Below are 56,225 nucleotides of genomic sequence, written 5' to 3'. Positions count from 1 at the left end.
GTGCTGCGCGGTGACCTTGCAGGGAAATCGTATTCCATTCAGGCTGCCGTTTCGAGGACGCGCGTGCGCGCATTTTCCGGCGCCGCATGGCATAATCGTCTCCCAGGCTCGCGCGTCTCTACCGGCCTGCTAATTCCTCATGCTTCGGAGCCAGCGATCATGACCTGCTGCAACGAAACCAGGCTGGATGTCATCTGGCCCAAGCCGGACCCCAAGCCCAATCGCCGTACGCTTCTGAAGGCGGCGGGCAGCCTTGCCGGCGCCGCAGCGGTCGCGCGGCCGCATATCGCCAAGGCCCAGCAACAGGTGACGCTCGCCTTCTGCAGCCAGCTTCTCTGCGTCACGCCCTATGAGGTCACCCGCTTTCACGGCTTCTTCGAGGACGAAGGCCTTGAGGTCGAACTGGTCTACACGCGCGGCGGCAACGCGGCCATGCAAGCGCTCGTTGGCGGGGCGGTCGACTACGCCGCGACCTCCTTCGATGTGGCGGTGCAGGCTTTCGCCAATGGCGGCGATATCCGCCGCTTCGCGACCACCGGCAGGCTGCCGCTCTTCGCGCTGGCGGTAGCGCCCGGCCAGGTCGACGCGATCACGTCGCTCACCGGCCTCGAGGGCCGGACGGTCGGTGTCTCCGCGCTGGGCAATGCCGATCACACCCTGACGCTCTTCCTGCTGGCACAGGCGGGCGTTGATTCCAGTGCGGTCAGCTTCGCGGTGCTCGGCCCCAACCTCTACGAAGCCTTGCGACGCGGTCAGGTCGACGCCGGCATGGTACAGGAGCCGGCGCTGTCGTTGCTCGTTGAGGAGGGAGGCCGGGTCCTTTTCAACGCCATGGACCTCGACGATGCCGAAGCGCATCTCGGCGGCCCTTACGAATTCATGGGCGTAGCCTACCGGGCGGGCGAGCGCGAGGAGCGGCTGGAGCAGATGCAGGCGGTGGCGCGCGCGCTCGAAGCCGGCCTGCGGTACCAGCGCGAGGCCCCGATCGAGCGTCTGCGCGAGTCCTTGCCGTCGGAACTTCTCGTCGGCGGAGACGGCGAGCGGTTCGACGAGATCATTGCGCGCTACCGGGGCTCGCTGTATCCGACGGATGTCAGCATCGATCGGGCGTCCTGCGAGCGGGTGATCAACGCGCTGCGCAGCGGCGGCTCGCTCAAGACGGATGTCGACCTCGACCAGTTGCTCGACCAGGAGGTCGTTCCAGCGTGAACAAGATGATCAAGGGCAGCCTCGCCGTGGCCCATGAGGCCTTCGACGACGGCACAGAGGTGCGCGTGCGCCCGCAGGCCGGCGGCACAGATGCGCGGCCGGTCGTGTCCGTGCACGATCTCGCCATGCGCTATGGCGATGACGAGCCGGTCATCGAGGGCGTGTCGCTCGAAGTGAGAGAGGGCGAAGTCGTTAGCCTCGTCGGGCCGTCCGGCTCCGGAAAGAGCACGATCCTGAGGGCCATCAGCGGTCTCCATGCGCCGCTTTCCGGCAAGGTCGATCTGGGCATTCCGGCGACTGAGATGGGTTTCCTGTTCCAGGACGATGCGCTTCTGCCCTGGCGCACGGCGCGCGACAACGTTGCGCTCGGCCTGCGCCTGCACGGCAAGCCCGTCGGCGGGGCGCGCCAGGAGGCGGGCGAGTGGATGGCGCGGCTCGGGCTCAAGGGTTTCGAATTGCGCTACCCGCGTCAACTGTCCGGCGGCCAGCGCAAGCGCGTGGCGCTCGCCCAGGTGCTGGCGCTCAAGCCGCGCCTCCTTCTGATGGACGAGCCCTTCGCCTCGCTCGACGCCATCGTTCGCCACCGCGTCACCCAGGACCTGCTCGACTGGGTCGAGCGCGAGGGGATCGCCGTGCTGCTCGTCACCCACGATCTCGAAGAGGCGCAGGCGCTCTCCGATGTGGTCAATCTTCTCTCCCAAGGACCGCGCGCCCGCATAAGCCACCGCTATCCGGTCGAGATTCCGCGCCCGCGCGATCTCATCGGCGTGCGCGGCCATCCGACTTTCGCACCGCTCCTGCAGCGCATCTGGAAGGACCTGTCGGTGGAGGTCGAGGAGGCCACGGCGAACCGATGAGCGCGCTGTTCGACAAGACCTGGGCCCGGCAGGCCCTCGCTTTGGCCGCCCTGTTGATATTGTGGGAGGGGCTTGGCCGTGCCGGCCTGATCGATCCCTTTTACGCTCCACCGCCCAGCGCCATCGCGTTGGCGCTCTACGAGCTGTTCGCCGACGGCAGCATCTGGCCGCATCTCACCGCAACCTTGTCGGCCGCTCTGGCGGGGCTCGGCTTCGGCCTCCTGCTGGGCGCGGTCCTCGGCTTCGGAGCGGCCATGGTGCGGCCGGTCGCCGACATCATCGAGCCGGTGATGATCCTGCTCAACGCCATCCCGCGGGTGATCCTCGCGCCGCTCTTCATCATCTGGTTCGGCATCGGGCTCGGCTCGAAGGTCGCCGTCAGCCTCGTGCTGGTGGCGGTGCTCATCTTCTTTGCCGTCTACAGCGGTATCCGCGAGGTCGATGTCCGCCTCGTGGAACGGGTGCGCACCTTGGGCGGCGGGCGGATGACGCTATTGCGTGAGGTCTACATTCCCTCGGTGACGGCGTGGATCCTCGGCAACCTCAAGGTCGCCGTCGGCTTCGCCTTCACGGGCGCGGTGGTGGGCGAGTTCGTGGCATCGAGCCGGGGGCTCGGCTATCTGTTGTCGTTCGCCCAAAGCACCTATAACGCGGCGCTGACCATCGCGCTGATCGTTATCATCATGGGCTTCGTGCTCATCCTGTTCGGGCTTGCCGGCCGCATCGAGCGTCGGCTGCTGCATTGGCGCTACGCCTGACGAATATCGAGGGAGACTTTATGATGGCTGCCACGTCGTTCGCCGCGCTTTCGGGAGAATTTTCAAGCCTCCTGCGTCTCGCTGCCCCACCGATCGGCATCGCCTTCCGTGACGTCGCCGATATCCCGGACGCGGCCCCAATAGGCGGGTCGTATCCCGCGTCGACCGAGGACGGGCGCACCGGCGCCGTGTCGGCCTCCTGCGTGTTCTGGACGAAAGCCGTCGACGCGGCGTTCTCGACGGTTGCCGAAGATCACGGCAATTGCAGCGTCGGAAGCTATACCCACGGCTTCAAGAGCCTCGGCGAGGTTGCCGACAAGAACGACGTGGCGGCGCTGGTCGGCTCTGGCTGGGTCGGGATGGAGGATTTCCCGCATGTCCCCGCGGTCAAGGACCGCCCGGCGTCAATCGTCTACGGGCCGCTCGACCGGATGCCGGTGGAGCCCGACGTCGTTTATGTCCGCCTCAACGCCAAGCAGGCGATGGTGCTCGATGACGCCATGGGCGGGGTGAAGTTCGAGGGCAAGCCGCAGTGCCATATCATGGCCATCGCTAAGGATGACCAGCAGATCGCGGTGAGCGTCGGCTGCATGCTGAGCCGGGTGCGCACCGGCATGAGCAACAACGAACTGTCCTGCGCGATTCCTGCGGCGCGGCTCGGGGAGGTCGTTGCGGCGCTACGCGCCAACGCCGATACCGAGCGGCAGGTGGCCGCCTATGCCGCCGCGGACGCTGCGCGGTTTGGCAGGACATCGCCCCACTGAAACGCTACAGCGCCATTCGTCCTTTTCAGACGCACGGCGCTGTAGGTTGTTTGATCTGCGCATCGTGCTTTCCGAAAACCGACTTGGGTTTTCGGGCTGGTGCGCTAGTCCGCGAGACGGAGGGCCTCAGCGCGCTCGGCTCCCAGAAAGCCCATTGCTGTGTCCATTTCCCGGATAATCATGCCGAGCATTGTTGTGGCTCCCTTTCACCACCGGCGGCAAGCCCCCACAGGGGGAGGCGGCCAAGCTGAACGGCTTCCGCCCCCAGAGCAAGATATTTGAGGACGTCCGTTCCGCGCCGGACACCACTGTCGGCGAGAACGGTCAGCCGTGTGCCGACGGCCTGGGAGATATCGCGAAGGCAGGAGGCCGGCGTCGGCAAGCAATCCAGATTGCGTCCGCCATGCGCCGACACCACCAAGCCGTCGGCACCGATACTTGCCACCGTTTCGGAGTCTTTGACAGAGAGGATGCCCTTGACGATCAGCTTGCCAGGCCAGCTGTCTCTCAGCTTGCGGACGTCGTCCCAGTTCAACCGGTTTTCGAGGCGCACGGCATCCGCCACACTTGGGCGCGTGACGGCGCCAGACGGCGAGGATCTGTTCGATGGCCCCTATGCCGATCCGATCGCCATGACCGGGTTCGCGCAGGCAATGACGGGCTCGCGCAGGCAATGACGGGCCTTAGCCTTTCGGCGGCAAGAACGCTCGCGCAGCGGTTCCCTTGGATCGAGTATCGGACGTTCATCGACGTCGGCACCGCCGAAGGCGGCGTGCGGGCCGAGATCGCCCGCGCTTCGATTCCATGCGGGCGACTTCCTCGAGGGGTAGCTGTCGTGCATGGAATTGACCGAGCCGCTCGATGCGGCCGAAGTATTCGAGCAGGCACGCCGGCCGGCGACCGCGGACATCGTGCTTTCCAACCGCAAAGGCGGGCCGGAGGAAGGCGTGATCGACGTCGTCGAGGCGCGGGCACCGAACGGCTTCGACGATATCGAGAAAGTGGTGAGCCACGAGCACCGCCAAGCGATCGTGCGCGGCTATGCGTCGCTGGCAGGTTACGCAAGGGACCAAGTGAACGCCCGCTCTGCCGGCGCGGGCGGTAGGAGGGCACTCCAAGCAATACGCAGGAGTATATCGTGAGATCACGCACGGTTGCGGCGGAGGGCCAAACCGGCAGCCATGGCGGTAGTCGCAGATGACGCTGATCCGGCGGTCGCGCCACTCACATCATGTAGCTGGCCTTGATCTTGAGAAAGTTTCTTAAACAAAATTCATCTATGGTTGCCGCCCAAGCGGGGCATCTCTAGCGATGGTAAGTGAGTGGGCACGCAGGTTTTGGCGGTTACCGATGGTGTGGCAATGCAGCCTCGTCGTCGTTGCTGCGATTCTGGGAGCAGAAGCGCTAACACTCTTATTCTATTCGATTTTCTTCAGCGACCGTCTCTATCTCGACCTGCTTCTCACCGCTGCTATCGTGTTAGTCGTGGCCTATCCGCTTGCATATGTATTCCTTACCCAGTCCGTTCGCCTGCTGCACCTGACCGAGGCGATCGAACGTGCCTCCCGGATTGACGATCTAAGTCAGTTGCTCAATCGCAAGAGCTTTCTCGCCGAAACAGATGCCCTGCTCACCAAGTGCTCCACCGGCAGTGCGGGGACATTCCTTTATTTGGATATCGATCACTTCAAACTGATCAACGACGAGATGGGGCATGCTGTTGGAGACGAGGTTATACGCAGAATGGGTCTGGCATTGCAGCCCTGGGCCGGGAAAGGGAATGTTGTTGGTCGTCTTGGTGGCGAGGAGTTCGCGATATTCATGCCCAGCGGCGATCCGGAGAATGCGCAGATCTTGTACCGGCATATTGCCCTGGAAGCCAAAGACATTGGCCGGGAGCTGGGCCTTGGCTCCCAGCACGTTTGTCTAAGCGCAGGCGTAGCTTCGCATCAATCCGGACAGTCCCTCCCGGCCCTCATGAAGCTCGCCGACGAAAACCTTTATAAGGCCAAATCCGGCGGCCGGAACAGATTGGAGTTTGGATATCCAGGGATTGCGGCATAGCGTCGTCCGGCCAATTGAGAAGATGAGGGTAAACCATCAGGCCTTTCGCGGTGAATTGTCGTGAATTGGAGTCCCTGGATTGAAATCCAATCGCCGCACGGGACAGGGGGAGGGACTTAAAGACGCGCCTCTTTTACGCCCTCCGCCAGCCCGCGCACCAGTGTCGATACGGCCTCGGCGGGGTCGGCGGTGGTTTTGCCGTCGGGGCCGAGCACATTGGCGATGGCGTTGACGATGGCCGTGCCGACGACGACGCCGTCGGCGGCCGCCCCGATGACGCGGGCCTGGCTGGCGGTCTTGACGCCGAAGCCGACGCAGACGGGCAGTTCCGTATGGCCCTTGATGCGGGCGACGGCGGCGCTCACCTTCGCTGTATCGGTGAGCGCCGAACCGGTGATGCCGGTCATCGACACGTAGTAGACGAAGCCGGAGGTGTTCTCGAGCACCTTGGGCAGGCGCTTGTCGTCGGTGGTGGGCGTGGCGAGGCGGATGAAATTGATGCCGGCCCTCAGCGCCGGCAGGCACAGCTCCGCGTCCATCTCCGGCGGCAGGTCGACGATGATGAGGCCGTCGATGCCGGCTTCCACGGCATCCTTGAGGAAGCGCTCGACGCCGTAGATGTAGATGGGATTGTAGTAGCCCATCATGACGATGGGCGTGTGATCGTCCTCTTGGCGGAAGCTCCTTGCCATCTGCAGCGTCTTGGCGAGCGTCTGTCCGCCCTTTAGCGCCCGAAGACCCGCCGCCTGGATGGCGGGGCCGTCGGCCATGGGGTCGGAGAACGGCATGCCGAGCTCGATGATGTCGCTGCCCGCCTTCGGCAGCGCCTTCATGATCGACAGCGCGGTCGCGTAGTCCGGGTCGCCGCCCATGAAATAGGTCACCAGCGCCGGCCGGTTCTCCTGCCTGAGCTTGGCGAAAAGCGTGTCGATGCGCGTGGCGGTCATGCCGGCTCCCTTGTTTCCTTGCGCAGCCAGTCGGCATAGTGCTGATCGATGTCGCTGATCGCCGTCGCCACGATGGACGGTGTGTCGTAGGGGTGCAGCGGGCGCACGGTCTCGCACACGGCGTCGAAATGCTCGGCGCGCGTCTTCAGGAGCAGCGGCACCTCTTGCGCCGTCTCCACCGCCCCCTGCCAGCGGTAGCGGCTGGCAATCGGCGCGAAGATGTTGGCGCAGGCGGCCAGCCGCTCCGCGACACAGGCATCGGCGATCTTCTCCGCCGTCTCCCGGTCGGGACAATTGACCCATATGTCGACGAAATGCAGCGTCATGGCCGTTGGTGCTAGATATCCATGTCGAGATGCCTGGCGACGGAGAAGACGTCCTTGTCGCCGCGCCCGCACAGGTTCATGACGATGATCTTCTCCTTGCCCATCGTCGGCGCGCGCTTGACGACCTCGGCCAGCGCGTGGCTGGGTTCGAGCGCCGGGATGATGCCCTCGAGCCTCGTCAGCAGCTGGAAGGCTTCCAGCGCCTCGTGGTCCATGATCGGCACATAGTCGACGCGGCCGGACTCCTTCAGCCACGAGTGCTCCGGGCCGATGCCGGGATAGTCGAGCCCGGCGGAGATGGAGTGCCCGTCCTTGATCTGACCGTCCTCGTTCTGCAGGAGGTAGGTGCGGTTGCCGTGCAGCACGCCGGGCCGGCCGGCCGTCAGCGAGGCGCAGTGCTCGTCGCCGGAAAGCCCCCTGCCGCCGGCTTCCACGCCGACGATGGAAACATCCTTGTCGTCGAGGAAGGGATGGAACAGGCCGATGGCGTTCGACCCGCCGCCGACCGCCGCCACCAGCAGGTCCGGCAGCCGCCCCTCGGCCGTCACGATCTGCTCCTTGACCTCCGTGCCGATCACCGACTGGAAGTCGCGCACCATCTCCGGATAGGGGTGCGGGCCGGCGGCGGTGCCGATCAGGTAGTAGGTGTCCTCGACATTGGTCACCCAGTCGCGCAGCGCCTCGTTCATGGCGTCCTTCAGCGTGCCGTGGCCGGCGCTGACCGGCTTCACCTCGGCGCCCAGAAGCTTCATGCGGAAGACGTTGGGCGCCTGCCGCTCGACATCCGTGGCGCCCATATAGACGACGCAGGGCAGGCCGAAGCGGGCGGCCACGGTGGCCGTCGCCACGCCGTGCTGGCCGGCGCCGGTCTCGGCGATGATGCGCGTCTTGCCCATGCGCCGGGCCAAAAGGATCTGGCCGAGGCAATTGTTGATCTTGTGCGAGCCGGTGTGGTTCAATTCGTCGCGCTTGAAGTAGACCTTCGCGCCGCCCAGATGCTCGGTCAGGCGCGCGGCGAAATAGAGCGGCGAGGGCCGGCCCGTGTAGTGCGTGCCCAGATATGCGAGCTCGGCCGCAAACGCCGGGTCGTTCTTGGCCGCCTCCCAGTGCTCCTGCAGATCGAGGATCAGCGGCATCAGCGTTTCGGCGACGAAACGGCCGCCGAAAATGCCGAACATCCCCGCATCGTCCGGGCCGGTGCGGAAGGAGTTGGGTTCAGCCGGCTTGTTCATGCCGTCTCCTCTGGTCGCGCGCTTCCCCTGCCGCCTGTACGGCGTGGAAGAAGGCGCGTATCAAATCCGGGTCTTTCTCGCCCGGCGCACGCTCGACGCCGGAAGAAATATCGATGCCGCGCGGGCGGCAGAGCCCGAGGGCTGCACCGATATTGGCAGCGTTCAGGCCACCCGAAAGCATGTAATCCACGTCGCCGTCAAGAAAAGTAAGAAGCCGCCAGTCGAACGGCATGCCGTTGCCGCCGGGAAGCTCCGCGCCCGGCGGCGGCTTGGAGTCGAGCAGGAAGCGGTCGGCGATGCCACGATAGGCGCCGAGACCTTCCAGATCCGACGCCTCGCGCACGGACACCGCCTTCATGATAGGAAGGCCATAGCGCGCCTTGAGCGCGGCCACGCGCTCCGGGCTTTCCTTACCATGAAGCTGCAGCATGTCCGGCTCCATGCCCTCGACAATCCGCGCCAGTGTCCTGTCGTCGGCATCCACCGAGACCGCCACCGCCTTCGCCCGGTCGCGCGCCGCTTGCCGCAGGCGTGCGGCCGTCTCCACCGCCACGTTGCGCGGGCTCTTTTCGAAGAAGATGAAGCCCAGATGGCTCGCCCCGCCGTCGAGCGCGGCAGCCACCGCTTCCTCCGTCTTCAGGCCGCAGATTTTGATGTCGAGTTCCATGCCGTGGAAGTGGCACGAAATGGTGGCGGAGTCGAGGGAAGAGGATGAATGGTGAATGGTTAGGAGCGAGAATGCCAAGGCTCGCGCCGTGGTTCGTATCCACCATTTACTATTCACCATTCACCCGAACTGTATCGCCTGCAGCGCCGTCCCGTTCCTTTTCAGCCACGCCTTGCAGCGCTCCGTGTCCGGGCAAAGTTCGTTGCACAGCTTCCAGAAGCGGGGGCCGTGGTTCATCTCTTTCAGATGCGCCACCTCGTGCGCCACCAGGTAGTCGATGACCGCCGGAGGGGCCATCATGATGCGCCAGGAGAAGGACAGCGTGCCGTCCGACGTGCAGGAGCCCCAGCGGCTTGTCGTGTCGCGGTAGCGGATGGCCTTGGCGCGTCGGGCGACCGTTTCGGTGTGCCTGGCGACCAGCATCCCGATGTCGCGCTGCGCCTCCCGTTTCAGGAAGTCGGCCAGCCGGCGCGGCAGGTGCCTACTATCGCCCGTCACCACCAGCGTCAGCTGCCCGTCGAACATGGTCGCCTCGACCGTTCCGCGCCGGCTTGGCTCGTGCACGATAAGATGCGGCACGCCGCGCAGCGGGATCTTGATGCCCGGCCGCACCAGGGGCCGGTCGGGCAGCTTCTTCAGCCGCTCCTCCAGCCAGCCCTCGTGGCGCGCCAGGAAGCGCTCTACTTCACGAAGCGAAAGGCCCGGCGGGACGGTGACACGCAGGCCCGCCCCGCCCGGCGCGATGCGCAGGGTCAGGCGCCGCGCGCGGGCGTTCTCGACGATCCTCAGAGGCACTTCCCGCCCGGCCACCCGGTGAGACCGTTCCACGGGCGGGGTCGAGACCTTCAAAGGCGCTCTCTTGAAAAGGCGGGGCAGCATTCGGGCAGGATAGATGATTCGGGCCGGCAGAAGAGCCGCAAAAACGACGGCCGTTCAAGGAAACAGAAAACGGCGCCCTGAGGGGCGCCGCCTATAGGGGGCAGGGGAGGCTTTCGAAGGCTGGTCAGCCTTTGCCCTTGGTCTTGCGGTCCTTGACATCGGGCTGGTTCGAATCGCGGCCTGCCTTGCGCTCGTTCATGAAACGGTCGAACTCTTCCTGGTCCTTGGCGCGGCGCAGTTCGCGCACATACTCGTCGAACTCCTCGCGCATGGCGTCGAGCTTGCGGCGTTCTTCGGCCAAGCGCTCCAGCTCCTTCTCGCGCCAATCGTCGAAGGCGATGTTGCCCGTGCGGGCGTGGGCGCGGGAGGCGCGGCGGCAGTTGGCGAACATGCCGTCGGTGGCGCGATTCACGTCGCGCTTGAACTCGCCTAGCCTGTCGCCCCACAGAATGTAGGCGAGCATGGCGAGACCGAGCGGCCAGAACACCATGAAACCGATCACCATCAGGGCGATCGTCGCCGGCGTCCAGGCCGGGCGTATCAGTGCAGAGTTGGTCATCTCAGCGGTTCCTCATCGGTTGCAAACAAGGGCTGCGGCCGCATGATTCGAGATGGGAAGCGCTTTTCTCCGATTCAAGACATGAAATACCGAAAGGGCCCGCCTATATGAAAAGGCTTGCCATCCGCCGGGCTATCCCGCCCGCTCCACCAGCGACGCCGCGACCCGCAGCATCAGGCCGATATCCTGCGGCCGGGAGAGGCGATGGTCGCCGTCGCGGACGAGCGACAGGGTAACGTCGTCGGCCGGCAGGTGCTCGACCAGCCGCATGGCATGGTTGTAGGGTACGTCGGTGTCGGCCATGCCCTGCAGGATGTGCACCGGGCAGTGGGTGTTGATGATGCCTTCGAGCACCCGGTTCTTGCGGCCGTCCTCGAACAGCGCCTTGGTGTAGATGTTGGGCTCCGGCGAATATTCCGACGGCTCCTCGATATAACCTTGAGTCTTAAGTGCTTGCCGTTGCCGGGCGTTCAGCACCGGCTCCATCAGCTCGATCGTGAAGTCCGGCGCCGGCGCCAGGAGCAGGAGCCCGCCGATGCGCCGGCCTTCGCCGGCCTTCTGCAGCTCCTGCACCATCCTGAGCGCGATCCAGGCGCCCATGGAAGAGCCGACGAGGATTTGCGGACCTTCCGTGAAGCGGTGGAAGACGGCGAGGCTCTCGGTGAGCCAGCGGGAGATGGTGCCGTCGCTGAAAGCGCCGCCCGATTCGCCGTGGCCGGAATAATCGTGCCTGGTGGCGGCGAGGCCGTGTTCGCCCGCCCAGGCGTCCAGGGCTTCGGCCTTGGTGCCCTTCATGTCGGAGCGGTAGCCGCCGAGCCAGACAAGGCCGGGCGCGCGGCCCGGCCGGTGGCGCACGGCGATCTCGGTACCGTCGACTTCGATGCGGGTCGGTTCGCTCTGGCTCATCCGTGTCCTCCTGCAAGGTGTTCTGGCGCGGGTGCCGGTCCGGCGAAAGAGCATAGAGCAATCCGCCTTCCCGTCGCGCTTCCGCGTGATTCTTTTGCTTGGTTATGCTATTGACACAGGGCTCGCCAAGCGCACATAGCCATCGGCTCGACGCTACGGGCCGGACCGTTCCGTCAACGACTTGAGGAGACGAAGACCATTCGCAGACCGTTCAAAGCGCCGCCTACGGTGAAGGAGGGGCCCCGCGCCAACCGTGAAATCCGGGCTCCCCGGGTTCAGCTTATCGATGACGAAGGCAACAATCGGGGCATTATCGCGACCGAGGAAGCCTTGCTGGCGGCCGAAGAGGCCGGGCTCGACCTTGTCGAGGTATCGCCCAATGCCGATCCGCCCGTGTGCAAGATCACCGATCTCGGCAAGCTGAAATACCAGAGCCAGAAAAAGGCCGCGGAAGCCCGCAAGAAACAGAAGACCATCGAGATCAAAGAGATCAAGATGCGGCCCAACATCGACACTCATGATTATGAGACGAAGATGAAGGCCGTGCGCCGGTTCTTCGAGGAGGGCGACAAGGTGAAGCTGACCTTGCGCTTTCGCGGACGTGAGATGGCTCACCTGGAGCTTGGCATGAAGCTCTTGAATCGCGTGCGCGACGAGGTGGAGCCGATCGCCAAGGTCGAGGCCGAGCCGAAGCTCGAAGGGCGCCAGATGATGATGGTGCTTGCCCCGAAATAGCCTAGATGCCGAGTATGCCTTGCGCGGGTTGAAGCATGTTGCTGCCGCGCAAGGCGAAAGGGCGAACCCCGGAATGAGTGGTGAAACAGCAAAGGCGATGGCCGCCTATCAGGCCATGCGGCGCTACGTTCTGGCGTTCCTCATCGGTGTGATCTGTTTCCTGCTCGTGTTCAGCAGCTCGCTGCAAAGCGAGATGTCGCATGAACTTCTGGAAGCGTATGGCCTCGCCCTGATCCTGATCGGCATCGGCGGCCGGTTGTGGTCCATCCTCTATATCGGCGGGCGCAAATCCGCGGAGGTCGTCTCCACCGGCCCATACTCGGTCACGCGCAACCCGCTCTATTTCTTCTCGACGCTTGCTGCGGCGGGGGTCGGGGCGCAGACCGGCAGTTTTGTCGTGACGGCGCTTGCGGCGGGGGTCTGCATGATGGCCTTCCACATCGTGGCCCTGCGCGAGGAGCGTCACTTGAAGGCCGTGCTCGGCGAGCCTTATCGAGCCTATCTGGAAAGCGTGCCCCGCTTCCTTCCCAACCCCAGGCTTTTCAGGGATCGGGAGGAGGTAACTTTTCGGCCGCGCATCCTCAATCGAACGCTGGTCGACGGCCTTGCCTTTTTCGCCGCACTTCCGTTCTTTGAGCTGATCGAGCGCGGGCAGGAAATGGGGCTGATCCCCATTCTTTTCCGGTTGTATTGACGGAATCTGCGGCTATTGCGTGAGCTGAAACTTGCTGATATGAGGCACGCCTCGTACGAGCCGGCCGGCAGGGCATGCCGTGGCGGCTCTTGATGCTTCCGGACCTTTGGTCCGGTCAGAACTACAAAGGCGCGTCTGCGCCGATAATCGGAGAAGCAAAATGCCCAAGATGAAGACCAAGTCTTCTGCCAAGAAACGGTTCAAGGTGACCGCCAACGGCAAGGTGAAAGTGCAGGCCGCCGGCAAGCGCCACGGCATGATCAAGCGTTCCAACAAGTTCATCCGCGATGCGCGGGGCACGATGGTTCTTTCCGATCCCGATACGAAGATCGTGAAGAAGTTCATGCCCTACAGCTTCTGAGTGGACCGGTTTTAAGGAGATCATGTCATGGCCCGCGTAAAGAGGGGCGTTACCGCCCACGCCAAGCACAAGAAGGTCCTGAAGTCCGCCAAGGGCTTCTACGGCCGCCGCAAGAACACCATCCGCATCGCCAAGCAGGCGGTCGAGAAGTCGCTGCAATACGCCTATCGCGACCGCAAGAACCGCAAGCGCAATTTCCGCGCCCTGTGGGTCCAGCGCATCAACGCCGCCGCCCGCGAGCACGGCCTGACCTACGGCCGCTTCATCGACGGCCTCAACAAGGCCGGCATCGAGATCGATCGCAAGGTGCTGGCCGACATGGCCGTGCACGAGCCGCAAGCCTTCGCCGCGCTCGTTGCCAAGGCCAAGACGGCGCTTGAGTATCTCAAGAACACCACGCCCAATGCTTTTGAAAGCGCTGTCGCCTAAGGTCAGCGCTTCCCGAAGCAGGAACGGAATTTTCGGGAAACCCGCGCTGGCAGGGCTGGCGCGGGTTTTTTCATGATGGCAACGACGAACGAAGATAGTGTCATGGACAATCGCAATCCGCTTCCTACGCCCGATAAGGGCACGGCCGTCCGGGACGGCGCGCCGGCAACGGCCAAGGCAGGAGTTGAAGGAAGGACGATGAACGATCTGGACCAACTCGAAAGGACGATTCTCGACGAGATCGCCGGTGCCGGCGATGAGCAGGCGCTGGAGGTCGTGCGCGTCGCAGCCCTCGGCAAGAAAGGGTCGATCTCGGAGAAGCTGAAGACGCTGGGTGCCATGCCGCCGGAAGAACGCCAGGTGATGGGCCCGGCCATCAACGGGTTGAAGAACCGCGTCACCGAGGCGTTGACCGCCCGCCGCGCCGAACTGCGCGAGGCGGCGATCGCAGAGCGGCTGGAGCGTGAGACGGTGGACGTGACGCTGCCCCTCGCCCGTCCCCCGGCCGAGCGCGGCCGCATCCACCCCATCACCCAGGTGGTCGATGAGATCACCGCCATCTTCGGCGATCTCGGCTTCGCCATCGCCGAGGGGCCTGACATCGAGACCGACTATTATAATTTTACCGCGCTCAATTTCCCGGAAGGCCATCCGGCGCGCGAGATGCACGACACCTTCTTCCTGGAGCCCGACGAGAACGGTGAGCGAAAGCTCCTGCGCACGCACACCTCGCCCGTGCAGATCCGCACCATGGAGGCCCAGAAGCCGCCGATCCGCATCGTCATCCCCGGCAAGACCTACCGTGCGGATTCCGACGCCACCCACACGCCCATGTTCCATCAGCTCGAAGGGCTGGTGATCGACAAGACGGCGAATGTCGCCAACATGAAGTGGGTGCTGACCGAGTTCTGCAAGGCCTATTTCGAGGTGCCGCAGCTCAACATGCGCTTCCGGCCGAGCTACTTCCCCTTCACGGAGCCGAGCCTGGAGGTGGACATCCAGTGCGACCGCTCGAAGCCCGGCGAGATCCGCTTCGGCGAGGGCAGCGACTGGCTGGAGATCCTTGGCTGCGGCATGGTGCACCCCAACGTTTTGCGCTACGGCGGCCTCGACCCGGACGAATACCAGGGCTTCGCCTGGGGCATGGGCATCGACCGCATCGCCATGCTGAAATACGGCATGCCCGACCTGCGCGCCTTCTTCGACGCCGACGTCCGCTGGCTCCAGCACTACGGCTTCCGCCCGCTCGACATGCCGACGCTCTTCGGCGGCTTGAGCTCTTGATTTCCAACCAGGCAGGCTGAACGAAGATGAAATTCACACTCTCCTGGCTCAAGGATCACCTCGAGACCGAGGCCACCCTCGACGAGATCGTCGAGACGCTCACCATGATCGGCCTCGAGGTCGAAGAGGTCGACGACAAGTCGGCCCTGAAGCCGTTCGTCATCGCCAAGGTATTGACGGCGCAGAAGCATCCCGATGCGGACAAGCTCAAGGTATTGACCGTCGATACCGGCGACGGAAAGCCCGTGCAGGTCGTGTGCGGCGCGCCCAACGCGCGTGCCGGGCTCGTCGGGGCCTTCGCGGCGCCGGGGACCTATATTCCCGGCATCGACGTCACCCTTTCGGTGGGGAAGATCCGCGGCGTGGAAAGCCATGGCATGATGTGCTCGGAGCGCGAGCTGCAGCTTTCCGACGAACACACGGGCATCATCGATTTGGCCGAGGATGCGCCGGTGGGCGCCTCCTTCGCCACATGGGCGAAGCTCGACGACCCGGTCATCGAGATCGGGCTGACGCCGAACCGGCCGGACTGCACCGGCGTCTACGGCATTGCGCGCGATCTGGCCGCCGCGGGCCTCGGGCGCTTGAAAGAGGGCGCGGTCGAGCCCGTCTCCGGCGAGGGGGCCTGCCCGGTGGATGTGCGGATCGAGGCGCCGGATCTCTGCCACGGCTTCGCGCTCCGCGCTGTGCGCGGGGTTGCGAACGGCCCCTCGCCCAAATGGATGCAGCAACGGCTGATTGCCATCGGCCTGCGTCCCATCAACGCGCTGGTCGACATCACCAACTACGTCACCTTCGACCGCGGCCGCCCGTTGCACGTCTTCGACGCCGCCAAGGTGACGGGGGATCTGACCATCCGTCGCGCCAGGGAGGGAGAGACGGTGCTGGCGCTCGACGAGCGCGAATACCGGCTTTCGCCGGAGGTCTGCGTCATCGCCGACGAGAACGGCGTGGAGTCGATCGCCGGCGTCATGGGCGGCGAGCACTCCGGCTGTGACGAAAGCACCAGGGACGTGCTGATCGAATCGGCCCTGTGGGAGCCGGCGAACATCGCCCGCACCGGCCGGAACTTAAGCATCATTACCGACGCGCGCTACCGTTTCGAGCGCGGGGTGGACCCCGAGTTCATGGTTGGCGGCATGGAACTGGCGACACGGCTGGTGCTCGAAATCTGCGGCGGCGAGGCTTCCCGTGCGCGGGTCGTCGGCTATGGGGGGTATACGCCGAAGACGGTCTCCTTCCCGCCCGCCGAGGTGAAGCGGCTCACCGGGCTCGACGTGCCGCGCGAGGAGAGCCTCGCCATCCTTACACGCCTCGGCTTTACGCCGCAGGGCGACGGCGAAGTCGTGGACGTGACCGTTCCCTCCTGGCGCCCGGATGTCGACGGCAAGGCCGACCTTGTGGAAGAGGTCATGCGCATTCACGGCGTCAACGAGATCGCTCCCGAGCCGATGGTCGCGCACGACGCCGTCAGCGGCCGCATCCTCACCACGCTTCAGGTGCGCACGCGCCAGGCCAAGCGGGCGCTCGCCGTGCGCGGCATGATGGAGGCCGTCACCTGGTCGTTCATCCCGGAAGATCACGCCAAGCTCTTCGGCGGCGGGCAAAAGGCACTCACGCTCGCCAACCCCATCGCCGCCGACATGTCGACCATGCGCCCGTCGCTCCTGCCCAGCCTTGTCGCGGCCGCGCAGCGCAACGCCGATCGCGGCTTCGCCGACGTGGCGCTGTTCGAGGTTTCCGGCGCCTATGAGGGCGACCGACCGGAAGGCCAGCGCCGCGTGGCGGCCGGCATCCGACGCGGCACAGCGCGGCTTTCGGCCCAGGGCCGCCACTGGGTAGGCAATGCCGCGCCCGTCGGCGTGTTCGAAGCCAAGGCCGACGCGCTCGCCGTGCTCGAAGCCTGCGGCGCCCCCGTGGACAAGCTGCAGATCGAGGTCGGCGGGCCGGACTGGTATCACCCCGGCCGCTCGGGCACGATCAAGCTGGGCCCGAAGATGGTGCTCGGCACCTTCGGTGAGTTCCACCCGAAGGCGCTGGAGGCGCTCGACGTTTCCGGCCCGCTGTGCGGCTTTGAGGTCTTCATCGACGTCATCCCCGAGCCGAAGGCGCGGGCAACGCGCACCAAGCCCCGCCTCGACCTTTCGCCCTTCCAGGCGGTCAAGCGCGACTTCGCCTTTGTGGTCGAGAGGGCCGTGGAGGCAGGCACGCTCACCCGCGCCGCGGCAAGCGCCGACAAGAGGCTGATCGCCGACGTCAACGTCTTCGACGTCTTCGAGGGCGAGGCTCTCGGCACGGACAAGAAGTCCATCGCCATCGAGGTCACCATCCAGCCGGTGGAAAGGACCCTGACGGACGAAGATTTCGAGGCGCTCGCCGGGCGAATCGTGGAGAATGTCGGGAAGCAGACGGGCGGTGTGCTGCGAAGCTGAACGCGCATGAAAGGAGGAGCACCGATGGATCATCTGAGATACGCCGGCGCTTCTCCCGAGGCGCAGCGCGCCGCTTTCCTCGACATCGTCTGGAGCGATCCGCTCGTGAGGGAAGCGCTCCTGCAGGCCCGGCGGCTCGACCTGCCCCATTGGCGCATCGTCTCCGGCGCCCTCTACAACAGCGTCTGGAACGCACTGACCGGCCCGCCATCGGGTTACGGCATCAAGGATATCGACCTGTTCTATTTCGATCCGGCGGACCTTTCGTGGGAAGCCGAAGATACGATGATCGTCGAAGGCGCGGAGATTTTCTCGGACCTGCCGATTGCCGTCGAGATCCGCAACGAGGCGCGGGTCCATCTATGGTTCGAAAAGCGCTTCGGCCAACCCTATCCGCCATTGTCTTCCTGCGAGGAAGGGATTGACCGCTTCGCCACGAAGACCCATGCCGTCGGCATCCGGCTTGAGGCCGACGGTGGTTACGACCTCTATGCTCCCTATGGCCTCGACGACATATTCTCCTTCCGCGTCGTGCCGAATCGCTCCCTCGACAACCGCGCCACGCACGAGACCAAGGCCGCCCGTGCCAAGGCGGCTTGGCCGGAACTCACGATAATCCCGTGGTAGCTTGGCTTTTGCCGGCTCGTTCGGCGTCCGGAAGGTGGGGCCAGCCGCGAAATATTCTGTATATTTCATATGTCTGCGATCCTTGAAGAATTGGCCTCCAGCAGTGAGCGACTTTCGGTTCCGCAACACGAAAGAGGGCTACGGCCTCGTCGCGATCGCCTTTCATTGGGCGGTCGCGGTTCTGATCCTCGGCCAGATCGGCCTCGGCCTCACAATGGTCCGGGTGGCCGACCAGCGTCTCGCCTTCAATCTGATCCAGTGGCACAAGTCGCTCGGTCTCCTGATCCTCACCCTGATCGTGCTCAGGCTCCTCTGGCGCATGGCGAACCCGCGGCCCCTGCCGCTCGCTTCGCTGCGGCGCTGGGAGAAGGCGGCGTCGACGGCGGTTCATCGCCTGCTCTATGCCGTCTTCCTCGCCCTGCCGCTTTCCGGCTGGGTGCTGGTTTCGGCCTCGGTGCTCGGTATACCGACGCTCGTTTTCGGCCTCTTTCTGTTGCCGCATCTGCCGGTCGGGGTCTCGGAAGCGGGAGAAACGTTCTGGCGTCTGCTGCATCGCTCGCTGGCTTACACTGCGATCGCCCTGGTTACCGTCCATGTGCTGGCCGCGCTGCGCCATCACTTCATCCTCAAGGACGGCGTGCTCAGGCGGATGCTTCGGCCGGCGCGGCGCACGGAACCGTGAGTGGACCTTGTTCGCGGTGCATCCGATAGTGCCGTGCATGGGAAATATCGGGCATGGGAATATGAAGACGGCGGCACGCATTGCCATTGTCGCGGTTCTACTCGTTCTCGCCGCGCCTCTGCGGGCGGCGGTGCCGTCCTTATCGGAGGTGGCAGGCCGTTACGCCGTCGTGGCGTCGGGATCGCGTCTCGCATTCACAGTGACGGCGGTGGGAGGCCCGGGGATCAGGGGCCGGTTCGCCAGGTTCGACGGCACGATCGATATCCCCGCCGACAGCGTCGATCGCGCACGTGTGACGATCACCATCTATCCCGACAGCGTGACGACGGGTCAGAAGCGCATCGACGATTTCCTCAAATCAGATGCCGTCTTCGACACGGCAAACGAGCAGGCGATTATCTTCCGTTCGACGCGCGTCCGCCGCACCGGCGAGGACACGGCGACCATCGAAGGCAATCTCACTGCCCGCGGCCGCACTTTCGAGGAGACGTTTCACGTCAGGCTTGCCGAGGCGCAAGGTGGAAACCTGCACTTTCACGTCCAGGGCAAGGTCTTCCGTTCCCGCTACGGCATGGATGTCGGAACGCCGATCTATTCCAATGTCGTCGATTTCGATATGGACCTCGCCTCCCGGCGCCGATAGTCTCGCGGCGTTTTTTCGGGAGGCGTCATGTTCCGCTGGGGTATTCTGTCGACGGCCAAGATCGGCCGTGAATTCGTCATTCCGCAGCTTCTGGACGCGGAGAACGGCGTGGTCACCGCCATCGCCAGCCGCGACGAAGCGCGGGCCAAGGCTGTTGCCGAGCGCTTCGGCATTCCGCATGCCTTTTCTTCCTATGAGGCGTTGCTCGCCTCGCCGGAGGTCGACGGCGTCTACATTCCGCTGCCTACATCGCAGCATGTGGAATGGGCGGTGAAGGCGGCGGACGCCGGCAAGCATGTGCTGGTCGAAAAGCCGCTGGCGCTCGACGCCGACGATATCCGCCAGGTGATCGAGGCGCGCGACCGCAACCGCGTGCTCGTCTGCGAGGCCTTCATGGTCACCTACCATCCGCAGTGGCACAAGGCGCGGGAGCTCGTCGCCGAGGGCGCCATCGGCCGCCTGCGCCACGTGCAGGGCGCCTTCACCTATCACAACGTCGATCCCGACAACATGCGCAACCGGCCGGAGCTGGGCGGCGGCGGCCTGCCCGACATCGGCGTCTATCCGACCGTTGCCACGCGCTTCGTCACCGGCTGCGAGCCCGAGCGCATTCAGGCGGTGGTCGAGCGCGACGCGAAGTTCGGCACGGATATCTATGCCAGCGTCAAGGCCGACTGCGGCAGCTTCGAGATGAGCTTCTACGTGTCCACCCAGATGGCGGCGCGGCAGGTGATGGTGTTCCACGGCGACAAGGGCTTTATCGAAGTGGAGACCCCGTTCAACTCGCGCGTCTACGGCGACGACCGCGTCATCCTCAACAGCGCCGACCACGGGACCTCGACCGTCTACCGCTATGGCGACATCCGCCAGTACCGCCGCCAGGCGGAGGCTTTCGCCCGCGCGGCCGGCGGCGAGGACGTGCCGGTCTTCACGCTGGAGGAGTCGGTGAAGAACCAGAAGGTGATCGACGCCATCTACCGCGCAGCCGCCCATGACGGCTGGGAGCCGGTCTAAGCCTCTGTTTCCCGCAACCGCCTAAGGGGCAGGGACAGGCTTCCCTGTGTCCGAAGGCGGTGGCGTGTCCATGCGCGCCAGCGTCCGCTCGCACGCGAAGAACAGGTGCCGGCCGATACGCCCGACGCGGCGCAGACGTTTCGCCCAACTGGGCGCCACCTGGACGGCGTGATAGTGCGTCGCCTCCAGCATGTCGCGGTTGACCTGCGCGGCCTGCTTCCCTCCGCAGTCTTCGCGGCACAAGACGGCCGCGGCGACCTTTTGCATTTTTTCCCACGCCGTCCTATCGAACGGATAGTCGGAGCGTTTGTCGCAGGCGAAGGAGAACTGGCAGCGGTTCTGCCGGTGCGCGTTCTGGTAGACCACGGCGCAGATGCTGCGCGGGTAGATGCGCGAGCGCACCCGGTTGAGGATCACTTGGGCGACGGCGAATTGACCGCTCGTCCGTTCACCCCGCGCCTCGTGATAGATGGCCAACGCCAGGCAGTCACGTGCCAAGCGGTCGCCGAGACGCCGCAGCGTCTCGTGCGGGCGCATCGTTTCCGGGAAGCGCTGCAGGCTCTCTGCTCCGTGCGATACGGTGATAGCGGTTTGGTGGACGATGCCCAAGGCGGGCATCGTCAGGGCAACTGGCGTCGCCATGACGTCTTTCGTCGTCAGTAAAAGCAGGACGCCCCCCAGGAAGCATCCAGTTTTACGCAAAATTGTACACCCTACATATTATTCAACCTATGAGAGCATATGCCGTGACAAGCGTCAACAAATTCTCAACAAGACAACCTTCTGGCGCTGGCTACCCCCGCTCCGCCTCCCAAACGGGACAAACCGCACGCGCTCAAGCGCGTGGAACAGGCACATGCCGCCTTGCGTGACAAAAATGCTGTTCTTATATACGCGGCAACGTTGCGGCTTGCGTGTTTCACCGACCGAAGTATCGCGGCATTTCGTATGAACAGGGGCTGTCGCCTGGAACGCCTGAATGGGTCCTGGCAGTCTGCTTAGCGGAGAGAATAGATGGCAAAAGTAATCGGTATCGATCTCGGAACAACCAATTCCTGCGTCGCCGTGATGGACGGCAAGGACGCCAAGGTCATTGAGAATGCGGAAGGCGCGCGCACCACGCCGTCGATCGTCGCCTTTACCGATTCGGACGAGCGTCTGGTCGGCCAGCCGGCCAAGCGCCAGGCGGTCACCAACCCGGAAAACACCTTCTACGCCATCAAGCGCCTCATTGGCCGCCGCTTCGAGGACCCGACGGTCGAGAAGGACAAGAAGCTGGTCTCCTACAAGATCGTCAAGGCCGACAACGGCGATGCCTGGGTCGAGTCCCAGGGCAAGCAGTATTCCCCCTCGCAGATCTCCGCCATGATCCTTCAGAAGATGAAGGAGACCGCCGAGTCCTATCTCGGCGAGAAGGTGGAGAAAGCAGTCATCACCGTTCCCGCCTACTTCAACGATGCTCAGCGCCAAGCCACCAAGGATGCCGGTAAGATCGCCGGCCTCGACGTGCTCAGGATCATCAACGAGCCGACGGCGGCAGCGCTCGCCTACGGCCTCGACAAGAAGGAAGGCAAGACCATCGCCGTCTACGACCTCGGCGGCGGCACCTTCGACATCTCAATTCTCGAGATCGGCGACGGCGTCTTTGAGGTGAAGTCGACCAACGGCGACACTTTCCTCGGCGGCGAGGACTTCGACATGCGCCTGGTCGGCTACCTCGCCGACGAGTTCAAGAAGGAGCAGGGCATCGACCTGAAGAACGACAAGCTCGCCCTCCAGCGCCTGAAAGAGGCTGCGGAGAAAGCCAAGATCGAGCTGTCGTCCGCTTCGCAGACCGAGATCAACCTGCCATTCATCACCGCCGACCAGACCGGCCCGAAGCACCTGGCGATCAGGCTGACGCGCGCCAAGTTCGAGAGCCTGGTCGAAGACCTGATCAAGCGCACCGTCGATCCCTGCAAGGCCGCGCTCAAGGATGCCGGCCTCAATGCCGGCGAGATCGACGAGGTGGTGCTCGTCGGCGGCATGACGCGCATGCCCAAGGTGCAGGAGACGGTGAAGGCCTTCTTCGGCAAGGAGCCGCACAAGGGCGTCAACCCGGACGAGGTGGTCGCCATGGGCGCCGCCATCCAGGCCGGCGTGCTGCAGGGCGACGTCAAGGACGTGCTGCTGCTCGACGTCACCCCGCTGTCGCTCGGCATCGAGACGCTGGGCGGCGTGTTCACGCGCCTCATCGACCGCAACACGACCATCCCCACCAAGAAGAGCCAGGTCTTCTCGACCGCCGAGGACAACCAGTCGGCGGTGACGATCCGCGTCTTCCAGGGCGAGCGCGAGATGGCGGCCGACAACAAGCTGCTCGGCCAGTTCGATCTCGTTGGCATTCCGCCCGCCCCGCGCGGCGTGCCGCAGGTGGAGGTGACCTTCGACATCGACGCCAACGGCATTGTCAATGTGCATGCCAAGGACAAGGGCACCGGCAAGGAGCAGCAGATCCGCATCCAGGCTTCCGGCGGCCTCTCCGACGACGAGATCGAGAAGATGGTCAAGGACGCCGAGGCCAATGCCGAGGTCGACAAGAAGCGCCGAGAGACGGTCGAGGTGAGGAACCAGGCCGAGGCCCTCATCCACTCCTCGGAGAAGTCGCTCAAGGAGTATGGCGACAAGGTTTCCGAGGACGACCGCAAGGCCATCGAGAACGCCATCGCCGAGTTGAAGTCGGCCACCGAGGGCGACGACGTGGAGGCGATCAAGGCCAAGACCACCGCGCTCGCCGAGGCTTCCATGAAGCTCGGCCAGGCCATGTACGAGGCAAGCCAGGCCGAGGGTTCGGAGGAAGCCTCCGCCGAGGGCGAGGCCAAGTCCGGTGACGATGTCGTCGACGCCGACTTCGAGGAAATCGATGAGGACGACAAGAAGTCGGCCTGACCGGCGTTTATGGAACGACAGGAAGGCCCGGGCGTCGTTGCCCGGGCCCTTTTCTTTTCCGGACTGTCGGCGGCTGACGGCTTCCAAAATCCCGCAGACTATGGCATTCGCACTGCGGAACACCTAAATAGCGGACACCGGCCGGGGACAGTGGTGCCGGACCCAGAAGAACATGCGGGATCTTTAATTCATGAAGGCAGATTTTTACGAGACGCTCAGCGTGTCGAGAAACGCCGACGAGAAAGAACTAAAGAGCGCATTCCGCAAGCTCGCCATGAAGTACCACCCGGACCGTAATCCGGGCGATGCCGAGGCGGAGCAGAAGTTCAAGGAAATCAACCTCGCCTATGAGACGCTGCGCGACCCGCAGAAGCGCGCGGCCTACGACCGCTTCGGCCACGCCGCCTTCGAGAACGGCGGTATGGGCGGGCACGGCGGCGGCTTTGGCGGCGGCGGCTTCGCCGATATTTTCGAGGACATCTTCGGGGACATCATGGGGGGCGGGCGCCGCCGTTCCGGCGGCCGCGACCGGGGCGCGGACCTCCGCTACAACATGGAGATCACGCTGGAGGAAGCCTACACGGGCAAGACGGCGCAGATCCACGTGCCAACCTCGGTGAGCTGCGATGAATGTTCCGGCTCTGGCGCCAAGCCCGGCTCCTCCCCGGCGCAGTGCTCCATGTGCCACGGCGCCGGCCGCGTGCGCGCCGCGCAGGGCTTCTTCTCCATCGAGCGTACCTGTCCGCAGTGCCAGGGCCGCGGCGAGATCATCAAGGACCCCTGCACGAAATGCTCCGGGCAAGGGCGCGTCGTCGAGGAGCGCTCGCTTTCCGTCAACATCCCCGCCGGTATCGAGGATGGCACGCGCATCCGTCTCGCCGGCGAGGGCGAGGCGGGGTTGCGCGGCGGCCCGGCGGGCGATCTCTACATCTTCCTGTCGGTCAAGCCGCACGAATTCTTCCAGCGCGACGGCGCCGACCTCTACTGCAAGGTTCCCATCTCCATGACAACGGCCGCGCTCGGCGGCTCCTTCGAGGTCGCCACCCTTGATGGCACCCAGACCCGCGTGAAGGTGCCCGAGGGCACTCAGAACGGCCGCCAGTTCCGCATGCGCGGCAAGGGCATGCCGGTGCTCAGGCAGCCGCAGGTGGGTGATCTCTATATCCAGGTGGCGGTGGAGACACCGCAAAACCTGACGCGCAAACAGCGTGAACTGTTGGAAGAGTTCGAGAAAATCTCCTCCGGCGAGAATAGTCCGCAGTCGACGGGCTTCTTCGCTCGCATGAAGGATTTCCTCGAATCCTTCGGCGAGTGACGGAGCGTCGCCGACGAGACGCGGTGGGGAGTGGGGAGGAAGCTGGAAATGAGCAAAGGCTCGGACGTCCGTAAGGCGATCGCAGATCGATTTGGAGACGAACTGCGATTTTTTCGCGGCTGGATCGATCGGCCCAAGGCCGTCGGTTCCATCGTACCCACGAGCGGTGTTACGGCGCGGCGCATGGCCTCCGTCATCGACACGGCATCTGGCCTTCCGGTGCTCGAGGTGGGGCCTGGCACCGGCGTGATCACTCGGGCTATCCTGGCGCGTGGCGTGAAGCCGGAAGATCTCTACGCGGTCGAATATTCACCCGATTTCGTCAAGCATCTGCGCGCCTGCTATCCTCGCGTTCATGTCATCGAGGGTGACGCCTTCAATCTCGACCACACGCTCGGCACGGACGCCCCGCAAACCTTCGACAGCGTCATCTCGGGCGTGCCGCTGCTCAACTTCCCCATCGAGGCGCGTATCGGCTATCTGGAGGGCCTATTGCGCCGCGTTCCAGCGGGGCGCCCCGTGATTCAGCTCACCTATGGTCCAAGGTCGCCGATTCCGCCCGGCCATGGCGATTATACGGTCGAGCATTTCGACTTCGTCATCCGCAATATCCCGCCGACCCAGCTTTGGGTCTATCGTCGGGCGAAGCATTGACCGGACAACCCCTTTCGGCTGGCCAAGGTGACAATTTGCCAGACTCATGCACGAGAGACTTCTTTGTAGACGTTTCGCCGAGAGCATCTCGCTACGCTTGAAATACCCCGCCGATCGCCTATACCCGAGGCGGCAAATTGAAACGGTGGGAGCCGTGAATCCAAAAATCCTTGTCTTCGCCGGCTCGATCCGCAGCGGCGCCCTTAGCGGCAAGACCGCTGATGCGGCCGTGAAGGAGCTGGCGCTGCAGGGCGCCGAAGTCACGCGCATTTCGCTCGCCGACTATCCCTTGCCTATCCTCAATCAGGATCTGGAACGGGAAAAGGGCGTGCCGGAAAACGCCGTGAAGCTGGCCCACATGCTCGCTGCCCATGATGGGCTCTTGATCGCCACTCCCGAATACAACTCCTCGCTGCCGCCCCTGTTGAAGAACACCATCGATTGGATCAGCCGCGTAAAGGCCGATGCGCAGGGCCGCTCCCTCCGCGCCTTCAGCGGCAAACCCGTCGCACTCTGCTCCTCGTCGAACGGCGGCTATGCCGGCGTTCGCGCCATCAACCATCTGCGCGCCGTGCTCGTACACTGCCAGGCGGAAATCGTGACGCCGCAATGCTCCGTGCCGCGCGCCCAGGAAGCCTTCGACGAGAAAGGCGATTTTCTGGAGGAACGGCTGCAGAAGGCGATGGCCAGGGTCTGCCGCACGCTGATCGAGCGGGCGCGCATGCTGTCGACGCGGGTGGAGGTGTGACAGCCTTCTATCTCACGCATCCCCAAGTCGAGATAGAACCGGAGCGTCCGGTGCCCGAATGGCGCCTTTCCGGTCGGGGGAGGCAACGGGTCGAAGCCATGCTTGGGAAGACATGGCTGCGCCCGATCAGGCGCATCGTCTCCAGCGCGGAGTTGAAGGCCGTCGAGACGGCTGCGCTGATAGCGGCGCGTCTGGGGGTCGCGATAGAGGTCGACCCGGAGATGGGAGAAAACGACCGCTCGGCGACGGGTTTTCTGCAACCGGATGAATTCGAAGCCGCCGCCGAGAGGTTCTTTGGCGAGCCGCAAAAGAGCTGGCGGGGTTGGGAAAGGGCGGTCGACGCTGGTGATCGCATCGAGGCGGCGGTGCGCCGTGCGCTGAACCGCTCAGAGCTTGTGCCCACGCTCCTGGTCGGGCACGGCGCTGTCGGCACGTTGCTCAAATGCCGGATCGGCAGCCGTCAGATCTCCAGACGGGAAGATCAGTCCGCGGGTGGCGGCAGCCTGTTCGCCTTCGGGATTGCCAGCAGCGAATTGTTGTGCGACTGGACGCCGATGGAAACATTTGAGGGGGTGGACCATGCCGGCTGACGAGATGCGCGACCGTCTGATCGTCGGGCTCGACGTGCCCACACTCGCCGAGGCCGAAAAGGCGGTGGCCGAACTGGGTGACACCGTAGGCTTCTACAAGATCGGCTATCAGCTCGCCTTCGCCGGCGGTTTAGGCTTCGCGCAGGAGCTGGTGCAGTCGGGCAGACAAGTCTTCCTCGACATGAAGCTCCTCGACATCGACAACACTGTCGCCAAAGGCGTCGAGAATATCGCCCGCATGGGCGTCACCATGCTGACGCTGCACGCCTATCCAAAGGCCATGCGTGCGGCCGTTGCCGCTGCGGAAGGCTCCGGCCTTTGCCTGCTCGGCGTCACGGTGCTCACCTCCATGGACGAGCAGGACCTGATCGACGCCGGCTACGAATACGACCCGCACACGCTGGTGCTGCGCCGCGCCGAACAGGTGCGCAACGCGGGCATGGGAGGTGTCGTCTGCTCGGCGGCCGAGGCGCAGGCCGTGCGCGCCATCGTCGGGCCGGAACTGGCGGTCGTCACGCCGGGCATCCGCCCCGCGGGTGCCGCCCATGGCGACCAGAAGCGCGTGATGACGCCAGCCGACGCCATCCGCGCCGGCGCCAGCCATCTGGTCGTCGCCCGCCCGGTTGTTGCCGCCGCCGACCGCAAGGCCGCGGCCGAAGCCATTCTGGCGGAAATGCTCACAGCCGCCTGAAGACCGCGAACCGAGGGGAGAGGAAAATGCCCAAGGCCTACTGGATTGCCCATGTGGATGTGCGCGACCCGGAGCGCTACAAGGACTATGTGGCGACCGCAAAACCCGCCTTCGAGCGCTTTGGCGCCCGGTTTCTGGCGCGTGGGGGAGCCTATGAAGCCATGGAAGGCAAGGGGCGCGGGCGCAACGTGGTGATCGAGTTTCCGTCCATGCAGGCGGCCACGGATTGCTACCATTCCCCCGACTACCAGGCAGCCAAGGCCATCCGCCAGGAGGTGGCGGACGCCGAAATGATCATTGTCGAAGCCTATGAGGGCTGAACCGCGCACGCGATGAAGGAACACGGATTGCCGGCGGGCTACGCCATCCGCGCCTACCGGCCAGACGACGCGGCCGCGCTGGCGGTGGTGGATGCGCGCGCCTCGGTCCTCTTTGCCGAATACGGCTACCCCTCGCTGGCCGAAGGCACATTGACGCCGGCGCAGTTCCACGCGCTCGCTGGGGTTTGCGAGACCCTCGTGGCGGTGCATTGCGAAGGTGGCCCGGTAGGCTATGCCATTCTCCATCCCGTGGGCGGGTTCCTGCATTTGCGGGAGCTTGCGGTGGATCCCGCCCATGGGCGCCGTGGCATCGGCACGGCGCTGCTTGCCGCGGCAATCGACAGAAGCCGGGACGAAGGCCACGAGGGCGTCTCGCTGACAACTTTTCGCGACCTTCCCTTCAATGAGCGTTTTTATGCCGGACAGGGCTTCGTGGAATGTGCCCTCGATGCCGCTCCCGCCCCCCTTGCCAGGCAGTTTCTAGCGGAGGTGCCGCCGGGAATCGCGACCGAAAAGCGGCTTTTGATGCTGCGCCGCAACATCCCCTAGCTTGAAAGCGGCCATGAGAGAGCATAAATTTCAGTAACTTAAACAGGGAAACCGTCGCCTCTATTGCAATGCATCAAACCTGCGTTAGTTTGAACCATCGTCCATAGCCGCAGCGCAAGCCGCCTCGCCGGACAAGCACCGGCGGTAAAGGCCCCGCGTCGGAAAGGTCTGCCTTGTATTACCAGCTTTACGAATTCAACCATGCGGCCCTGCAACCGGCACGGGCCTATGCCCAAGCAGTCCGGCTCCTCTACGCCAATCCGTTCAATCCAGCCGCCAGCACGCCCTGGGGCCGCACGATCGCCGCGGCCGCTGAGATGTTCGAGCGCACCACCCGCCGCTACGGCAAGCCCGAATTCGGCATTGAGACGACGGTAGTGGACGGCAAGGCGGTCGCCGTTACCGAAGAGGTGGTGTGGTCGCGGCCCTTTTGCCGGCTGATCCGCTTCGTGCGTGACCTGCCGGCCGGCTGCAAGCCGGATGCAAGGCTCCTGATGGTGGCGCCCGTGTCCGGCCACTACGCAACGCTGCTGCGCGGCACGGTGGAGGCGATGCTGCCGCATGCCGACGTCTATATCACCGACTGGACCGACGCGCGCATGGTGCCCCTCTCGGACGGCCGCTTCGACCTCGACGACTACATCGACTATCTCATCGAGATGTTCCGCGTGCTCGGTCCCGGCGCCCATGTCATGGGCGTGTGTCAGCCTTCCGTGCCGGTGCTTGCGGCAGTGGCGCTGATGGAGGCGCGCGGCGACGGGAACCTGCCGGCCACCATGACGCTGATGGGCGGGCCCATCGACACGCGGAAGAACCCCACCGCCGTCAATCGGCTCGCCGAGGAGCACGGCATCGACTGGTTCCGCGAGAACGTTATCATGCAGGTGCCGTGGCCGAACCCCGGTTTCCTGCGCCACGTCTATCCCGGCTTCCTGCAGCTCTCCGGCTTCATGAGCATGAATCTCGACCGGCACATCACCGCCCACAAGGAGTTCTTCATGCACCTTGTGGAAGGCGATGGCGAACCGGCGGAGAAGCACCGCGACTTCTACGACGAATATCTGGCGGTGATGGATTTGACGGCGGAGTTCTACCTGCAGACCGTCGACACGGTCTTCGTCCGCCATTCGCTGCCCAAGGGCGAGATGACGCATCGTGGCGAGCCGGTGGACCCCGCCGCCATACGCTCGGTCGCGCTTCTGACCGTCGAGGGCGAGAACGACGACATCTCCGGTGTCGGACAGACCGAGGCCGCGCATGACCTCTGCGTCAACATTCCCGACGCCATGCGCAGCCACTACCTGCAACCCGTGGTCGGCCATTACGGCGTCTTCAACGGGTCGCGCTTCAGGGCCGAGATCGCCCCACGCATTGTCGATTTCATCGCCGCCCACGACACCCCCGCCGCTAAGCAGAAGCGGGCGAAAGGCGCTCGCTGAAAGGCTAAGCCCTTCCCGAAGACTCCCGGCGCCGGTGGCCGGGAGATATAAACCATAAGGCACGCTTCGCCGATTTTATAATTGACAGCCCCCGCTCCGAACCTCTTAACTCTTCATTAAGAAATAACGGGGAGCTCCAAAAATGGCAGCGAGGCGGGCGGGTATCAGCACCGCAATGGGAATTTGCATGGTTTTGAGCGGGCTTGGCACCGGCGCAGCGGCTGCCTCCGGCTCGATGGTGACGGGTGGGGCGACGTCTCAGCCCGTCGGGCACTACGAATTCTGCAAGAAGAGGCCGGGCGAATGCGCCATCCGGTTGCGTGACAGCGGGCCGGTCCGCATGACCGGTGCGCTGCGACGGAAGATCGCCAGCGTCAACCTCACGGTCAACAGGTCCGTGAAGGCGATGAACGACCGCGACATCTACGGCAAGGAAGAGGTCTGGACCTATCCGGACAAAGGCATCGGCGACTGCGAAGACTATGTGCTGGAGAAGCGCCGGCGGCTGCGCCAGGCGGGTGTGCCTCTCTCCGACCTCCTGATTACCGTCGTGCGCAAGCGTGACGGCGAGGGCCATGCGGTGCTGACCGTACGGACGGACCAGGGCGATTTCATTCTCGACAACCTCAAGGACGAGGTGAAGTTGTGGAGCCATACCGGCTACCGGTATCTCAAGCGGCAGGCGAGTGACCACACCGGCCGCTGGGTGAGCCTGCGCTCGGGGAACAACCTGCTCGTCGGCGCTGTCCGCAAATAGCTCTGCGCACCTGTTCGGAAAGCCCACTCTCTATTCGCGCTCGTGCGACGCTGCGTTTTCTCGTCCGCCGTTCGGGTGACCTAGATCAGTTCTTCGTTTCTTGGAATCGATGAACTGGTCTAATCCCGACGGCCCGTAGCTTTGCCCGTTCTGTTTATTGGAGCGGTTCAGGCATGACCCGAGGATCCATGCCTGAACATCGAAGCACCGCCAGTGATCAAGAAAGGCCGCCAGTCTAACTCATTGCTTGTCGCAATTCCGGCCGGAAAATCGGCTTCCACTTTTCCTGGAATTGCTCCAACCTGCCGCCGAGGCGAATTACCGCGCCATGCTCACGCTGCCTGTGCCAGGCGCTCGCCGGCAACGCGGTAGGAGATGGCCTCGGCAAGGTGGATACGGCCGACCGTCGGCTGTCCGTCGAGATCGGCCAGCGTGCGTGCGACCTTGAGCACCCGGTGATAGGCGCGGGCCGACAGCCCCATCTTCTCGCTCGCATCCTGAAGTAGCGAGAGGCCTGCCGAATCGGGCGCGGCGATGTCTTCGACAAGGGCGGGTGAGCAGCGCGCATTTGTCGTCCATCCGGGCAGGCCGAGATTGGCGAAGCGCTCCCGCTGGATATCGCGGGCGCGGGCGACACGTGCGCCGACGGTGGCGCTGTCCTCTGCCTTGCCGGGCTGGATGAGGTCGCCCGCCGAGACCGCCGGCACGTCAATGCGCAGGTCGATGCGGTCGAGCAGCGGGCCGGATATGCGCGCCTGATACTCCGCCTGGCAGCGCGGCCCGCGCGCGCACCGGTGCCCCGGCTCGCCCGCCATGCCGCAGCGGCAAGGGTTCATCGCCGCAACGAGTTGGATCTGTGCCGGATAACTTACCCGGTGGTTGGCCCGCGCGATGACGCATTCGCCGCTTTCCAGCGGCTGGCGCAGCGAGTTGAGCACCTGCGCCGTGAACTCCGGCAATTCATCCAGAAAGAGCACGCCGTGATGGGCCAGCGACACCTCGCCCGGCCGTGCACGCAGACCGCCGCCGACCATCGCCGCCATGGACGCAGAATGGTGCGGCGCGCGGAAGGGACGCCGGTCGGAGAGGCGCCCGTCGGCAAGCTCGCCGGCGATGGAAGCGACCATGGAGACTTCCAGAAGCTCCTTCGGCGACAGCGGCGGCAGGATGGACGGCAAACGCTGCGCCAGCATGGATTTTCCGGCACCAGGCGGGCCGACCATCAGGAGGTTGTGGCCACCGGCCGCCGCCACCTCCAGCGCCCGCTTGGCACTCTCCTGGCCCTTGATATCGGACAGGTCAGGCAACAGGCCGGGCGGCGGCCCGAGGGCCGGCTGCGGCCGGCTCATCACCTGCGTGCCGCGGAAATGGTTGGCCAGCGCGATCAGGCTGCGCGGCGCCAGGATGTCAACGTCCATGCCAGCCCACGCGGCCTCCGGCCCGCAGTCATGCGGGCAGATGAGGCCCTTGCCCATGGCGTTGGCACCGATCGCCGCCGGCAGCACGCCGGCCACCCGCGCCACCGTGCCGTCGAGCGCCAGCTCGCCGAGCACCACATAGTCGCTCAAGGCGTCCGCCGGCACGGCACCGAGCGCGGCCATCAGGCCGAGGGCGATCGGCAGGTCGTAATGGCTGCCCTCCTTGGGAAGATCGGCAGGCGCGAGATTGACCGTTACCCGTTTGGGCGGCATCGAGAGGCCCGAGGCATGGAGCGCGGCCTGCACCCGCTCGCGGCTTTCCGCCACGGCCTTGTCGCCCAGCCCGACGATCTGCATGCCCATCTTGCCGGGCGCGACCATCACCTGCACATCGACGGGAACAGCCTCGATCCCCTCGAACGCAATCGTACGCACACGCGAAACCATGCAACCTCCCCCGCCCTGTGGCGCCCCTGTGCCCCGGTCGATTGATCAGTTGCGTCACTCAAGCACGGATTGCGGCCCGGATCAAGAACATTACACGAACAAATAGACCGCTCTGGTTGCAGGCAGGCGGCAGGCGGTTGCAGCCGCGGAACGCCGGCCTCAGACCAATTCATCGATTTGGAAATCGATGAATTGGTCTAACTTCTTATTTTGTCGCAATTCCGGACGGAACCCGGCTTCCACTTTTCCTGGAATTGCTCTATCGCCGTGCCTCCACCGCGTCCCAGAAAAGGGCTGCGATGTCGGCACCGCCGAACTTCTGCACCTCGCGCACGCCGGTCGGCGAGGTGACGTTGATCTCGGTAAGGAGCCCGCCGATCACGTCGATGCCCACCAGCACCAAGCCGCGCTCGCGCAGGGCGGGCCCGATGCGCGCGCAGATCTCACGCTCGCGCTCGGTGATCTCGGTCGGTTCGGCGCGGCCGCCCACATGCATGTTGGAGCGCGAATCGTGTTCGGCCGGCACCCGGTTGATGGCGCCCACCGGCTCACCCTCGATCAGGATGATGCGCTTGTCGCCGCCGCGCACCTCCATCAGATAGCGTTGCACGATGAACGGTTCGCGGAAGGTCTGGGTGAACAGCTCGAGCAGCGAAGCCAGATTGCGGTCGGCCTCCAGCAGATGGAAGATGCCGGCGCCGCCATTGCCGTAGAGCGGCTTGACGATGATGTCGCCGTGCTCGGCGCGGAAGGCGTCCACCTCCGCCGGGTCGCGGGTGATCAGCGTGTCCGGCATCAGGTCGGCGAATTCGGTGACGAAGATCTTCTCCGGGCTGTTGCGCACCCAGGCGGGATCGTTGACGACCAGCGTCTTCGGGTGGATGCGCTCGAGGATATGCGTGGTAGTGATGTAGTGCATGTCGAAGGGCGGGTCCTGGCGCAGAAGCACCACGTCCATCTCGGCAAGGTCCGTGCGTACGGGCTCGCCCAGGCTGAAATGGCTTCCCACCTCTTCGCGCACCGTCATCGCTTCCACCGTGGCAAACACCTTGTCGCCGCGCTGCGAAAGCCTGTCGGGCGTGTAATGCCAAAGCTTGTGCCCGCGCCGCTGCGCCTCCAGCGCCAGGGCGAAGGTGGTGTCGCCGGCGATCGAGACGGTGGAGATGTGATCCATCTGGAAAGCGACGCTGAGCGGCATGGGCGGAATCTCCGTTTGGGGGCTGCTGTCGGCGGCAGATGACGGCGCGGGCAGCGCCCTGTCAAGCACTGCATGCCGGCGTCGGTGGGTAGAGCCGGAAAGCCGAATTCCAAATTGTTATAGCATGATACGTTTCTTAAAGAATTTCACATGCATGTTCCGTCAAAAGGCTCCGGAATAGGAAAGAAGCATGCCGTCCGCTCTGTCTATCGGACAAGCAACCAGGGGACACGGAGAGGATCTCGTCCTCACCGATCCGCTGACCGGGCTCGGCAACACGCACCGTTTCTACGACAAGGTGAACCGGCTCATCGCCGAGCGCGCGGACGATCCGGCGCCGTTTGCCATCGGCGTTCTCGATCTCGACGGTTTCAAGCCGATCAACGACCTGTTCGGTCGCGCCGCCGGCGACGAGATCCTGCATCAGGTGGCCATGCGCCTGCGCGCGGCGATGGACGAGCACTCCACCGTCACCCGCATCGGCGCCGACGAGTTCGCCTTCCTCTGCCCGATGGTCTTCAGCGAGGACACGATTGCCGAGAAGGCAAGGATGCTGATCGAGATCCTGTCGGCGCCCTACGATGTCGGCCATCGCACCGCACGCCTTTCGGCATCGGCCGGCTGTTCGCTCTTCTATTCGGAGGAGGACACGACAGACCTTCTCCTCAGCAAGGCGGAGACGGCCCTTTACCAGGCAAAGCGCTCCGGCCGCGGCGTCGTGGTGGTCTACACGCGCGAGATGGAGGAGGCGGCAAAGCGCCTCACGCGCATCGAGCAGGCCTTGCGGCGCGCGGTCGCGGCGGGCGAGGTGGAGCCGCACTTTCAGCCCATCATCGACCTCACCACCCGGCGAACCATCGGTTTCGAGACGCTGGCGCGCTGGACCGACCGGGATCTCGGCGTCGTATCGCCGGCGACGTTCATCCCCATCGCCGAGGAGCGCGGCATCATCGGCCAGCTTTCGCAATTGGTATTACGCAAGGCGGTGGAGGCGGCGCGCGACTGGCCGGAAGATCTGTTCCTGTCCTTCAACCTGTCGCCCTCGCAACTGGTCGATCACAACACCGGCCTGCATATCCTGGCGATCCTGGAGCGCACGGGCTTCAACCCCCGCCGCCTGGAGGTGGAGATCACCGAAACCGGCCTGATGAGCGATCCGGCGTCGGCCGAGAAGATCGTCAACGACTTGAGGCGCATGGGCATCCGCGTCTCGCTCGACGATTTCGGCACCGGCCAGTCAAGCCTCGGGCGGTTACGCGACTTCCACTTCGACAAGCTGAAGATCGACCGCGCTTTCGTCTCCTCGATCCTTACCGACCGCCCGTCGGAGCACATCATCCGCGCCATCCTGGCCATGTGCGAGGGGCTCGGCATGGACGTGGTGGCGGAAGGCATCGAGGAGGAAGCGCAGGCGGAGCGGCTGGTGGAGTTCGGCTGCGCGGGCGGCCAGGGCTATCTCTTCGGCAAGCCGCGCGACGCCGACGAGACACGGGCCCTCCTGCGTGGCACCGGCGAAAATCAACGCCGGGCCGCACGCTAGAGTAATTCCAGGAAAAGTGGAAACCGGTTTTCCGTCCGGAATTACGACAAAACAAAGCGTAGACCAGTTCATCGACTCCATGAAACGATGAACTGATCTGAAACCTGCCGGAAGGGTTATTCGGCCGCCTGCCGGGCGAGCGGCGAGGCATTCAACACATCCGCATCGACATGGGATTCGAATTTCTCGAAATTGTCGATGAACATGCCGACCAGGCGCTCGGCCTGTACGTCGTAGGCGGCCTTGTCGCTCCAGGTGGTGCGCGGGTCTAGGATGGCGCTGTCGACGCCCGGCACGGCCACCGGCACGGCGAAGCCGAAATTCGGATCCGTGCGGAATTCGGCCTTGCCGAGCGAGCCGTCGAGTGCCGCGGCAAGCAGCGTCCGTGTGACCTGGATGGGCATGCGCTTTCCTGTGCCGTAGGCGCCGCCCGTCCAGCCGGTGTTCACCAGCCAGCAGTCGACGCCGTGCTCGGCGATCAGGTCGCGCAGGAGGTTGCCGTAGGCCGAGGGATGGCGCGGCATGAACGGCGCGCCGAAGCAGGTGGAGAACGTGGCCTCCGGCTCCTTCACGCCTTTTTCCGTGCCCGCCACCTTGGCCGTGTAGCCGGACAGGAAGTGATACATGGCCTGCGCCGGCGTCAGCCGCGCGATCGGCGGCATGACGCCGAAGGCGTCGGCCGTTAGCATGATGACGTTCTTCGGCTGTCCGGCGCGCCCCGTGCCGCTTGCGTTGGGGATGAAGTGTAGCGGATAGGCGGCCCGCGCGTTCTCCGTCAGGCTGCCGTCATCGAAATCCGGCACGCCGGCCTCGTCGAGCACGACATTCTCCAGTACCGTGCCGAAGCGCCTTGTGGTGGAAAAGATTTCCGGCTCGGCCTCGGCCGACAGGCGGATAGTCTTGGCATAGCACCCGCCCTCGAAGTTGAAGATGCCCTCTTGCCCCCAGCCGTGCTCGTCGTCACCGATCAGGGTGCGCGCCGAATCGGCCGAAAGCGTCGTCTTGCCCGTGCCGGACAGGCCGAAGAAGACGGCGACGTCGCCGTCCGGCCCCGTATTGGCCGAGCAATGCATCGGCATGACGCCGCGCGGCGGCAGGATGTGGTTGAGTGCGGTGAAGACCGACTTTTTCATCTCCCCGGCGTACGAAGTGCCGCCGATGAGCACGATCATGCGGCTCAGGTCCATGGCGATGACGGTCTCGCCACGGCAGCCGTGCCGGGCGGGATCGGCGCGGAAGGACGGAAGGTCGACCACCGTCATCTTCGGCACGAAGCGTGAGAGCGCCTCGCGCGCCGGGCGGATGAGCAGATTGCGGATGAACAGCGAGTGCCAGGCATACTCGGTGACGACACGTGTCGGCAGCGCGTTCTCGGGATCCGCGCCGCCCACCAGGTCCTGCACGAAAAGGTCGCAGCCATCCGCGTGGCGCCGGAAATCCTCGTAAAGCGTTTCGAACTGCTCACGCGAGATGGCGCCGTTGTTGTCCCACCAGACGGCATCTTCCGTGTCGGCGTCGCGGATGATGAACTTGTCCTTCGGCGAGCGGCCCGTGTGCTGGCCGGTCTCGGCTACGAGCGCGCCATGGGCGGAAAGTCTGGCTTCGCCGCGGCGGATCGCTTCCTCGCAGAGGCGTGCCTCGGTGAGGTTGTAGTGGACGGTGCCTGCGGTCTTCAGGCCGCTGGTCTCGATCCCGCTCAGGGGATTGCGGTGGCCGGTCTCGTGCATGTTTCGCTACCAAATCTGTTTTGATCGAAGGGCCGGCCAGCAAACCGGGGCGGAGAGCCCCTGTCAGCAGCCATCGCACGTCAGAAACAGAAAAATACAGCAATTTCAAATCATTAATCGATTTAAGAATTTTTAGAACGAGTTAAATCGGTTATATGTTCCCTAAACTTCGGGAGAGCGCTCCTGGCTTTTGCCGACGCCATGTGGCGGCGCCGCGTGAAACCGTCGCATGCAGGCGCGTAAAGTGACTCCGCCTGGAGAATGTGCCACATTTTGTACCCAATTTGTCCTGCAACTGCGCGCGGATGCAGCACGAAGGGACATTGCATGATGAGGGAGCCACTGGATATGGCAACGATCGCGCTCGTTGATGACGACCGCAATATTCTCACGTCCGTTTCGATTGCACTGGAATCGGAGGGTTATCGCGTCGAGACCTACACGGACGGTGCCTCGGCACTGGAAGGCCTGAGCGCGCGTCCGCCGTCGCTCGCCATCCTCGACATCAAGATGCCGCGCATGGACGGTATGGAGCTTCTGCGCCGCCTGCGCCAGAAGAGCGATGTGCCGGTAATCTTCCTGACCTCGAAGGACGACGAGATCGACGAGCTGTTCGGCCTCAAGATGGGCGCCGACGATTTCGTGCGCAAACCGTTTTCGCAGCGGCTCCTGGTCGAGCGGGTGCGGGCGGTGCTGCGCCGGGCAAGCGCCCGCGAGGCTGCCGCCAAAATGCCCGACAAGCAGAGCCGCTCGCTGGAGCGCGGCCATCTTGTCATGGACCAGGAGCGCCACACCTGTACCTGGAAGGGCGAGCCGGTGACGCTGACGGTGACCGAGTTCCTCATCCTGCATTCGCTGGCGCAGCGCCCGGGTGTGGTGAAAAGCCGTGACGCGCTGATGGATTCGGCTTATGACGAGCAGGTCTATGTGGACGACCGCACCATCGACAGCCACATCAAGCGGCTGCGCAAGAAGTTCAAGTCGGTCGACGGCGAGTTTGACATGATCGAGACGCTCTACGGCGTCGGCTACCGCTTCCGCGAGGCATGACGGGCGACGATTGCTGAATGGCCATTGAGGTAGGAAACAGGAGAACCAGCGCGACGCAGGGCAGGGTGGAGCGGGCAACGCCCTGGCTATTGGGCCGGCTCGCAGTGCCGGTCCGCCGCATGCTGGGACACTATATGTTCTCCAGCCTCACGCGCCGTATTCTCATCCTCAATTTCGGTGCCATGACGGTGCTCGTCATCGGCATCCTGTACATCAACCAGTTCCGCGACGCCCTCATAGACGCTCAGATCGAGAGCCTCAGGACCCAGGGCGGCATCATCGCCGGCGCCATCGCCGCATCCGCCACGGTGGAAACGGATTCGATCCTGATCGATCCGGAGAAGCTACTGGAACTTCAGGCGGGCGAAAGCATGTCGCCGCGGCCAGACCGGTTCGAGAGCCTGGATTTCCCGATCAACCCGGAACTCGTCGCGCCGCTTCTGCCGCGGCTGATTTCGCCCGAAAAGACCCGCGCCCGCATCTACGACCGCGACGCCAACCTGCTGCTCGATTCGCGCCATCTTTATTCGCGTGGCCAGATCCTGCGCTACGACCTGCCGTCGATGGACGAGGAGGAGGAAAGCTTCTTCGATTGGCTGCAGAAGCGTCTTACGGCGATTTTCCAGGGCGGCGACCTGCCGCTCGACCGGGAGCAGCCGGGCGGCAGCGGCGTCGCCTACGAGGAGGTGATGGCTGCGTTGACGGGCGGAGAGCCGAAAGCGTTCGTGCGCCGTAGCGAGCAGGGCGAGCGCATCATTTCGGTGGCGGTGCCCATTCAGCGCTTCCGCGCCGTCGTCGGCGTCCTCCAGCTTTCGACCCAGGGCGATGTCGATCGCATCATCGCCGAGGAGCGGCTGGCGATCCTGCGGGTCTTCGGCGTCGCCGCTCTCGTGACGGCGGTGCTGTCGTTGCTGTTGGCCTCCACCATCGCCAACCCGCTGCGCCGCCTTTCCGCCGCCGCCATCCGCGTGCGCCGGGGCGTCCGCAACCGCGAGGAGATACCGGATTTCTCGCACCGCCAGGACGAGATCGGCAATCTTTCGGTGGCGCTGCGCGACATGACCAAGGCGCTCTACGCCCGCCTCGACGCCATCGAGAGCTTCGCCGCCGATGTGGCGCACGAACTCAAGAACCCGCTCACCTCGCTCGGCAGCGCCGTCGAGACGCTGCCGCTGGCCAAGGACCAGAACTCGCGCGACCGGCTGATGGAAATCATCCAGCACGACGTGCGCCGGCTCGACCGGCTGATCACCGATATCTCCGACGCCTCGCGGCTGGACGCGGAGATGGTGCGTGAAGACGCCGAGCCCGTCGATCTCGAGCGCTTCGTCGGCGACCTCGTCGCCGGCATCCGCGATGCCGGCAGCCGGCGGAAGCCTGTGGATCTTCAGTTCAAGGTCGAAGGCAAACCGGGGCAGGGCTTCGTTGTGCCGGGCCACGACCTGCGCCTCGGCCAGGTCATCACCAACCTGATCGAGAATGCGCGTTCCTTCGTGCCCGAGGAGGCGGGGCGCATCACGCTTACGCTGTCGCGCAACGCCCGGCGCATCGTGCTGACCGTGGACGACAACGGCCCCGGCATCCGCGCCGACGATATCGAGCGTATCTTCGATCGCTTCTATACGGACCGACCCTCGGGCGAGGCCTTCGGACAGAACTCCGGTCTCGGCCTGTCCATCAGCCGCCAGATCATCGAGGCGCACGGCGGCACCCTGACCGCCGAGAACATCCCCGGCACCAAGCCCGGCGAGATACGCGGCGCGCGCTTCGTCATCACGCTGCCCGCCGAGCGCTGACCGGTGGCCCCGGCGAACCGCCACGGCAGCCTGGTTATCGCCGGCGAAAGCGGCGTCCTCGTCACCGGCCGGTCCGGCTCCGGGAAGACCAGGTTGGCGCTGGCGCTCATGGCCTATTGCGCCGCCCGTGGGCGCTTCTCAGGGCTCGTCGCGGATGACCAGGTGTTTCTCTCCGCCGCGGCCGGGCGTGTGATCGGCCGTGCGCCCGAGACGATCTGCGGCCTGGTGGAGGCGCGCGGCTTCGGTCCCGCCCGCACGCCGCATGAGCCACGTGCGGTGATCGATCTGGTGGTGCGGCTGGTGGCGGCCGAGGCCGCACCGCGCGTTAAGGGGGACGAGCAGATGTCGCTGCAAGGCGTCACGCTGCCATGCCTGGAGCTTGCCGAGCACGATGCCGAAGGCGCGGTTTTCGCCATCGCGGCACGTCTCTCCCTGCCGCCGTTCGGCTGAGAAGGGAGTTTCGACGTCAAAAATCCGTCAAAACGTGGCAGTTTTGGGCTTGTCAACGCTTTGTGCGTTGACAAGATAGCGCTCGTATCGTGAGGCAGTCGGGCAACGGTGAACCCGATCGCTGGATAACCGCTGGATGATAGCGGACATTGCGCATCGGGTAAGCCATTTGGACGGAGTGACAGTGTGACAGCCTCGAAGCGCGCATACAGGGGGCGGACCGCCCGGCGCAATGACGCGGCGCGGTGCCGATGCAAGGCGGGAACCCGATGATCGGCATCGTCCTTGTCACGCACGGCCGGCTGGCGGAAGAGTTCCGCCATGCGGTCGAGCATGTCGTCGGCCCCCAGGAAAACCTCGAAACCGTCTCCATCGGCGCCGAGGACGACATGGAGCAGCGCCGCCGCGATATCGTCGACGCCGTCAGCCGCGCCGACACAGGCGCCGGCGTCATCATCCTCACCGATATGTTTGGCGGCACGCCGTCGAACCTTGCCATATCGGTCATGGATGCCGGCCGTGTCGAGGTCGTCGCCGGCATGAACCTGCCGATGCTCATCAAGCTGTCCAGCGTGCGCGCCGGCAACGACATGGTGCTGGCGCTGGAAGAGGCGCAGACCGCCGGCCGAAAATACATCAACGTGGCGAGCCAGGTGCTCAACGGCAAATGAGCATCACGCCGACCAAACCCCCCAAGGACGATGTCGTCACGCGTGACTTTGCCATCGTCAACCAGCGCGGCCTGCACGCCCGCGCTTCTGCCAAGTTCGTCCAGCTCGTCGGCAGCTATGACGCCGAGGTGACCGTGGAAAAGGACGGCATCGCCATCGGTGGCACCTCGATCATGGGTTTGATGATGCTGGCTGCCACGCCCGGCTGCTACATCAGGATAAGCGCGCGCGGCCCCGAGGCGGCCGCCGTCATGCATGCCCTGGGAGAGCTGATCGCCAGCCGCTTCGGCGAGGAGAGTTAGGGCACCATGCGTCCGCACGACATGCACGCATAAAGATTTCTTTATATTTCATTGTCGCCCGCCGCGCGATCTGCTAGTCAGGCCCGAAACCTGCGCCCGTCGTTTTCCGCGGCGTGAAGATCGTTTCGAGCTGGAGCTGAAGCAGATGGCAGCCACCGATTATATCGTTGCCGATATTTCCCTTGCCCCGTGGGGCCGCAAGGAGATCGAGATCGCCGAGACAGAAATGCCGGGCCTGATGGCCTGTCGCGAGGAATTCGGCGACAAGCAGCCGTTGAAGGGCGCCCGCATCACCGGCTCGCTCCACATGACCATTCAGACAGCGGTCCTCATCGAGACGCTGAAGGCGCTGGGGGCCGAGGTGCGCTGGGCCTCCTGCAACATCTTCTCCACCCAGGATCATGCGGCTGCCGCCATCGCCGAGACCGGCACGCCGGTCTTTGCCGTCAAGGGCGAGACGCTGGAAGACTACTGGGCCTACACGGACCGGATCTTCCAGTGGCCGGACGGCGAGCCCTCCAACATGATCCTCGACGATGGCGGCGACGCCACGATGTACATCCTTCTCGGCGCCCGCGCCGAGGCCGGAGAGGACGTCCTGTCCAATCCCGGCAACGAGGAAGAGGAGATCCTCTTCGCGCAGATCAAGAAGCGCCTGGCCGAGACGCCCGGCTTCTTCACCCGCCAGCGGGACGCCATCCGCGGCGTGACGGAGGAGACGACCACCGGCGTCAACCGGCTCTACCAGCTCCAGAAGAAGGGCCTTCTGCCCTTCCCCGCGATCAACGTGAACGATTCCGTCACCAAGTCGAAATTCGACAACAAGTACGGCTGCAAGGAGTCGCTGGTCGACGGCATCCGCCGCGCCACCGACGTGATGATGGCCGGCAAGGTGGCCGTCGTCTGCGGCTATGGCGACGTCGGCAAGGGGTGCGCCCAGTCGCTGATTGGCGCCGGCGCCCGCGTCAAGGTCACCGAGGCCGACCCCATCTGCGCCCTGCAGGCGGCGATGGACGGCTTCGAGGTGGTGACGCTGGAGGAAGCCATCCCCACCGCCGACATCATCATCACCGCCACCGGCAACAAGGATGTCATCTCGCTCGACCAGATGCGCCAGATGAAGGACATGACCATCCTCGGCAACATCGGCCATTTCGACAACGAGATTCAGGTCTCCGCCCTGCGCAACTTCAAATGGAACAACATCAAGCCGCAGGTCGACATGATCGAATTTCCCGACGGCAAGAGGATCATCCTCCTGTCGGAAGGCCGCCTGCTCAACCTCGGCAACGCCACCGGCCATCCCAGCTTCGTCATGTCCGCCTCCTTCACCAACCAGGTGCTGGCGCAGATCGAGCTGTGGGCGCGTCCTGGCCAGTACGAGAACCAGGTTTATGTGCTGCCCAAGCATCTGGATGAGAAGGTGGCGCGCCTGCATCTCGGCAAGCTGGGCGCCAAGCTGACCGAGCTTTCGCCCGAGCAAGCCGCCTATATCGGCGTCAGCCCGCAAGGTCCTTTCAAGCCGGACCACTACAGATACTGATCTATTAAAAGAACAACACAATATATTGGGTGCCGGGCTCTGGTCTCAGAGCCCGGCATTATTTTTGTCGCGCTTGCTTCTTCACCCGGATTCGCTCACCGGGTACAGTGCACTGATTCGAGGGGCGCCGATGTGCCTGCGTTCGGCGCGGATCGGGCGGTCTTGGAGATCATGCGGCGGAGAGGAACAAGGCATGCCGGGGCTGGACCCGCTTTGCGGCGGGGCTTCTGGGCATCTGGCCCGTAGGAAAGGATGTGGCTGCGGGATGGGGCGGTTTGCACGCGTGTCGCTGCCAATTCTTGCCTATACGGCGATGACGGGGAGTGGCGCGGCAGCGCAGCAGACGATCAATCTGCCGTTGGGCAGCATTTCGGTCGATACGCTCCAGGTCATCCAGCTTTCCATCTTTGCCGGCGTTATGGGGGCGGCGCTTCTGTCGGCCATCTGGCTCATTCGCCAGCGCGCCCGCATCTCCGCCGAAAATGCCGAGCTCAGGACGCGGGTCGGTGAGCTTTCCGGCGCCCTGTCGCGCTCCGAAGCCCTTCTCAATCTGAAGGATCAGAGGGTCGTCGTCTGGCCAGGTGACGGCGGTCGCCCTTCCGTCGCCGGGGAGCTGCCGGCCGAAACCGGCGCCCCGCGCGAGCGCAGCACATTCCTTGCCTTCGGCCGCTGGCTGATGCCGAAATCCGCCTCCGCGCTCGACCGCGCCGTGGAGGCCTTGCGCGACAAGGGGACCGGCTTCGACCTCGTGGCCGAGACGAGCGCCGGCGTCCTCATCGAGGTGCAGGGGCGCAAGTCCGCCCTTCATGCGGTCATCCGCTTTTCCTCGCTCTCCGCGGCCCAGGCCGAGCACGCCAGGCTGAAGCTCGCGCACGAGCGCTTGCATGCCGACCACGAAAACATTCTCGGTCTCGTCAACGCACTAGACATGCCTTTCTGGCTGCGCGACGAGGCGGGAAAGTTGAAGTGGGTCAACGCCGCCTACGCGCGTTCGGTCGAGGCCGAGGGCGTGGACGCGGCGGTGCGCGACGGACACGAATTCCTGCCGACACCCGCCCGCGCGGCGCTCAATCAGCACCACCTGCAGGAGGCGGTGTTCAGCGAGGAGCTCTCCACCGTGGTCGGTGGCGACCGGCGCCTGTTCATGGTCACGGATTTCGCCGGCCGCAACGGCAGCGCCGGCCTTGCCCTGGACACCAGCGAGCTCGACGCGCTGCGGCGCGAATACGAGAGCACCGTGCAGAGCCACGCCGACACGCTGGACCAGCTCAACACGGCGGTCGCCATCTTCGATGCCGAGCAGAAGCTGAAGTTCCACAACCAGGCCTTCCAGAAATTGTGGGGCCTCGATGCCGCCTTCCTCGCCGGCGGGCCGGAGAATGCGCTGCTGCTCGACCGCCTGCGCAGTGAGGGCAAGCTGGCAGAGCAGCCCGAATGGCGGCGCTGGAAGGAGCAGCTTCTTTCCGCCTATCGGGCAGTGGAACCGCAGGAGTACTGGTGGCACCTGCCCGACGGCCGCACAATCCGCGTCATCGCCAATCCGCAGCCCAAGGGCGGCGTCACCTGGGTGTTCGAGAACCTGACGGAGAAGATCGACCTGGAAAGCCGCTACAACGCTGCCGTCCAGGTGCAGAGCGAGACGCTGGACAATCTGGCCGAAGGGGTCGCGGTCTTCGGGTCGGACGGCCGTCTGCGCCTGTCGAACCCCGCCTTCCGCACCCTTTGGGGCATCCCCGGCGAGCTGGTGGAAGGCGACACCCATATCTCGGCTCTCAAGGCGGTCTGCGATGCAGTGGCCAAGCCCAGCCCGTGGGATGCTTTCGTCGCCGCGGTGACCGGCTTCGACGACGAGCGGCGCGACAGCAACGGTCGTATCGAGCTGACCACCGGCACCATCCTCCACTACGCCATCGTCCACCTGCCCAACGGTCAGGTGATGATGACCTTCGTCGACGTGACCGACAGCGTGAACGTCGAGCGCGCGCTGAAGGAGAAGAACGAGGCGCTGGAGAAAGCGGACAAGCTGAAGAACGACTTCGTACAGCACGTTTCCTATGAGTTGCGTTCGCCGCTCACCAACATCATCGGCTTCACCGAGCTCCTGGCGCTGGAGACGACGGGGCCCCTCAGCCAACGCCAGCGCGAATATGTCGACCATATCGGATCGTCGTCCTCGCTGCTTCTCACCGTCGTCAACGACATCCTCGATCTGGCCACGGTCGACGCCGGCATCATGGAGCTGGAGATCGGCGAGGTGGAGATCCGCCCGACAGTGAAGGCGGCGGCGGACCTCGTGAGCGAGCGCTTGCGCGAGCATGACATCACTCTGGATATCGAGCTGGACGAAGCGCCCGTCGCCTTCCACGCCGACGAGAACCGCATCCGCCAGATTCTCTACAACCTGTTGAGCAACGCCGCGAACTACGCACCCGAGAAAGGCAACATCACGCTGACCGCCCGCCAGAACGGCAAGGGCGTGGAATTCCGCGTCCACGACGACGGCCCGGGCATGTCGCCGGAGGTGTTCGCAGCCATCTTCAGGCGCTTCGAGCCGAGCGGCAAGGGCGGGCGCCGCCGCGGCGCCGGCCTGGGGCTCTCTATCGTCAAGAGCTTCGTCGAGCTGCACGGCGGCGAGGTGGAGATCGATACCGGCAAGGGCCACGGCACGGCTGTCACCTGCCGGTTCCCCTTGGCGCCTACGGGCGTGCGCGCCGCGGCGGAATAAACGGCCTTTATGACGGCGCCCAAACCCCTCGCGCGTATTCTGCCGGACGAGCAGGCGACCAATCGGCTGGGCGAGGATCTGGCGATCGCTCTCAGGCCGGGTGATGTGGCGGCCCTTCACGGCGACCTCGGCATGGGCAAGACAACGCTCGCCCGCGCTATCATCCGCGCGCTTGCCGACGATCTCGCTCTCGACGTGCCGAGCCCCACCTTCACCCTGGCGCAAAGCTACGCCCTGCGCATCCCCGCCCATCATTTCGACCTCTACCGCCTCTCCGCGCCGGAGGAGCTGGAAGAGCTGGGGCTGGCCGAAGCGGTTGCCGAAGGCATAGCGCTGGTGGAATGGCCCGAGCGCGCGCCCGGCGCCTTCCAAACTGCGATCCGCATCACGTTGCACGAGCGCGGCGACGGGCGCGAGGTCGAGATCGCCGCACCGGACGAAGCCCGCGCGCGCATCGCCCGCTCCTTCGCCATCAGGGAGTTCCTCGACGCTTCCGGCCACGCCGGCGCCCGGCGGACCTTCCTTCTGGGCGATGCCTCCGTTCGCGCCTACGAGACGATCACCACCGCGCGCGGAGAGAGGCTCATCCTCATGGACGCGCCCGAACGGCACGACGAGCCGGTCGTCCGCGACGGCCTGCCCTATAGCCGCATCGCCCACCTCGCCCAGTCGGTAACGGCCTTCGTCGGCGTGGCGAGGGGCTTACGCGCGGCCGGCTTCTTCACACCGCGCATCCACACGCAAGACCTCGACCAGGGCCTCCTCCTGATCGAGCATCTGGGCGATGAGCATTTCGTCGCCACCGGCGGCGCCCCCATCCCCGAGCGATATCTGGGCGCCGCCCGCCTGCTCGCAGCGCTGCACGAGCGCTCGTGGCCCGAGCGGTTCCCCGTCGCCGAGGGCGTCGACTACGCCCCGCCGCCCTACGACCCCGCGGCACTCGGCATCGAGACGGAACTCCTGCTCGACTGGTATCTGCCCCATGTGAAGGGCCGCGCGGCGAACCAGGCCGAGCGGCAGGCGTTCGGGCGTCTCTGGTCGTCGCTGTTCGCCCGTCTCGAGGCCAGCGAGCAAAGCCTGGTGCTGCGCGATTTCCACTCGCCCAACATTATCTGGCGCGAGGAGGAGAAGGGCCTGGCGCGTCTCGGCCTCGTCGACGTTCAGGATGCCGTCTTCGGCCCCGGCGCCTACGACGTCGCCTCGCTCGCCCTCGACGCGCGGGCGGACATTCCCGAGGCGCTGGAGCGCGCGGTGGTGGACGCCTATTGCGATGCCCGCCGTGCCCCAAGCTTCGACCGCGCCGCCTTCGAAGAGGCCTATGCCATCACCGCCGCCCAGCGCAACACCAAGCTGCTCGGCATCTTCGTGCGGCTTGCCCAGCGCGACGGCAAGCCCGGCTATCTGCACCACCTGCCGCGCATTCGCGCCTATCTAAGAAGGGTGTTTGCCCATCCCGCGCTGGAAGAGCTGCGGGCCTTCTACGGCGAGCACGGTTTTCTGGAGGACGAGGCGGAATGAGCGCGCGAGTCTTCATCTTCGGCGCCGGCTACTCGGCACAAGCCTTCGCACGGGAGATCGCCGGCGAGGCACCCTTCATCGGCGGGACCACGCGCAGCGCGGAGAAAGCCGCCATCCTCGCCGGAAAGGGCATCGGTCCCTTTGTCTATACCGGCAAAGGTCTCGGCGCCGGCATCCTCGAAGCCCTGCGCACGACGACCCACCTCCTCGTCTCGATCGCACCGGACGAAAACGGCGACCCGGTTCTCACCGATCTGCGGGCGGCCGCTGCCGGCACGATGCCGGCGCTCGAGTGGGTGGGCTATCTCTCCACCGTTGGCGTCTACGGCGACCATGGCGGGGCCTGGGTGGATGAGGAAAGCGAATGCCGGCCAACCTCGCGGCGCTCCAGGTGGCGTCTCGATGCGGAAAAGGCGTGGATGGCGTTTTCCCGGGAGGCGGGGATACCGGTCGCCATTCTGCGGCTTTCGGGCATCTACGGTCCCGGCCGCAACGCCTTCGTCAACCTCGCCGCCGGCACCGCCAGGCGCATCGTCAAGCCCGGTCAGGTCTTCAACCGCATCCACGTGGCCGACATCGCCGGCGCCCTGCGCCACCTGATGCAGGCGCCCGCCGGCGGCATCTACAACGTCACCGACGATGAGCCGGCGCCACCACAAGACGTCGTCGCCTATGCAGCGCGACTGATGGGCGTCGAGCCGCCGCCGGAAATCGCCTTCGAGGATGCGGATATGAGCCCCATGGCCCGCTCCTTCTATGCCGAGTGCAAGCGCGCTTCGAACCGGAAACTGAAGGAATCCGGCTACCGTCTGCACTACCCGGATTTCCGCAAGGCGCTGGAGGCGATGTGGGAGGCGGGCGCCTGGAAGGGCAAATCTGCCGCAAATATGTTATGATTCGGGGCAAACCTGATTTTATCAGGAGGGGATTGATGCGGCGATCTCGTCTTATCCGGCTCGCCGGCGCTTGTCTGGCGCTGGCAATGACAGCGGCGGTTCCGGCCAAGGCCGAACCGCTGGCAAAGGAGCTTTTCGGCGCCAAGACGTTGCCGGCGGTCACCGCACCGGCCGCTTACGGCTTCTACTCCAAGGGCTGCTTTGCCGGTGGCATTGCGATTGCCCCCGACGGCCCGCACTGGCAGGCCATGCGCCTGTCCCGCAACCGGCGCTGGGGCCATCCCGACCTCATCCGCCTGATCGAGCGCCTGTCGCGCGAGGCGGCGCAGGATGGCTGGCCGGGGCTCCTGGTGGGCGACATATCGCAGCCGCGCGGCGGGCCGATGCTTTCCGGCCACGCCTCGCACCAGATCGGCCTCGACGCCGATATCTGGTTCACGCCCATGCCCAACAAGCGCATGAGCGTTGCCGAGCGCGAGCGCGTGAGCGCAGTTTCCATGCTCAAGGGCGATACGCTCTATGTCGACGACCGCAAATGGACGCGGGCGCACGAGGCGGTGCTGAGGAGGGCGGCGAGCTATCCGGAGGTCGAGCGCATCCTCGTGCATCCGGGCATCAAGAAGAAGCTGTGCGACACGGTCCAAGGCGACCGTTCGTGGCTACATAAGATCCGCCCCTTCTGGGGCCATCACTATCATTTCCACGTGCGCATCGGTTGCCCCAAAGGTTCGACGGGCTGCAAGCCTCAAGACGCCACACCCAGGAGCGAGGGCTGCGACGACAGCCTCGCATGGTGGTTCACCGAGGAGCCGTGGCGGCCCGCCGAAGGACCGCAGAAGCCGAAAGCCCGCGACGTCATGACCATGGCCGCCCTGCCCAACGCCTGCCGTGCGGTGCTCGAAGCGCCGGCGCCGCCGTCCGAGGCGGCGGTGACGCTGGCCGGACCGGAGGGACTGCCGGCGCAAGCCACGCAGAGTGCTCCGGCCCTTGCCGGTGCCGCCAACCCGGCCTCGCTGCTCCTGTCGCTGCAGCCGGCCGACATCCCCCTGCCTTCGCCGCGGCCTTATCGCTAATCTCCCTAAATACAAGCGGGCGGCTTTTCATGGCCGCTTCGCTCGCTTATAGAGCTTCAACCGATTAGATTCCCGGCTTGGTGAGAGACTTGAACCGGCGACGCGTCGCGCTCATCGCGCACGACCAGAAGAAGGACGACATGGTGGCCTTCGCCCGCGATCACCGGGCGTATCTGGCCGCTTGCGAGTTGGTCGCCACGGGCACCACCGGCGGGCGCGTCTCCAAGGCGTGCCCCGATCTGAAGATCAGGTGTCTGAAGAGCGGGCCGCTGGGCGGCGATCAGCAGATCGGTGCAATGATCGCCGAGCGCGGCGTCGACCTGGTGATTTTCTTCGTCGACCCGCTGACGCCGATGCCGCACGATGTCGATGTCAAGGCGCTCATGCGGCTGGCGATCGTGTATGATATTCCCATGGCGCTCAATCGCGCCACGGCGGAAGCCATTTTGGAAAAGGAAGGCGCGAGCATACCCGCGCCAGGAAGATAGTCGGTAGGAACGATGCCTTATTCAAGCGATTCCGACAGGGTGCTCGACTTCCCAATCCTCATCGGCGATATCGGCGGAACCAACGCCCGCTTCGCCATCGTCGTCGACTCCTATGCCGAGCCGAAGGAATTCCCGGTCGTGCAGACGGCCGACTATGCGACATTGGACGAGGCGATCCAGAGTGCCATTCTCGACCAGACCCACCTCCTGCCGCGCTCCGCCGTTCTGGCCGTGGCCGGTCCGGTGGACGGCGACGAGATCGACCTCACCAACTGCGATTGGGTGGTGCGGCCGCGCCAGATGATGGAGACCATGGGCTTCGGCGATGTCGTCGTGCTCAACGATTTCGAGGCGCAGGCGCTGGCCGTCGTGGCGCTCGGCGAGGAACATCTGGAAAAGATCGGCGGCGGCGAGGCCGAGACTGTCGGCAGCCGTGTCGTTCTGGGGCCGGGCACAGGCCTCGGTGTGGCGGGGCTCGTGCACGGGCATCGCACCTGGATACCCGTGCCCGGCGAGGGCGGGCATGTCGATCTCGGCCCGCGCACGGCCCGCGATAACGAAATTTTCCCGCATCTGGAGGCCATCGAGGGGCGCATTTCGGCGGAGCAGATCCTGTGCGGGCGCGGGTTGGTCAATCTCTACCGCGCGATCGCCGGCGCCGACAGCAAGGAGGCTCGGTTTTCAACGCCGGCCGAGATCACTAGCGCCGCGCTCGACCATAGCGACACCATGGCGGTCGAGGCGCTCGATCTCTTCGTCACCTATCTGGGTCGGCTCGCCGGCGACCTCGGGCTCATCTTCATGAGCCGCGGCGGCGTTTTCCTGACCGGCGGCATCGCCCAGAAGATCGTGCCGGCGTTGAAGAACGGCAGGTTCCGCGCTGCCTTCGAGGACAAGGCGCCGCACAGCCAGCTCCTGGCCTCCATGCCAGTCTATGTCATCACGCATCCCATGGCCGCGCTTACCGGCCTTGCGGCCTACGCGCGTACACCGGCACGCTTCGGCGTTGAGACGGCGGGCCGTCGCTGGAAGGCGTGACGGCCTGTTGTCCATCGCTTCCAGCCGGTATTGACGCCCGTATTGATGATTGCATGCGCGCGGTCGATGGGGCATAGGCTGCCAGAACCCGAGTGAACCCGGCCCATGGCCGCCGCAGCGACAACGGATGCTCATTGTCCGGCAAGAAAAGCAAGACCGCGCCCGAACCCGGTGAAGTGATCGCCGTCATCCGCCGTGTGCTGGCGGAAAACGGCCGCGACTTCATCCCCCAATACAGCATCGCCGCGCTATGCATGCTGGCGATCGCCGCCACCACCGCCTTCAGCGCCTGGATCATGCGCGACATCATCGATGAAGTCTTCTACGAGCAGCGCTGGGGGCTCGTTTACTGGATTGCGCTGGCGATCATCGCCGCCTTCACGATCCGCGGCTTCGCCACCTATGGGCAGTCGGTGCTCCTGGCACAAGTGGGCAACAACATCGTCGCCCGCTATCAGCGCCGTATGTTCGAACACCTGATGCGTCTCGACATCGGCTTCTTCACCGCCACGCGCTCCGGTCAGCTTGCCGCACAGATCAGCCAGAACATCACCGGCATCCGCGATCTCCTCAACCTCACCCTTGCGGCGTTCGCGCGCGATCTGGTCTCCCTCGCCGGCCTGGTGACCGTGATGGTGGTCATGGACCCGCTCTTGTCTCTCGTCGCCTTTGTCGTCGGGCCGCCGCTGGTCTACGCGGTCAACTACCTGATGCGGCGGCTGAGGCGTATTACGCGAGAGGCTGTGGTGATCAACTCTCGGCTCCTGGGCGCCATGCAGGAATCGATCCAGGGCATTGCCATCATCAAGGCCTTCACCATGGAGGATGTGCTGGCCGGCAAGCTGGCCGGGTTGATTCGGAATGCGGAAGCGCGCTCCAACAAGATCGCCCGCGTTTCCGAGCGATTGGCACCCATCACTGAAATTCTGGCAGGCTTCGCCATTGCCGCCGTCCTCGCCTATGCAGGCTGGCGCGCGGCTGCGCATGCGGAGCCGCCCGGCTCCGTCTTCGCCTTCATCACCGCGTTGCTTCTGGCCTATGACCCGGCGCGCAAGCTGGCGCGCGTGCAGGTGAACATCGAGCGGGCGCTGGTCAACGCGCGCATGATCTACGAGATTCTCGATCTCGAACCGCAGCAGGGCGACGTGCCCGGCGCCAAGCCGCTCGAGGTCGCGGAAGGCAACGTCTCCTTCGCCGGTGTGCGGTTTTCCTACGCCGAGCACATGCCGGTGCTCCACGGCGTGACCTTCGAAGCGAAGGCCGGCAAGACGACCGCCATCGTCGGCCCTTCCGGTGCAGGCAAGTCGACGCTCTTCGCCCTCCTGCAGCGTTTCCACGACCTCGAAGGCGGAAAGATCGCCATCGACGGGCAGGACATTTCGCAGGTCACGAAGCACTCGCTGCGCTCCGCCATCGCCTACGTCTCGCAGCATCCCTATCTCTTCGAGGGGACGATCCGCGACAACATCCGCTACGGCCGGCCCGACGCCACTGACGCCGAGATCGACGAAGCGGCAAAGCTCGCCAACGCAGAGGAATTCATCCTGCGGCAGCCCCAGGGTTACGACACGCTGGTGGGGGAGAGCGGCGCCACCCTTTCGGGCGGCCAGCGGCAGCGCCTGTCGATCGCCCGCGCCATCGTGCGAAACGCGCCTATCCTGCTCCTCGACGAGGCCACCTCGGCGCTCGACAATGAATCGGAGGCCAAGGTGCAGCAGGCGCTCGACCGGGTGATGAAGACGCGCACCACGCTGGTGATCGCACACCGGCTCTCCACGGTCATCAACGCCGACCAGATCATTGTTTTGGAAGAGGGGCGGCTGGTGGAGCAGGGCACGCACCGCACCCTGGTCCGAAAGCCGCACGGCATCTATGCCCGCTTCTACCGCATGCAGACGGACAAGGCCGATGACCTTCTGGAAGCGGTGCCGGTTGACAGCGGCGGCACGAAAAGGGCACCTCGAACGAAGGAGACGGAGGAGCGACGCTGATGGGTGACATGGGTCTGGTGGTGGTGGGCGCCGGCGGCCGCATGGGTCAGACGCTGATCCGCGCCGTGCACACGATGGAGGGCGCCCGTCTCGCGGGCGCAATCGAACGCCCCGGATCGCCGCATCTCGGCAAGGACGCCGGCGAGCTGGCCGGCATCGGCATCGTCAATGTCGAGATCAGCGACGATCCGCTGGCCGCCTTCGCCAAGGCCGACGGCGTGCTCGACTTCACGACGCCGCGGGCGACGGTGGAGTTTGCCGGCTATGCGGCGCAAGCGCGCATCACTCACGTCATCGGCACCACCGGGCTTTCGGACGAGGACGAAGCGGCGGTCGCAGCGGCAGCCCGCCATGCCACCATCGTCAAGTCGGGCAATATGAGCCTTGGCGTCAACCTGCTCTCGGTACTGGTGCGCCAGGCGGCAAAGGCCTTGGACGCCGCCGATTTCGACATCGAGATCCTGGAGATGCACCACCGCCACAAGGTGGACGCGCCATCGGGCACGGCGCTGCTTTTGGGAGCGGCGGCGGCCGAAGGCCGCGGCGTTGACCTCACCGGCAAAAGCGTGCGCGTGCGCGATGGCCACACGGGCGTGCGCGAGGCCGGCACGATCGGCTTCGCCACACTGCGCGGCGGCTCGGTGGTGGGAGAGCATTCCGTCATCCTCGCCGGCACGGGCGAGCGCATCGTCCTCTCCCATAACGCCGAGGACCGCACTATCTTCGCACGTGGCGCCGTGAAGGCGGCGCTGTGGGCGCGCGAGAAGAAGCCGGGGCTATACTCCATGCTCGACGTCCTGGGCCTCGCCTGATCCTTCACGCCTCGATCTTCCATATATTGCAAGGGAGCTACCATGTCCGGAACCCTCGTCCTCGTCCGCCACGGCCAGAGCGAATGGAACCTGAAGAACCTGTTCACCGGCTGGCGCGATCCGGGCCTTTCGGAGAAAGGCCATGAGGAAGCGAAAGATGCCGGCCGCAGGATCAAGGCGCACGGGCTCAAGCCCGACATCGCCTTCACCTCGGTGCTGTCGCGCGCGCAGGTGACGAACGACCATATCCTCGCCGAGCTCGGCCAGGAGGGCCTTGAGACCATCTGCGATCAGGCGCTGAACGAGCGCGACTACGGCGACCTCTCCGGCCTCAACAAGGACGACGCGCGCAAGAAATGGGGCGAGGAGCAGGTGCATATCTGGCGCCGCTCCTACGACGTGCAGCCACCCGGCGGCGAAAGCCTGCGGGACACCGGTGCCCGCGTGTGGCCCTATTACCTGCACGACATCCAGCCCCATGTGCTGCGCGGCGAGACGGTGCTGGTGAGTGCCCACGGAAACTCGCTGCGCGCGCTCGTCATGGCGCTGGACGGGCTGAGCGGCGAGGAGATCGTCAGAACCGAGATCGCCACCGGCGTGCCCATCGTCTACCGCCTCAACGCCGATTCCACCGTCGCCTCCAAGGAGATCCTGGAAGATTGAGCACGGGCGGCGGAGCCGCCGGAGAAAATCGCAGAATCCGCGTTGACACACAAAGCGCCGCCGCTTACATCGGCAGCGCACCTAGCCCAGGTGGCGGAATTGGTAGACGCGCACGGTTCAGGTCCGTGTGCCGCGAGGCGTGGAGGTTCGAGTCCTCTCCTGGGCACCACGCTTCGCCCTTGCGGGCTACGCATGGCGCAGCCGCGCGTTGGCCGTTAGAGCGAAGCAGTGTCCGGCGTAGCTGGAGCGAAGCGGAGGCGAAGACGGGCCGGACACGCACATGTGGTACGTCTACATCCTCCGCAGCCTACCTTTCCCAGAACAAGAATACACCGGCGCAACTGCAAATCTGAAGCAGCGCATTGCCGATCACAACGCAGGCAGGTCGCAGCACATCGCCAAATATGCTCCTTGGCAGCTCATATGGTATTGTGCCTTCTCCAACAAAATCACTGCGCTCGAATTTGAAAAATATCTCAAGTCGCATTCAGGCCGCGCATTCGCCAAAAAGAGACTGATAAAAGACAATATCTGACGGGTATTTGTAGTACTCCGCTCCGACCAAATTCCTCCTTTCCCGTCCTCCCCCTGCCTCATTTGGCCCCTAAGCGCGGTTGAAGATTTAAAGGATTTGGGGAACCCGAAGCATGAGAGCATTTCTGGCCCGGCGCGGCGTGCCGGCCCTTGCGGCCACTGTCTTCATCGCGGCCGTCCCGGCCGCGGCCCATGCCCAGTGCGGCAGCGCGTCTTGGTATGCGCTGACATCGAAGACCGCCTCCGGCGAGCGCATGAACCCGGCCGCCATGACGGCCGCCCATCGCAACCTGCCTTTCGGTACGAAGGTCAAGGTGGTGAATCGAAAGAACGGCCGGGCCGTCACCGTACGCATCAACGACCGGGGCCCGTTCGTGCGCGGGCGTATTCTCGACCTGTCGAAGGCCGCTGCCTCCAAGCTCGGCTTCCTCGGCGCCGGGCACACGCAGGTCTGCCTGGAGGCGGCGAAGTAGGCTTACAAAAGCACCGGCGGGTCGAACCGACCTTTGACGGGAAGGTCGAGCACGAAGGTCTTGCCGGCGTCCGGATCGGCCTCGCGCGCCGCCTCATCCATTCCCTGGAAGGCCGAGGTGACCGCGAGGCGGTCGGCATTGAGGCCGATGAAGACCGGGCAGGTGGCCTGCCGCGCGGGCAGCGGGATAGAGCGGATAAGCTCGCCGCGCGCCGTCCAGGCGTCGAGCCGCCCACCGCCCCAGCGCGCGTTCCACAACGTGCCTTCGGCGTCTATCACCGAGCCGTCGATGCCTCCCGGCATCTCGTTGCCTTCCACGGTCAGCACCGGGTCGTCCACGGGTAGGCCGGTCTCCGGATCGCAGGCAACGCGGTAGAGTCGGTTCTCACGGGTATCGGCGAAATAGCCGATGGCGCCGTCGGGGGAGAAGCAGATCGAGTTGGGGATGGTGATGTGCGAGAAAAGCCGCCGCACCTCACCCTTGAAAAACCAGTAGATGGCGCCGGCCTGCTCCTGCGAGGTTTTGCCCATGGTGCCGAACCAGAGCGCGCCGGCGGGGTGCGGGCGGGCGTCGTTGGAGCGCATGTCCGGGCGGTCCGCCTCCACCTCGGCCAGCATTTCCAGCGCGCCGGACGCCCTGTCGCGAAGCTGCAGGCCCGTCTCCGTCACAAGGAGCTGGCGTGTCTCGTCCACGCGTGCCAGCGCGCTCGCCATCACCGGCAAGTCGTGCACCTGCGCTTTCCCGCCCGACAGCGGCAGTTCGAGAAGCTTGCGTTCGAGGATATCGAACCAGAAGAGCGTGTCGGTATGGGCGTCATAGGCCGGCCCCTCTCCCAGACGGCAGGCAGTATCTGAAAGAACCGAAACCGCGACATCGCTCATAGCACTCCTCCATCGACGATAAGTGTTTGCGCGGTGACGGTGCGCGAAAGTCCGGAGGAGAGGAAGAGGCATGGCCCCACCATGTCCTCCGGCTGCAGTGTATCCTTGAGGCATTGCCGCGCGATGTGGTGCTGAAGCCCTTCCTCCGTCACCCACAGCCTCTTCTGCCGTTCCGTGATCACCCAGCCGGGCGCGATCGCGTTGACGCGGATGCCGTGGGGACCAAGCGCGCCGGCAAGCCCCTTGGTCAGGCCCACAATGCCGCCCTTGGCGGCCGAGTAGGCCGGCATCTCACCCTGGTTGATCATATAGGAGATGGAGGTGAAGTTGACGATGGCGCCGCCGCCGGCCGCCTTCATGCCCGGCACCACCGCCTGCACGGCGAAGAACTGCGGGCGCAGGTTGATCGCCTGGTTGTTGTCCCAGTAGTCGGGCGTGACGTCCTCAACGCTGTGGCGGTCGTCCCACGCGGCATTGTTGACGAGAACCGAGACCGGCCCATGCGCCTCGGCCGCCTCGGAAACCGCCTTGCGCAGCGCCTCGATGTCGCGCAGGTCGGCATGGAGGAAAAGCGGTCTGCGACCGAGGTCCCCCTCCAGCCGGTCGCAAAGCGCGCGGCTTTCCTCATCGGCGATGTCGATGAAGGCCACCCGCGCACCCTGGCGCAGGAAACCTTCCGTGAGCGCGGCACCGATGCCCGAACCGCCGCCGGTGATCAGCACCGAGGCCTCTTCGAGATCGGGAAATCGTTCTGTCGGCATCATGGATGAAGCGGCCCCTTCCGTTGGCGCAAACTTAAACCCGTTCATCGTTTTACGGAATCGATGAACTAGTCTAATTCTTTCGCAATTCCGGACGGAACCGGTTTCCACTTTTCCTGGAATTGCTTGTCTTATGACTTTTTCCGCCGAACGGGCGAATAAGGGACCGC

General features: G+C 64.9%; 57 protein-coding genes, 1 tRNA gene and 1 pseudogene. 45 read left to right on the top strand and 14 right to left on the bottom strand.

Translation table 11 applies throughout. The annotated features are described in order from the left end of the window. Window positions 1-159 precede the first annotated feature (159 nt). The 4 genes from GM910_RS07060 to GM910_RS07045 are packed head-to-tail and all read left to right on the top strand — an operon-like array spanning window position 160 to window position 3,588. Window positions 160-1,209 carry an ABC transporter substrate-binding protein gene (locus tag GM910_RS07060; protein ID WP_159586814.1) on the top strand — a complete coding sequence of 350 codons (1,050 nt, stop codon included), beginning with the start codon at window positions 160-162 and terminating at the stop codon, window positions 1,207-1,209. A 5-nt stretch (window positions 1,210-1,214) separates the two neighbouring features. Beyond that, a complete protein-coding gene (locus tag GM910_RS07055; protein ID WP_201285424.1) occupies window positions 1,215-2,066 on the top strand; it encodes an ABC transporter ATP-binding protein in 852 nt (283 codons plus the stop codon). Next, window positions 2,063-2,824 (top strand): ABC transporter permease, encoded by a 762-nt coding sequence (locus tag GM910_RS07050; RefSeq protein ID WP_159586813.1) that lies wholly within the window; start codon window positions 2,063-2,065, stop codon window positions 2,822-2,824. The genes GM910_RS07055 and GM910_RS07050 overlap by 4 nt, the downstream gene beginning before the upstream one ends. Before the next feature lie 23 nt (window positions 2,825-2,847). Then, a complete protein-coding gene (locus GM910_RS07045; protein WP_159586812.1) occupies window positions 2,848-3,588 on the top strand; it encodes a DUF169 domain-containing protein in 741 nt (246 codons plus the stop codon). A 178-nt stretch (window positions 3,589-3,766) separates the two neighbouring features. Here the strand turns inward: GM910_RS07045 and GM910_RS07040 are convergent, their stop codons facing one another. Then, entirely contained in the window at window positions 3,767-4,141 is a 375-nt protein-coding gene (locus GM910_RS07040; protein WP_201285421.1) for an alpha-hydroxy-acid oxidizing protein, read from the bottom strand. Window positions 4,142-4,472: 331 nt separating this feature from the next. Here GM910_RS07040 and GM910_RS07035 point away from each other — a divergent pair. Together GM910_RS07035 and GM910_RS07030 are read left to right on the top strand one after the other, a co-directional pair. Further along, window positions 4,473-4,730, top strand: a pseudogene (locus GM910_RS07035) (hypothetical protein); the annotation flags it as partial. A 208-nt stretch (window positions 4,731-4,938) separates the two neighbouring features. Continuing rightward, window positions 4,939-5,652: a GGDEF domain-containing protein gene (locus GM910_RS07030; RefSeq protein WP_159586811.1), complete on the top strand. Its 714-nt coding sequence runs from the start codon at window positions 4,939-4,941 to the stop codon at window positions 5,650-5,652. 116 nt (window positions 5,653-5,768) lie between these two features. On the opposite strand, the gene trpA is transcribed toward GM910_RS07030, so the two are convergent. The 7 genes from trpA to GM910_RS06995 form a co-directional block, all read right to left on the bottom strand. Continuing rightward, window positions 5,769-6,599 carry a tryptophan synthase subunit alpha gene (gene trpA / locus GM910_RS07025; protein ID WP_159586810.1) on the bottom strand — a complete coding sequence of 277 codons (831 nt, stop codon included), beginning with the start codon at window positions 6,597-6,599 and terminating at the stop codon, window positions 5,769-5,771. After that, entirely contained in the window at window positions 6,596-6,925 is a 330-nt protein-coding gene (gene cutA / locus GM910_RS07020; protein WP_159586809.1) for a divalent-cation tolerance protein CutA, read from the bottom strand. The genes trpA and cutA overlap by 4 nt, the downstream gene beginning before the upstream one ends. An 11-nt stretch (window positions 6,926-6,936) precedes the next feature. After that, on the bottom strand, window positions 6,937-8,157 hold the full coding sequence (gene trpB / locus GM910_RS07015; protein WP_159586808.1) for a tryptophan synthase subunit beta: 1,221 nt from the start codon (window positions 8,155-8,157) through the stop codon (window positions 6,937-6,939). Further along, window positions 8,141-8,824, bottom strand: a complete 684-nt coding sequence (locus GM910_RS07010; RefSeq protein ID WP_159586807.1) for a phosphoribosylanthranilate isomerase — start codon at window positions 8,822-8,824, stop codon at window positions 8,141-8,143. The genes trpB and GM910_RS07010 overlap by 17 nt, the downstream gene beginning before the upstream one ends. Before the next feature lie 120 nt (window positions 8,825-8,944). Continuing rightward, window positions 8,945-9,703: a M48 family metallopeptidase gene (locus GM910_RS07005; RefSeq protein ID WP_159586806.1), complete on the bottom strand. Its 759-nt coding sequence runs from the start codon at window positions 9,701-9,703 to the stop codon at window positions 8,945-8,947. 124 nt (window positions 9,704-9,827) lie between these two features. Continuing rightward, a complete protein-coding gene (locus GM910_RS07000; RefSeq protein WP_159586805.1) occupies window positions 9,828-10,262 on the bottom strand; it encodes a DUF2852 domain-containing protein in 435 nt (144 codons plus the stop codon). Window positions 10,263-10,394: 132 nt separating this feature from the next. After that, entirely contained in the window at window positions 10,395-11,168 is a 774-nt protein-coding gene (locus GM910_RS06995) for an alpha/beta hydrolase (RefSeq protein ID WP_159586804.1), read from the bottom strand. Between the two features lie 198 nt (window positions 11,169-11,366). Between GM910_RS06995 and infC the strand changes: the two genes are divergently transcribed. The 10 genes from infC (at window position 11,367) to GM910_RS06945 (ending at window position 20,069) form a co-directional block, all read left to right on the top strand. Beyond that, entirely contained in the window at window positions 11,367-11,903 is a 537-nt protein-coding gene (gene infC, locus GM910_RS06990) for a translation initiation factor IF-3 (protein ID WP_159586885.1), read from the top strand. A gap of 73 nt (window positions 11,904-11,976) precedes the next feature. After that, window positions 11,977-12,597, top strand: a complete 621-nt coding sequence (locus tag GM910_RS06985; RefSeq protein WP_159586803.1) for a methyltransferase family protein — start codon at window positions 11,977-11,979, stop codon at window positions 12,595-12,597. Between the two features lie 160 nt (window positions 12,598-12,757). Further along, entirely contained in the window at window positions 12,758-12,958 is a 201-nt protein-coding gene (gene rpmI, locus GM910_RS06980) for a 50S ribosomal protein L35 (protein ID WP_159586802.1), read from the top strand. Window positions 12,959-12,985: 27 nt separating this feature from the next. Further along, a complete protein-coding gene (gene rplT / locus GM910_RS06975) occupies window positions 12,986-13,387 on the top strand; it encodes a 50S ribosomal protein L20 (protein ID WP_159586801.1) in 402 nt (133 codons plus the stop codon). Between the two features lie 198 nt (window positions 13,388-13,585). Next, entirely contained in the window at window positions 13,586-14,671 is a 1,086-nt protein-coding gene (gene pheS, locus GM910_RS06970; RefSeq protein ID WP_159586800.1) for a phenylalanine--tRNA ligase subunit alpha, read from the top strand. Between the two features lie 26 nt (window positions 14,672-14,697). Then, window positions 14,698-17,103 (top strand): phenylalanine--tRNA ligase subunit beta, encoded by a 2,406-nt coding sequence (gene pheT / locus GM910_RS06965; RefSeq protein WP_159586799.1) that lies wholly within the window; start codon window positions 14,698-14,700, stop codon window positions 17,101-17,103. A gap of 24 nt (window positions 17,104-17,127) precedes the next feature. Further along, complete coding sequence (locus GM910_RS06960) at window positions 17,128-17,730, top strand: nucleotidyltransferase family protein (RefSeq protein WP_159586798.1); 603 nt, start codon at window positions 17,128-17,130, stop codon at window positions 17,728-17,730. Window positions 17,731-17,833: 103 nt separating this feature from the next. Beyond that, complete coding sequence (locus GM910_RS06955) at window positions 17,834-18,412, top strand: cytochrome b (protein ID WP_159586797.1); 579 nt, start codon at window positions 17,834-17,836, stop codon at window positions 18,410-18,412. A 61-nt stretch (window positions 18,413-18,473) separates the two neighbouring features. Continuing rightward, window positions 18,474-19,055 carry a YceI family protein gene (locus tag GM910_RS06950; protein WP_159586796.1) on the top strand — a complete coding sequence of 194 codons (582 nt, stop codon included), beginning with the start codon at window positions 18,474-18,476 and terminating at the stop codon, window positions 19,053-19,055. Between the two features lie 27 nt (window positions 19,056-19,082). Next, window positions 19,083-20,069: a Gfo/Idh/MocA family protein gene (locus tag GM910_RS06945; RefSeq protein ID WP_159586795.1), complete on the top strand. Its 987-nt coding sequence runs from the start codon at window positions 19,083-19,085 to the stop codon at window positions 20,067-20,069. Window positions 20,070-20,090: 21 nt separating this feature from the next. On the opposite strand, the gene GM910_RS06940 is transcribed toward GM910_RS06945, so the two are convergent. Further along, complete coding sequence (locus tag GM910_RS06940) at window positions 20,091-20,711, bottom strand: cell wall hydrolase (protein ID WP_159586794.1); 621 nt, start codon at window positions 20,709-20,711, stop codon at window positions 20,091-20,093. A 372-nt stretch (window positions 20,712-21,083) separates the two neighbouring features. Here GM910_RS06940 and dnaK point away from each other — a divergent pair, with 372 nt between their 5' ends. From dnaK to GM910_RS06890, 10 genes are all read left to right on the top strand, one after another. Next, window positions 21,084-22,997, top strand: coding sequence for a molecular chaperone DnaK (dnaK, locus tag GM910_RS06935; protein WP_159586793.1), 1,914 nt, complete (start codon window positions 21,084-21,086; stop codon window positions 22,995-22,997). A 190-nt stretch (window positions 22,998-23,187) separates the two neighbouring features. Then, window positions 23,188-24,312 carry a molecular chaperone DnaJ gene (gene dnaJ, locus GM910_RS06930; RefSeq protein ID WP_159586792.1) on the top strand — a complete coding sequence of 375 codons (1,125 nt, stop codon included), beginning with the start codon at window positions 23,188-23,190 and terminating at the stop codon, window positions 24,310-24,312. 48 nt (window positions 24,313-24,360) lie between these two features. Then, window positions 24,361-24,966: a phospholipid N-methyltransferase PmtA gene (gene pmtA / locus GM910_RS06925; protein ID WP_159586791.1), complete on the top strand. Its 606-nt coding sequence runs from the start codon at window positions 24,361-24,363 to the stop codon at window positions 24,964-24,966. Window positions 24,967-25,120: 154 nt separating this feature from the next. Next, window positions 25,121-25,714 (top strand): NADPH-dependent FMN reductase, encoded by a 594-nt coding sequence (locus tag GM910_RS06920; RefSeq protein WP_246225894.1) that lies wholly within the window; start codon window positions 25,121-25,123, stop codon window positions 25,712-25,714. Then, window positions 25,711-26,304, top strand: coding sequence for a histidine phosphatase family protein (locus tag GM910_RS06915; RefSeq protein ID WP_159586789.1), 594 nt, complete (start codon window positions 25,711-25,713; stop codon window positions 26,302-26,304). The genes GM910_RS06920 and GM910_RS06915 overlap by 4 nt, the downstream gene beginning before the upstream one ends. Next, window positions 26,294-26,995 (top strand): orotidine-5'-phosphate decarboxylase, encoded by a 702-nt coding sequence (gene pyrF, locus GM910_RS06910; RefSeq protein WP_159586788.1) that lies wholly within the window; start codon window positions 26,294-26,296, stop codon window positions 26,993-26,995. The genes GM910_RS06915 and pyrF overlap by 11 nt, the downstream gene beginning before the upstream one ends. 26 nt (window positions 26,996-27,021) lie before the next feature. Beyond that, complete coding sequence (locus tag GM910_RS06905; RefSeq protein WP_159586787.1) at window positions 27,022-27,315, top strand: DUF1330 domain-containing protein; 294 nt, start codon at window positions 27,022-27,024, stop codon at window positions 27,313-27,315. A 27-nt stretch (window positions 27,316-27,342) separates the two neighbouring features. Beyond that, window positions 27,343-27,864: a GNAT family N-acetyltransferase gene (locus tag GM910_RS06900; protein ID WP_246225893.1), complete on the top strand. Its 522-nt coding sequence runs from the start codon at window positions 27,343-27,345 to the stop codon at window positions 27,862-27,864. A 173-nt stretch (window positions 27,865-28,037) separates the two neighbouring features. Continuing rightward, window positions 28,038-29,303 (top strand): polyhydroxyalkanoate depolymerase, encoded by a 1,266-nt coding sequence (locus tag GM910_RS06895; RefSeq protein ID WP_159586785.1) that lies wholly within the window; start codon window positions 28,038-28,040, stop codon window positions 29,301-29,303. Window positions 29,304-29,445: 142 nt separating this feature from the next. Next, window positions 29,446-30,060 (top strand): transglutaminase-like cysteine peptidase, encoded by a 615-nt coding sequence (locus tag GM910_RS06890; RefSeq protein ID WP_159586784.1) that lies wholly within the window; start codon window positions 29,446-29,448, stop codon window positions 30,058-30,060. A gap of 332 nt (window positions 30,061-30,392) precedes the next feature. On the opposite strand, the gene GM910_RS06885 is transcribed toward GM910_RS06890, so the two are convergent. Continuing rightward, window positions 30,393-31,925, bottom strand: a complete 1,533-nt coding sequence (locus GM910_RS06885; protein ID WP_159586783.1) for a YifB family Mg chelatase-like AAA ATPase — start codon at window positions 31,923-31,925, stop codon at window positions 30,393-30,395. A 259-nt stretch (window positions 31,926-32,184) separates the two neighbouring features. Then, window positions 32,185-33,123, bottom strand: coding sequence for a glutathione synthase (gene gshB, locus GM910_RS06880; RefSeq protein ID WP_159586782.1), 939 nt, complete (start codon window positions 33,121-33,123; stop codon window positions 32,185-32,187). 190 nt (window positions 33,124-33,313) lie between these two features. Here gshB and GM910_RS06875 point away from each other — a divergent pair, with 190 nt between their 5' ends. Beyond that, window positions 33,314-34,663, top strand: a complete 1,350-nt coding sequence (locus tag GM910_RS06875; RefSeq protein WP_159586781.1) for a putative bifunctional diguanylate cyclase/phosphodiesterase — start codon at window positions 33,314-33,316, stop codon at window positions 34,661-34,663. Between the two features lie 116 nt (window positions 34,664-34,779). Here the strand turns inward: GM910_RS06875 and GM910_RS06870 are convergent, their stop codons facing one another. Beyond that, complete coding sequence (locus GM910_RS06870; RefSeq protein ID WP_159586780.1) at window positions 34,780-36,390, bottom strand: phosphoenolpyruvate carboxykinase; 1,611 nt, start codon at window positions 36,388-36,390, stop codon at window positions 34,780-34,782. Between the two features lie 348 nt (window positions 36,391-36,738). Between GM910_RS06870 and GM910_RS06865 the strand changes: the two genes are divergently transcribed. From GM910_RS06865 to GM910_RS06780, 18 genes are all read left to right on the top strand, one after another. After that, complete coding sequence (locus GM910_RS06865; protein WP_159586779.1) at window positions 36,739-37,440, top strand: response regulator transcription factor; 702 nt, start codon at window positions 36,739-36,741, stop codon at window positions 37,438-37,440. 17 nt (window positions 37,441-37,457) lie between these two features. Further along, the gene (locus tag GM910_RS06860; RefSeq protein ID WP_159586778.1) at window positions 37,458-39,236 is read left to right on the top strand and encodes a stimulus-sensing domain-containing protein; all 1,779 of its coding nucleotides are present in this window, start codon (window positions 37,458-37,460) and stop codon (window positions 39,234-39,236) included. 3 nt (window positions 39,237-39,239) lie between these two features. Then, a complete protein-coding gene (locus GM910_RS06855; RefSeq protein WP_159586777.1) occupies window positions 39,240-39,686 on the top strand; it encodes an HPr kinase/phosphorylase in 447 nt (148 codons plus the stop codon). Window positions 39,687-39,955: 269 nt separating this feature from the next. Beyond that, a complete protein-coding gene (locus tag GM910_RS06850) occupies window positions 39,956-40,357 on the top strand; it encodes a PTS sugar transporter subunit IIA (RefSeq protein ID WP_159586776.1) in 402 nt (133 codons plus the stop codon). Further along, entirely contained in the window at window positions 40,354-40,659 is a 306-nt protein-coding gene (locus tag GM910_RS06845; protein ID WP_159586775.1) for an HPr family phosphocarrier protein, read from the top strand. The genes GM910_RS06850 and GM910_RS06845 overlap by 4 nt, the downstream gene beginning before the upstream one ends. A gap of 145 nt (window positions 40,660-40,804) precedes the next feature. Continuing rightward, window positions 40,805-42,202, top strand: a complete 1,398-nt coding sequence (gene ahcY, locus GM910_RS06840) for an adenosylhomocysteinase (RefSeq protein WP_159586774.1) — start codon at window positions 40,805-40,807, stop codon at window positions 42,200-42,202. A 193-nt stretch (window positions 42,203-42,395) separates the two neighbouring features. Continuing rightward, complete coding sequence (locus tag GM910_RS06835) at window positions 42,396-44,927, top strand: sensor histidine kinase (protein WP_159586773.1); 2,532 nt, start codon at window positions 42,396-42,398, stop codon at window positions 44,925-44,927. 9 nt (window positions 44,928-44,936) lie between these two features. Further along, window positions 44,937-46,445, top strand: coding sequence for a tRNA (adenosine(37)-N6)-threonylcarbamoyltransferase complex ATPase subunit type 1 TsaE (tsaE, locus tag GM910_RS06830; protein WP_159586772.1), 1,509 nt, complete (start codon window positions 44,937-44,939; stop codon window positions 46,443-46,445). Beyond that, window positions 46,442-47,341: an SDR family oxidoreductase gene (locus tag GM910_RS06825; RefSeq protein ID WP_159586771.1), complete on the top strand. Its 900-nt coding sequence runs from the start codon at window positions 46,442-46,444 to the stop codon at window positions 47,339-47,341. The genes tsaE and GM910_RS06825 overlap by 4 nt, the downstream gene beginning before the upstream one ends. 35 nt (window positions 47,342-47,376) lie before the next feature. Continuing rightward, entirely contained in the window at window positions 47,377-48,414 is a 1,038-nt protein-coding gene (gene mepA / locus GM910_RS06820) for a penicillin-insensitive murein endopeptidase (protein ID WP_159586770.1), read from the top strand. Window positions 48,415-48,503: 89 nt separating this feature from the next. Beyond that, a complete protein-coding gene (locus tag GM910_RS06815; RefSeq protein WP_159586769.1) occupies window positions 48,504-48,902 on the top strand; it encodes a methylglyoxal synthase in 399 nt (132 codons plus the stop codon). A 12-nt stretch (window positions 48,903-48,914) separates the two neighbouring features. Beyond that, window positions 48,915-49,940 (top strand): glucokinase, encoded by a 1,026-nt coding sequence (locus GM910_RS06810; protein ID WP_159586768.1) that lies wholly within the window; start codon window positions 48,915-48,917, stop codon window positions 49,938-49,940. Window positions 49,941-50,074: 134 nt separating this feature from the next. After that, on the top strand, window positions 50,075-51,931 hold the full coding sequence (locus tag GM910_RS06805; protein WP_246225891.1) for an ABC transporter ATP-binding protein: 1,857 nt from the start codon (window positions 50,075-50,077) through the stop codon (window positions 51,929-51,931). Next, a complete protein-coding gene (gene dapB / locus GM910_RS06800) occupies window positions 51,931-52,743 on the top strand; it encodes a 4-hydroxy-tetrahydrodipicolinate reductase (protein ID WP_159586767.1) in 813 nt (270 codons plus the stop codon). Before GM910_RS06805 ends, dapB begins: the two co-directional genes overlap by 1 nt. 42 nt (window positions 52,744-52,785) lie before the next feature. Beyond that, entirely contained in the window at window positions 52,786-53,406 is a 621-nt protein-coding gene (locus GM910_RS06795) for a 2,3-bisphosphoglycerate-dependent phosphoglycerate mutase (protein WP_159586766.1), read from the top strand. An 84-nt stretch (window positions 53,407-53,490) separates the two neighbouring features. Next, a tRNA-Leu gene (locus tag GM910_RS06790) sits at window positions 53,491-53,575 on the top strand. A gap of 111 nt (window positions 53,576-53,686) precedes the next feature. Next, on the top strand, window positions 53,687-53,941 hold the full coding sequence (locus GM910_RS06785; protein WP_159586765.1) for a GIY-YIG nuclease family protein: 255 nt from the start codon (window positions 53,687-53,689) through the stop codon (window positions 53,939-53,941). Between the two features lie 112 nt (window positions 53,942-54,053). Further along, on the top strand, window positions 54,054-54,413 hold the full coding sequence (locus GM910_RS06780) for a septal ring lytic transglycosylase RlpA family protein (RefSeq protein WP_159586764.1): 360 nt from the start codon (window positions 54,054-54,056) through the stop codon (window positions 54,411-54,413). Window positions 54,414-54,415: 2 nt separating this feature from the next. Here the strand turns inward: GM910_RS06780 and GM910_RS06775 are convergent, their stop codons facing one another. Then, window positions 54,416-55,294 carry an SMP-30/gluconolactonase/LRE family protein gene (locus GM910_RS06775; protein WP_159586763.1) on the bottom strand — a complete coding sequence of 293 codons (879 nt, stop codon included), beginning with the start codon at window positions 55,292-55,294 and terminating at the stop codon, window positions 54,416-54,418. Then, window positions 55,291-56,058 carry an SDR family NAD(P)-dependent oxidoreductase gene (locus tag GM910_RS06770; protein ID WP_159586762.1) on the bottom strand — a complete coding sequence of 256 codons (768 nt, stop codon included), beginning with the start codon at window positions 56,056-56,058 and terminating at the stop codon, window positions 55,291-55,293. Before GM910_RS06770 ends, GM910_RS06775 begins: the two co-directional genes overlap by 4 nt. Window positions 56,059-56,225: the final 167 nt, after the last annotated feature.

The organism is Chelativorans xinjiangensis (assembly GCF_009812055.1).
Taxonomy (GTDB): domain Bacteria; phylum Pseudomonadota; class Alphaproteobacteria; order Rhizobiales; family Rhizobiaceae; genus Chelativorans; species Chelativorans xinjiangense.
This window is presented reverse-complemented; position numbering and strand designations above follow the sequence as displayed.

Coding starts and splice junctions, on each gene's coding strand:
- GM910_RS06785 (WP_159586765.1), top strand. CDS start 53,687: ATGTGGTACGTCTACATCCTCCGCAGCCTACCTTTCCCAGAACAAGAA.
- GM910_RS06985 (WP_159586803.1), top strand. CDS start 11,977: ATGAGTGGTGAAACAGCAAAGGCGATGGCCGCCTATCAGGCCATGCGG.
- pmtA (WP_159586791.1), top strand. CDS start 24,361: ATGAGCAAAGGCTCGGACGTCCGTAAGGCGATCGCAGATCGATTTGGA.
- GM910_RS06825 (WP_159586771.1), top strand. CDS start 46,442: ATGAGCGCGCGAGTCTTCATCTTCGGCGCCGGCTACTCGGCACAAGCC.
- GM910_RS06775 (WP_159586763.1), bottom strand. CDS start 55,294: ATGAGCGATGTCGCGGTTTCGGTTCTTTCAGATACTGCCTGCCGTCTG.
- rpmI (WP_159586802.1), top strand. CDS start 12,758: ATGCCCAAGATGAAGACCAAGTCTTCTGCCAAGAAACGGTTCAAGGTG.
- GM910_RS07055 (WP_201285424.1), top strand. CDS start 1,215: ATGATCAAGGGCAGCCTCGCCGTGGCCCATGAGGCCTTCGACGACGGC.
- GM910_RS06865 (WP_159586779.1), top strand. CDS start 36,739: ATGGCAACGATCGCGCTCGTTGATGACGACCGCAATATTCTCACGTCC.
- GM910_RS06810 (WP_159586768.1), top strand. CDS start 48,915: ATGCCTTATTCAAGCGATTCCGACAGGGTGCTCGACTTCCCAATCCTC.
- pheS (WP_159586800.1), top strand. CDS start 13,586: ATGAACGATCTGGACCAACTCGAAAGGACGATTCTCGACGAGATCGCC.
- GM910_RS06950 (WP_159586796.1), top strand. CDS start 18,474: ATGAAGACGGCGGCACGCATTGCCATTGTCGCGGTTCTACTCGTTCTC.
- GM910_RS06960 (WP_159586798.1), top strand. CDS start 17,128: ATGGATCATCTGAGATACGCCGGCGCTTCTCCCGAGGCGCAGCGCGCC.
- GM910_RS06850 (WP_159586776.1), top strand. CDS start 39,956: ATGATCGGCATCGTCCTTGTCACGCACGGCCGGCTGGCGGAAGAGTTC.
- GM910_RS06885 (WP_159586783.1), bottom strand. CDS start 31,925: ATGGTTTCGCGTGTGCGTACGATTGCGTTCGAGGGGATCGAGGCTGTT.
- GM910_RS07060 (WP_159586814.1), top strand. CDS start 160: ATGACCTGCTGCAACGAAACCAGGCTGGATGTCATCTGGCCCAAGCCG.
- tsaE (WP_159586772.1), top strand. CDS start 44,937: ATGACGGCGCCCAAACCCCTCGCGCGTATTCTGCCGGACGAGCAGGCG.
- GM910_RS07030 (WP_159586811.1), top strand. CDS start 4,939: ATGGTGTGGCAATGCAGCCTCGTCGTCGTTGCTGCGATTCTGGGAGCA.
- GM910_RS06940 (WP_159586794.1), bottom strand. CDS start 20,711: ATGGCGACGCCAGTTGCCCTGACGATGCCCGCCTTGGGCATCGTCCAC.
- GM910_RS07045 (WP_159586812.1), top strand. CDS start 2,848: ATGGCTGCCACGTCGTTCGCCGCGCTTTCGGGAGAATTTTCAAGCCTC.
- GM910_RS06945 (WP_159586795.1), top strand. CDS start 19,083: ATGTTCCGCTGGGGTATTCTGTCGACGGCCAAGATCGGCCGTGAATTC.
- ahcY (WP_159586774.1), top strand. CDS start 40,805: ATGGCAGCCACCGATTATATCGTTGCCGATATTTCCCTTGCCCCGTGG.
- trpB (WP_159586808.1), bottom strand. CDS start 8,157: ATGAACAAGCCGGCTGAACCCAACTCCTTCCGCACCGGCCCGGACGAT.
- GM910_RS06875 (WP_159586781.1), top strand. CDS start 33,314: ATGCCGTCCGCTCTGTCTATCGGACAAGCAACCAGGGGACACGGAGAG.
- GM910_RS06845 (WP_159586775.1), top strand. CDS start 40,354: ATGAGCATCACGCCGACCAAACCCCCCAAGGACGATGTCGTCACGCGT.
- GM910_RS07010 (WP_159586807.1), bottom strand. CDS start 8,824: ATGGAACTCGACATCAAAATCTGCGGCCTGAAGACGGAGGAAGCGGTG.
- GM910_RS06870 (WP_159586780.1), bottom strand. CDS start 36,390: ATGCACGAGACCGGCCACCGCAATCCCCTGAGCGGGATCGAGACCAGC.
- GM910_RS06780 (WP_159586764.1), top strand. CDS start 54,054: ATGAGAGCATTTCTGGCCCGGCGCGGCGTGCCGGCCCTTGCGGCCACT.
- mepA (WP_159586770.1), top strand. CDS start 47,377: ATGCGGCGATCTCGTCTTATCCGGCTCGCCGGCGCTTGTCTGGCGCTG.
- GM910_RS06995 (WP_159586804.1), bottom strand. CDS start 11,168: ATGAGCCAGAGCGAACCGACCCGCATCGAAGTCGACGGTACCGAGATC.
- dnaK (WP_159586793.1), top strand. CDS start 21,084: ATGGCAAAAGTAATCGGTATCGATCTCGGAACAACCAATTCCTGCGTC.
- GM910_RS06905 (WP_159586787.1), top strand. CDS start 27,022: ATGCCCAAGGCCTACTGGATTGCCCATGTGGATGTGCGCGACCCGGAG.
- GM910_RS07050 (WP_159586813.1), top strand. CDS start 2,063: ATGAGCGCGCTGTTCGACAAGACCTGGGCCCGGCAGGCCCTCGCTTTG.
- GM910_RS06795 (WP_159586766.1), top strand. CDS start 52,786: ATGTCCGGAACCCTCGTCCTCGTCCGCCACGGCCAGAGCGAATGGAAC.
- GM910_RS06770 (WP_159586762.1), bottom strand. CDS start 56,058: ATGATGCCGACAGAACGATTTCCCGATCTCGAAGAGGCCTCGGTGCTG.
- GM910_RS07000 (WP_159586805.1), bottom strand. CDS start 10,262: ATGACCAACTCTGCACTGATACGCCCGGCCTGGACGCCGGCGACGATC.
- GM910_RS07005 (WP_159586806.1), bottom strand. CDS start 9,703: ATGCTGCCCCGCCTTTTCAAGAGAGCGCCTTTGAAGGTCTCGACCCCG.
- GM910_RS06860 (WP_159586778.1), top strand. CDS start 37,458: ATGGCCATTGAGGTAGGAAACAGGAGAACCAGCGCGACGCAGGGCAGG.
- pheT (WP_159586799.1), top strand. CDS start 14,698: ATGAAATTCACACTCTCCTGGCTCAAGGATCACCTCGAGACCGAGGCC.
- rplT (WP_159586801.1), top strand. CDS start 12,986: ATGGCCCGCGTAAAGAGGGGCGTTACCGCCCACGCCAAGCACAAGAAG.
- gshB (WP_159586782.1), bottom strand. CDS start 33,123: ATGCCGCTCAGCGTCGCTTTCCAGATGGATCACATCTCCACCGTCTCG.
- GM910_RS06835 (WP_159586773.1), top strand. CDS start 42,396: ATGCCGGGGCTGGACCCGCTTTGCGGCGGGGCTTCTGGGCATCTGGCC.
- dapB (WP_159586767.1), top strand. CDS start 51,931: ATGGGTGACATGGGTCTGGTGGTGGTGGGCGCCGGCGGCCGCATGGGT.
- trpA (WP_159586810.1), bottom strand. CDS start 6,599: ATGACCGCCACGCGCATCGACACGCTTTTCGCCAAGCTCAGGCAGGAG.
- cutA (WP_159586809.1), bottom strand. CDS start 6,925: ATGACGCTGCATTTCGTCGACATATGGGTCAATTGTCCCGACCGGGAG.
- dnaJ (WP_159586792.1), top strand. CDS start 23,188: ATGAAGGCAGATTTTTACGAGACGCTCAGCGTGTCGAGAAACGCCGAC.
- GM910_RS06890 (WP_159586784.1), top strand. CDS start 29,446: ATGGCAGCGAGGCGGGCGGGTATCAGCACCGCAATGGGAATTTGCATG.
- pyrF (WP_159586788.1), top strand. CDS start 26,294: ATGCCGGCTGACGAGATGCGCGACCGTCTGATCGTCGGGCTCGACGTG.